Annotated in this window: 44 protein-coding genes (1 of these 44 running past the window's edge); 23 read left to right on the top strand and 21 right to left on the bottom strand. The window is 43.7% G+C overall.

Going from position 1 to position 57,671, the window contains the following annotated elements; genetic code table 11:
* The 4 genes from AAEY80_RS10485 to AAEY80_RS10470 all read right to left on the bottom strand — a co-directional run.
* Positions 1-845: the 5' portion of a cytochrome c gene (locus tag AAEY80_RS10485; protein WP_101210992.1), read on the bottom strand. Its footprint begins 610 nt before the window's first position; the window shows 845 of its 1,455 coding nt (coding positions 1-845); the start codon lies at positions 843-845; the stop codon falls past the left edge of the window.
* A 902-nt stretch (positions 846-1,747) separates the two neighbouring features.
* A complete protein-coding gene (locus AAEY80_RS10480) occupies positions 1,748-2,365 on the bottom strand; it encodes a flavodoxin family protein (RefSeq protein WP_101210993.1) in 618 nt (205 codons plus the stop codon).
* A gap of 83 nt (positions 2,366-2,448) precedes the next feature.
* A complete protein-coding gene (locus AAEY80_RS10475) occupies positions 2,449-3,465 on the bottom strand; it encodes a purine nucleoside phosphorylase YfiH/LACC1 family protein (protein ID WP_201566697.1) in 1,017 nt (338 codons plus the stop codon).
* A gap of 62 nt (positions 3,466-3,527) precedes the next feature.
* Positions 3,528-4,856 (bottom strand): RluA family pseudouridine synthase, encoded by a 1,329-nt coding sequence (locus AAEY80_RS10470; RefSeq protein WP_502945554.1) that lies wholly within the window; start codon positions 4,854-4,856, stop codon positions 3,528-3,530.
* Between the two features lie 815 nt (positions 4,857-5,671).
* Between AAEY80_RS10470 and AAEY80_RS10465 the strand changes: the two genes are divergently transcribed.
* Positions 5,672-6,907, top strand: coding sequence for an outer membrane protein assembly factor BamD (locus AAEY80_RS10465; protein WP_025653288.1), 1,236 nt, complete (start codon positions 5,672-5,674; stop codon positions 6,905-6,907).
* Positions 6,908-7,259: 352 nt separating this feature from the next.
* Here the strand turns inward: AAEY80_RS10465 and AAEY80_RS10460 are convergent, their stop codons facing one another.
* Positions 7,260-8,891, bottom strand: coding sequence for an alkaline phosphatase (locus tag AAEY80_RS10460; protein ID WP_025653287.1), 1,632 nt, complete (start codon positions 8,889-8,891; stop codon positions 7,260-7,262).
* Between the two features lie 532 nt (positions 8,892-9,423).
* Between AAEY80_RS10460 and AAEY80_RS10455 the strand changes: the two genes are divergently transcribed.
* The 10 genes from AAEY80_RS10455 (at position 9,424) to yfaE (ending at position 21,759) form a co-directional block, all read left to right on the top strand.
* Complete coding sequence (locus tag AAEY80_RS10455) at positions 9,424-11,616, top strand: DNA primase (RefSeq protein ID WP_201583575.1); 2,193 nt, start codon at positions 9,424-9,426, stop codon at positions 11,614-11,616.
* Positions 11,617-12,110: 494 nt separating this feature from the next.
* Positions 12,111-14,030 (top strand): RNA polymerase sigma factor RpoD, encoded by a 1,920-nt coding sequence (rpoD, locus tag AAEY80_RS10450; protein ID WP_025653285.1) that lies wholly within the window; start codon positions 12,111-12,113, stop codon positions 14,028-14,030.
* Between the two features lie 258 nt (positions 14,031-14,288).
* On the top strand, positions 14,289-14,645 hold the full coding sequence (locus AAEY80_RS10445) for a YbeD family protein (RefSeq protein WP_025653284.1): 357 nt from the start codon (positions 14,289-14,291) through the stop codon (positions 14,643-14,645).
* Positions 14,646-15,159: 514 nt separating this feature from the next.
* On the top strand, positions 15,160-17,436 hold the full coding sequence (gene nrdA, locus AAEY80_RS10440) for a class 1a ribonucleoside-diphosphate reductase subunit alpha (RefSeq protein WP_350588271.1): 2,277 nt from the start codon (positions 15,160-15,162) through the stop codon (positions 17,434-17,436).
* A gap of 84 nt (positions 17,437-17,520) precedes the next feature.
* Entirely contained in the window at positions 17,521-18,510 is a 990-nt protein-coding gene (locus AAEY80_RS10435) for an SMODS domain-containing nucleotidyltransferase (RefSeq protein ID WP_350588270.1), read from the top strand.
* Between the two features lie 6 nt (positions 18,511-18,516).
* Positions 18,517-19,443, top strand: a complete 927-nt coding sequence (locus AAEY80_RS10430; RefSeq protein ID WP_350588269.1) for an S-4TM family putative pore-forming effector — start codon at positions 18,517-18,519, stop codon at positions 19,441-19,443.
* Positions 19,444-19,636: 193 nt separating this feature from the next.
* Positions 19,637-19,834, top strand: coding sequence for a hypothetical protein (locus AAEY80_RS10425; RefSeq protein ID WP_350588268.1), 198 nt, complete (start codon positions 19,637-19,639; stop codon positions 19,832-19,834).
* Between the two features lie 18 nt (positions 19,835-19,852).
* Positions 19,853-20,254: a hypothetical protein gene (locus tag AAEY80_RS10420; RefSeq protein WP_350588267.1), complete on the top strand. Its 402-nt coding sequence runs from the start codon at positions 19,853-19,855 to the stop codon at positions 20,252-20,254.
* Positions 20,255-20,321: 67 nt separating this feature from the next.
* The gene (gene nrdB / locus AAEY80_RS10415; protein ID WP_025653278.1) at positions 20,322-21,455 is read left to right on the top strand and encodes a class Ia ribonucleoside-diphosphate reductase subunit beta; all 1,134 of its coding nucleotides are present in this window, start codon (positions 20,322-20,324) and stop codon (positions 21,453-21,455) included.
* A 37-nt stretch (positions 21,456-21,492) separates the two neighbouring features.
* On the top strand, positions 21,493-21,759 hold the full coding sequence (gene yfaE, locus AAEY80_RS10410) for a class I ribonucleotide reductase maintenance protein YfaE (RefSeq protein ID WP_160020842.1): 267 nt from the start codon (positions 21,493-21,495) through the stop codon (positions 21,757-21,759).
* 118 nt (positions 21,760-21,877) lie between these two features.
* On the opposite strand, the gene AAEY80_RS10405 is transcribed toward yfaE, so the two are convergent.
* Entirely contained in the window at positions 21,878-23,206 is a 1,329-nt protein-coding gene (locus AAEY80_RS10405; protein WP_025653276.1) for a S1C family serine protease, read from the bottom strand.
* A gap of 432 nt (positions 23,207-23,638) precedes the next feature.
* Here AAEY80_RS10405 and AAEY80_RS10400 point away from each other — a divergent pair, with 432 nt between their 5' ends.
* The gene (locus tag AAEY80_RS10400; RefSeq protein ID WP_201617393.1) at positions 23,639-24,472 is read left to right on the top strand and encodes a Nif3-like dinuclear metal center hexameric protein; all 834 of its coding nucleotides are present in this window, start codon (positions 23,639-23,641) and stop codon (positions 24,470-24,472) included.
* 1,028 nt (positions 24,473-25,500) lie between these two features.
* On the top strand, positions 25,501-26,709 hold the full coding sequence (locus tag AAEY80_RS10395) for a transglycosylase SLT domain-containing protein (RefSeq protein ID WP_025653274.1): 1,209 nt from the start codon (positions 25,501-25,503) through the stop codon (positions 26,707-26,709).
* A gap of 180 nt (positions 26,710-26,889) precedes the next feature.
* On the opposite strand, the gene AAEY80_RS10390 is transcribed toward AAEY80_RS10395, so the two are convergent.
* The 3 genes from AAEY80_RS10390 to AAEY80_RS10380 form a co-directional block, all read right to left on the bottom strand.
* A complete protein-coding gene (locus tag AAEY80_RS10390) occupies positions 26,890-29,901 on the bottom strand; it encodes a LysM peptidoglycan-binding domain-containing protein (RefSeq protein WP_025653273.1) in 3,012 nt (1,003 codons plus the stop codon).
* A 276-nt stretch (positions 29,902-30,177) separates the two neighbouring features.
* Entirely contained in the window at positions 30,178-30,672 is a 495-nt protein-coding gene (locus AAEY80_RS10385; RefSeq protein WP_025653272.1) for a hypothetical protein, read from the bottom strand.
* 308 nt (positions 30,673-30,980) lie between these two features.
* Entirely contained in the window at positions 30,981-32,255 is a 1,275-nt protein-coding gene (locus tag AAEY80_RS10380) for a CNNM domain-containing protein (protein WP_350588275.1), read from the bottom strand.
* Between the two features lie 1,410 nt (positions 32,256-33,665).
* Here AAEY80_RS10380 and yajC point away from each other — a divergent pair.
* The 7 genes from yajC to AAEY80_RS10345 all read left to right on the top strand — a co-directional run bounded on the left by yajC (position 33,666) and on the right by AAEY80_RS10345 (position 41,623).
* Positions 33,666-33,992, top strand: a complete 327-nt coding sequence (gene yajC, locus AAEY80_RS10375) for a preprotein translocase subunit YajC (RefSeq protein WP_025653270.1) — start codon at positions 33,666-33,668, stop codon at positions 33,990-33,992.
* Between the two features lie 271 nt (positions 33,993-34,263).
* On the top strand, positions 34,264-36,141 hold the full coding sequence (secD, locus tag AAEY80_RS10370) for a protein translocase subunit SecD (RefSeq protein WP_025653269.1): 1,878 nt from the start codon (positions 34,264-34,266) through the stop codon (positions 36,139-36,141).
* Between the two features lie 9 nt (positions 36,142-36,150).
* On the top strand, positions 36,151-37,419 hold the full coding sequence (gene secF / locus AAEY80_RS10365; protein ID WP_025653268.1) for a protein translocase subunit SecF: 1,269 nt from the start codon (positions 36,151-36,153) through the stop codon (positions 37,417-37,419).
* A gap of 235 nt (positions 37,420-37,654) precedes the next feature.
* On the top strand, positions 37,655-39,076 hold the full coding sequence (locus tag AAEY80_RS10360) for an MATE family efflux transporter (protein ID WP_025653267.1): 1,422 nt from the start codon (positions 37,655-37,657) through the stop codon (positions 39,074-39,076).
* Positions 39,077-39,467: 391 nt separating this feature from the next.
* Complete coding sequence (locus AAEY80_RS10355) at positions 39,468-40,199, top strand: AzlC family ABC transporter permease (protein ID WP_025653266.1); 732 nt, start codon at positions 39,468-39,470, stop codon at positions 40,197-40,199.
* Positions 40,189-40,545 carry an AzlD domain-containing protein gene (locus tag AAEY80_RS10350; protein WP_025653265.1) on the top strand — a complete coding sequence of 119 codons (357 nt, stop codon included), beginning with the start codon at positions 40,189-40,191 and terminating at the stop codon, positions 40,543-40,545. Before AAEY80_RS10355 ends, AAEY80_RS10350 begins: the two co-directional genes overlap by 11 nt.
* A 544-nt stretch (positions 40,546-41,089) precedes the next feature.
* Positions 41,090-41,623, top strand: coding sequence for a DUF2058 domain-containing protein (locus AAEY80_RS10345; protein WP_025653264.1), 534 nt, complete (start codon positions 41,090-41,092; stop codon positions 41,621-41,623).
* A 154-nt stretch (positions 41,624-41,777) separates the two neighbouring features.
* Here the strand turns inward: AAEY80_RS10345 and purF are convergent, their stop codons facing one another.
* From purF to AAEY80_RS10290, 11 genes are all read right to left on the bottom strand, one after another.
* The gene (gene purF, locus AAEY80_RS10340) at positions 41,778-43,313 is read right to left on the bottom strand and encodes an amidophosphoribosyltransferase (RefSeq protein ID WP_201566198.1); all 1,536 of its coding nucleotides are present in this window, start codon (positions 43,311-43,313) and stop codon (positions 41,778-41,780) included.
* Between the two features lie 318 nt (positions 43,314-43,631).
* Positions 43,632-44,129 (bottom strand): CvpA family protein, encoded by a 498-nt coding sequence (locus AAEY80_RS10335; protein ID WP_025653262.1) that lies wholly within the window; start codon positions 44,127-44,129, stop codon positions 43,632-43,634.
* A 27-nt stretch (positions 44,130-44,156) separates the two neighbouring features.
* Positions 44,157-45,191 (bottom strand): quinone-dependent dihydroorotate dehydrogenase, encoded by a 1,035-nt coding sequence (locus AAEY80_RS10330; RefSeq protein WP_350588266.1) that lies wholly within the window; start codon positions 45,189-45,191, stop codon positions 44,157-44,159.
* Positions 45,192-45,369: 178 nt separating this feature from the next.
* Positions 45,370-45,798: a DUF4870 family protein gene (locus AAEY80_RS10325; RefSeq protein ID WP_101211004.1), complete on the bottom strand. Its 429-nt coding sequence runs from the start codon at positions 45,796-45,798 to the stop codon at positions 45,370-45,372.
* A 209-nt stretch (positions 45,799-46,007) separates the two neighbouring features.
* On the bottom strand, positions 46,008-46,556 hold the full coding sequence (locus tag AAEY80_RS10320; RefSeq protein ID WP_025653259.1) for a type II secretion system protein M: 549 nt from the start codon (positions 46,554-46,556) through the stop codon (positions 46,008-46,010).
* Between the two features lie 139 nt (positions 46,557-46,695).
* A complete protein-coding gene (gene gspL, locus AAEY80_RS10315) occupies positions 46,696-48,000 on the bottom strand; it encodes a type II secretion system protein GspL (RefSeq protein ID WP_350588274.1) in 1,305 nt (434 codons plus the stop codon).
* A gap of 325 nt (positions 48,001-48,325) precedes the next feature.
* Positions 48,326-48,784, bottom strand: a complete 459-nt coding sequence (gene sixA, locus AAEY80_RS10310; RefSeq protein WP_350588265.1) for a phosphohistidine phosphatase SixA — start codon at positions 48,782-48,784, stop codon at positions 48,326-48,328.
* Positions 48,785-48,923: 139 nt separating this feature from the next.
* Entirely contained in the window at positions 48,924-50,240 is a 1,317-nt protein-coding gene (locus tag AAEY80_RS10305) for an NAD(P)H-dependent glycerol-3-phosphate dehydrogenase (RefSeq protein WP_025653255.1), read from the bottom strand.
* A gap of 148 nt (positions 50,241-50,388) precedes the next feature.
* Positions 50,389-51,138, bottom strand: coding sequence for a nitroreductase family protein (locus AAEY80_RS10300; protein WP_201617432.1), 750 nt, complete (start codon positions 51,136-51,138; stop codon positions 50,389-50,391).
* 210 nt (positions 51,139-51,348) lie between these two features.
* Positions 51,349-52,455: a cell division protein ZapE gene (gene zapE / locus AAEY80_RS10295; RefSeq protein WP_025653253.1), complete on the bottom strand. Its 1,107-nt coding sequence runs from the start codon at positions 52,453-52,455 to the stop codon at positions 51,349-51,351.
* Positions 52,456-52,520: 65 nt separating this feature from the next.
* Positions 52,521-53,177, bottom strand: coding sequence for an alpha/beta hydrolase (locus tag AAEY80_RS10290; protein WP_173239471.1), 657 nt, complete (start codon positions 53,175-53,177; stop codon positions 52,521-52,523).
* A 354-nt stretch (positions 53,178-53,531) separates the two neighbouring features.
* Between AAEY80_RS10290 and AAEY80_RS10285 the strand changes: the two genes are divergently transcribed.
* From AAEY80_RS10285 to xseB, 3 genes are all read left to right on the top strand, one after another.
* Positions 53,532-53,900, top strand: coding sequence for a hypothetical protein (locus AAEY80_RS10285; RefSeq protein ID WP_037025126.1), 369 nt, complete (start codon positions 53,532-53,534; stop codon positions 53,898-53,900).
* 354 nt (positions 53,901-54,254) lie between these two features.
* The gene (gene xseA, locus AAEY80_RS10280; RefSeq protein WP_350588264.1) at positions 54,255-55,787 is read left to right on the top strand and encodes an exodeoxyribonuclease VII large subunit; all 1,533 of its coding nucleotides are present in this window, start codon (positions 54,255-54,257) and stop codon (positions 55,785-55,787) included.
* Between the two features lie 63 nt (positions 55,788-55,850).
* Positions 55,851-56,096, top strand: a complete 246-nt coding sequence (xseB, locus tag AAEY80_RS10275) for an exodeoxyribonuclease VII small subunit (protein ID WP_025653249.1) — start codon at positions 55,851-55,853, stop codon at positions 56,094-56,096.
* Between the two features lie 15 nt (positions 56,097-56,111).
* On the opposite strand, the gene pncB is transcribed toward xseB, so the two are convergent.
* Positions 56,112-57,329 carry a nicotinate phosphoribosyltransferase gene (pncB, locus tag AAEY80_RS10270; RefSeq protein ID WP_350588263.1) on the bottom strand — a complete coding sequence of 406 codons (1,218 nt, stop codon included), beginning with the start codon at positions 57,327-57,329 and terminating at the stop codon, positions 56,112-56,114.
* Positions 57,330-57,671 lie beyond the last annotated feature (342 nt).

The raw sequence follows: 57,671 nt of genomic DNA, 5'->3' as shown, positions 1-57,671 counted from the left end.
TCTTCATTTTTTAAGTAGCGGGTACTGTGGGCGACCGCTTCACCCATGGGGCCACCAGCGTATGCACGTTGATCAAGCTCGCCTGTACGCAGATAAGTGACGATATCTTGCTCACTCCAGCTACCGATACCGCTTGACTCATCTGGGGTAATATTTGGCGCATGCCAGTTGCCGAGCTGAGCACCAGATAGGTACATACTCTTATCAAAACCCATCGTACTATTACGTGGGGTATGGCAAGTGCCACAGTGCTCTAGATTATTGACCAGATATTCACCGCGTTTTTGGGTCTCGTTCAGTCCGTCGCGCTTTTCAGTAGACGGTACGTTGAGAAAGTTCCAACCCAACATTAAGCTGCGAATATTAAAAGGAAATGGTAGATCCGTTTTTTCTTCGGGGGCTTCGTCAACCGCTGGTACCGTCTGTAAATAAGCAAACAGCGCACTGATGTCTTCCTCTTTCATGCCGCTGTAAGAAGGATATGGCATGGCAGGATAAAGCATATGGTCAGGCGCACGACCTTTTTGCAGCGCATTCTTTAAGTCCGCTTCGGTATAGTCGCCGATACCGTAACGTTTGGATGGGGTGATATTGGTGGAATAGATCTCTCCCATGGGGGTCTCGATTGCCGTCCCGCCGGTATAGTCCTCGCCGTGACAGGCCATACAGTCAGCAGCGCGAGCAATATAAGCACCGCGATTGACAAGCTCACTATTGGCGGGGCTGACATTAGGTAGGCTTGCGTTGGGCAAGCTCGCATTAGGAAGGTTGACACCTTCAGCCATGACGGCGCTGGAGGTGATACCAATGGCTAGCATTGATAACATCACAGAGAGTGGCTTCATAATATCCTCATATAGCTGGCATCTAGGGTGTTTTAATTATTTTTAGCACATAATATCTATTATTTAGCAGTATCCATTCATTGTTTGGCAATATCTAAGTCTTTGCCTATGAGGCATCTATGAAGATTAGTTACCGTAGAATGTCTGCCTTCACCACTAATGTAAAACTATTTTGCTGTTATTGCTTAAATAGTAACTTAACCACCCTATTTTTTTACAAAAATAAAAGATTTTATCATTAGAGGTTGGGTTTTATTATTCAAACCATATATTCATATTATTATTAACAACGATAAAAAATTCCTTTTAAAAACAATTACTAATAAATATCAACTGCTTTATCTGTTTTTTATAATGACGAAATTTTAGTAATAAAACTCAATAATTCTATTTTTTGACTGTTATTTTTAATTTCGAGCGTACATAATAGATACATAGTGCAGAAACCATACTATGTCTACGCTTCACATTATACTGAGGTATATATGAGGTTAGCCGTTGCATAATGCGGTAATTTGTTTATGATGAACGCTGTTTTTAATGCTGGCAATTGTGTCCTGAGATACCATTATGAAATCCTTTGTCATGACCTACATACTCTCGGCAGCGCTACTATTAAGCGCATGCCAATCTTTTCAATTTGTCGAAAACCCCATTCCTGTCAAACCATTACCCGCTAAAAACCTTAGTAAATAATTTTACTAATGGCAATAAAAAAAAGCAGCTATCAAATTGATGTCTGCTTTTTTATTTATTAGGGCGTGTCACGATTTTAATAATGGTGATAAAAAGGAGATAAATTTGCAGTCCAAAGTGGAAATAGTGCCGTTAATTTCTGATTATATTGCAAGTCTCAGTTACGACAATTAATCCTTATTTATGCTAATAAAGGCAATCTGACTTTAGCCAACTGCAATGACTGGTCGATGCTTGATAATGGTCTTGGCTAAATGATCACCAAACCAGATAGCCGTATCGATATCACCTTTACCAGGTGTTTCCTCAGGAGGGCCGTCAAGGGATTGCGTCATGAGCCCCAAAAAGCTCGACAGACGATTTAAATCATGCGATTCATGACCTGTCGGCATCAAGGGTAAACCGATCCAATTCATGCCGTGCTGCATGGTATACAAACAGATCTGTTGTAAGACGGCCAATTTATCACCGCTAAGACCGCCCGAATTGGCAAAACCTGCGGCCCACTTACCTTCCCATTTGCGATGGTACCAACGCTGTGAGGTCTCATCCATAAAGGTTTTAAATCCAGCAGTCACGCTACCCATATAGACGGCACTACCAAAAACCAGCAGATCTGCCTGATCCAAAAAATCCCAGTCGACATCATGAACATCGACGGCTCTTGCCTGAGCTTCTGGTAATTGTTGGCGCGCACCCATAACGATCGCTTCGGCCACACGCTTGGTATGACCATAATTGCTATGATAAATGACGGCAATCGATACGCTCGTTGCGTCATCAGTCGCTATGGAGGTTGAAGATGCTGTGGCAGATGTATTCATATAAACTCTAATAATGGCTATAAATAATTAAATAGAAATAAAATGGCTCAAGCGTACTTAGTATTGATCAGCGACTAGCAAATTCATACCAACTCAGTATCTGACTGGGTGGAAGCACGGCGCACAATCACTAGCGCCATCCGTCCCGTCGCTGGTTGCTGCAAATGCGTCTGACGCCGATAAGAGTAATAACGGTCATCGCCGTAACTACAGCCTATAGCAGACTCATTACATAACGTCATACCAGCAGCAGTTAATTGGTCAGCGGCAAGTCTTGGTAAGTTTAGCTTAATTTTATCCGCATTTACTTTGGCATAATTTGCGAGTTTATCAACGGTCTTATGTAAGCGCTGAGGATTAACATCCGAATTTTTACTAGTATCAATATGGCTATCATCACCGGTTTGGTTTGCAGAATTCATCACGTAGCGCGCATCGAAGCGCTCGATATTTGCTGACGTTAATAACTGACTGTCTACGCAACCTGCCAGTAGCTTATCGCGGACTTGACTACCCACTTCATAATTCTGCTGGCTAATACAGACGCCAATCCATGCCATAATTTGCCCTGAGTCGGTAAAGCGCTCAGCAGTTGCTTGGATGACGCCACAAGCCAGCCCTTGCCAACCTGCGTGAATGGCGGCAATTTTACCACTTGCAGGTTGATATAAAACAATAGGCACGCAGTCGGCAGTCATTATCGCTAAACCAACACCCTGCTGCTGACTCAGCATAGCATCAGCCGCTAGCGGTTGCATACTTAAGGCAGTGGCGTCGATATGATGAATATCATTGCCATGTACTTGATTGACCCAATGCAATCTTTTTATAGGAGCATTTTGCGCACTCGTTGATGGCAAGCTGTTCAATTTCTCATTAATCGCCGTCAAGAGACGCATGCGATTGTCTAAAACCTTTGCCGCATCATCGTTTACATGCAAGCCCAAATTAAGCGCGCCATAGCTCGCCTGCCCTAGCTCATGCATTTGCTGACTGTTTGTATCAGCTGCACATTTATTACCATTGGCAAGTGCGGCGGTCTGAAAAACCGCCACATCGTCTAGTTGTGCTAGCAATGTCATAGGAAGCTTACTTTTCATGGCGTCTCTACCATCTCTCTCGTCACAGAAATACGTACTTAAGGCCAATTAGTCAAAAGCATTTATTCAGGATCGTAACCATCACCTAACACAGCCATCAACTGCTGCATGTCTTCAGGGATTGGCGTAGTGACTTCGATATCTTCGCCCGTCGTTGGATGAACAAAACCCAAAGTATAAGCATGCAATGCCTGTCTTGGGAAGTTAGTAATCGCTTGACGCTGCGCCTCTGTGAGACCTGCCCGCAGTTGACGACGACCACCATAGACGCGATCGCCGACGATCGGATAGGTAATATGACTCAAATGCACGCGAATCTGGTGGGTACGACCCGTCTCAAGACCCACATCTAGCAGACAGTAATTGTCATTAAGAGCCGTCACATTTAACAAATGCGTGACCGCTTCGCGACCAGCAGTCATGACCGTCATTTTGGTACGCTGATTGCGATGGCGACCAATGGGCGCATCAATACGACGATGACGCAGCAGACTTGCCGCATCGCCAGCGACGACACACTGGTAATGACGATAGACAGACTTGTCTTTCAGTTGCTCCATCAATGCCAATTGCGCAGGTTTGGTCTTGCCAATAAGCAACAATCCAGAAGTGTCTTTGTCAATACGATGCACCAGACCGGCACGCGGAAGATGGTGCTGCTGCGGATAGTGATACAGCAACGCATTGACCAAAGTACCTGTCTGATTGCCAGCACCAGGATGAACCACCATACCGACGGGCTTATTAATCACCAAGACATCATCGTCTTCATAGACCACATCGATATCGATATCTTCTGGTTGATCTTCCCCATGCGGCTGCAGCGTCGTTGACAGATGTATCACATCGCCCGCTTTGACCCGAATCTTGGGCTTTTGCACGCTATCGTTATAGAGTAAGCTGCCGTCGCTGATCCAGCCTTGCAACTGCGCACGCGAAAAGTCGGTAAACACCAGTGATGCCAATTTATCGATACGGAGACCTGCTTGTTCTTCGGTGACGGCATAGGTTACATCGATAACGACGGGTACCGCTTGCCCTGCAGTCGACGCTTCATAATCAGCATCATCATCGTCGTCACTGTCATCAATACCTTCGTCAGCCTCATCCGTTTCATAGTCCTCAATCATCTCGTCATCGAGTCTATCACTATCTTTTGAGACACTGCCTTCTGAAACAGTACCTTCTGACGCTTGTGACAGGGTATCGTCTGCGATGAAATCATCGGATACCGTCTCTGCGTTTATGCGGTCATCAGTTTCTAGCGGCTTAGCATCTGATGATTCGTTATTTTTTAAAACTTTATTTGACATGGAAGGCTCTTGCGCTGATAAATGTTGCGCTGATAAATCAGTATCTAGCGATTGATTCGATGGTAAATGGGTGGTCATAGTATTATTATTCATAACAGATTTAGACATAAAAATGCCTGACATGATTTTATAAAGTAGTTATAGCAATGCACTTCTTATAGCAATAAAGCACTTATAATAAACCACTTTATAAGAAAAATTTATAGGCAAATATAGTGCGCTATAACAAAAACAACGCCTCGCATTGACCATCAAAACCTATCTTGGTCAAGAAATCAGCGACAGTAGTGCCATAGTGTAGCATGCCAAGTGCTCAAGCCCTATAGAAGCTGCGCGTTATCTGTCATTTTATCCCTATCATTTGATCGCTAAATCATCGACAATTAACTCTCTAAAATATGACGTTGCTGTAATTTACTGTATATTTGTCGATGTCAGCACCATTCGATATCGCTCGTTGCGACGGCTCATGCTAAACTGCAAAGCTGAAACGTAATAGACAGAGATGTTCAGGATATATCCGCTGGTAGGGCCTTGAATACACTAAGATAAATACGGAAGACCTTCTGCCATTCAAAGCGCTCTAGATAGATGAACGGCAAAATAGATAACGAAAAAATAGACGAAGCCGCGGTTATTCTATAAAGTAAGCTCTATTTTGCTGTATGCTATGGCACGGTATTTTTAAAAATGTACTTTTAAACTGGTACTATTAAATAAGCCATTGCAAAAACTGTATTTGATAAAAATTATGTTGATTACGAGTCGGCTTACCTATTAGCATACTCAATAATAAACCGTTAACTGGTGCGTTACGCATCGTTTTTATTATTAACCTTATATATAGCATGATAGCGCCGCTGCTATTATGCGTCTTGTGTCGGAGAAGAAGTATGCACGCTGTTGGCAATACGTTTATCAAACTGTCCTCAATCACCCTGCTTGCGCTAAGTGTCAACTTGGTGGGCTGTCAGACTTTTAAGAACCTGACCAATAAAAACGTCGATGCAGTCGAAACCGCCGAGAAGTCAGAGCAAGGCTACTATAACGATGCCATCGCTCAGATTGACAAAGCTCGTTATACCCAAGCGATTGAAGACTTGACCAATCTGCGTACTTTTTATCCTACCGGACAGTATGCTGAACAAGCGCTGCTCGATATGATGTATGCCCAATATGAAAGCGGTAAGTTTGAGTTGGCAGCAGCCAGCGCTGATCAGTTTATTGGTCTCTACCCTTCTAATCCGCAAGTCAGCTACGCCTATTACGTGCGCGGTGTGGCCAATATGCAGGGCTCATCTGAAGGCCTTAAATTGTTTAAGCTGAATCAAGCTGAGCGTGATACTGCCTATCTGCGTATCGCCTTTGCCAACTTTCAAGAGCTTATTAATAAGTACCCCAATAGCCCTTATACGCCAGATGCTGCACAGCGTATGACCTTTATTTACAATCAGTTTGCTGAAAGTGAGCTGAGTGCGGCCAGTTGGTATATTGAGCGTGAAGCTTATGTCGCGGCTATCAACCGTGCCAAATGGGTCTTTCAATACTATCCACTGAGCGAGTCTGTACCCGAAGCCATCGCCATTCTCGCCTACAGCCATGAAAAGCTAGGGCTAACCGACTTGGCCAAAGAGTACAAAACCCTATTACAAATCAACTATCCAAATTGGCTAACCAGTGATGGACGCGTCAAGCTCAATACCAAGCGTGACCGCACTTGGTTTAACAAGCTGACCTTTGGTAAGCTTGGCCGTTCGGGTATCAAAGACAGCTCAGTCTCTCAAGGTAACTACACTGGCGCAACCAAAACCCAAGTCGTTCGTAACGCCAATCAGTTGCGATTGCCAAATGACAATGCAACTAACGCCAATGCTGCTAACGCTAATGCACCACTAAATACCTCTCCAACGAACCGTATTGGTGGTATCAATGTCGGCTTAGGTCTGCCTGAGGCGTCCTCTGAACGCGTTACCAACCAAGCCAGCACTGGCTCTACCGCTAGAGAAGCGAATGTTGATCCGCAGAACATCAACCCAACGCGCCGTACCACGCTATCCGATGAGAATAATAGCGATAGTATTCGTCTAACACCAATGGACAATGATATAGTCATAGAAGAAGCTGAATAGTTAGCGTTCATAGCCTTACACTGAAGTGATATAGCTAATCTGTAGTTATTTAAAAAGGCCAACTGATAGTTGGCCTTTTTTTGTTCATACTGATACTGAACAATATCTTTATAGATTTTATGTTTTTAATATCGATAATTGTTCATCATTAGTATCAATGCTACTGTAACACACCCGAGTTTGCAGTTACGGGAAAACTGCTTATGCCTTCGCAAACCACCCTTCTCTAACAACTCACCATAAACGTAGCAGAATTAAGCCCCTCATTATTTAACGCCATTGCCTTTTAAAAGTAGACCGGCCCCCGATAATTATCGAGGGCCAGTCAAATATTTAGGCAGGTATTAATGTATTAGTCTTCTAGTGCTTCCATAGCGTGTTGACCTACTTCTGTGTGATGCAGTACTTTGCCAAAGGGTACGGTAGTATCTCCCGGGCCTTGGGTAAATACCAGTACCGGTGTATTGGTATGGGTGCCGGTGGCCCAGACTACGTTTTGCTGTTCAGCCACTTCGCGAGCCAGAAGGTTTTGACGATTGTCGTCAGTTTGGTAAGCGAAAAAGGCACCGTTAACGTCCATTTTTGGAACGGTTTTGGTGCTTAGATAAGGATGGCCTTCGGTGTAAAGAGGATTGTCCTCGGTTGCGAGTACGCGCGCAGCTTGAGCTTCTGTAATGTCAAAGCCAGTTTCAGAATTTACAATGCGAGCTAAGCTGGCAGGTGTTTGCTGGTCTGCTTCTAGTGCATCGAACTGGCTGTAAAATATGTCGCCGTAGGAGGATTTTTGCTCGTAGAGTGTATCGAGGGTCGCTACGTCGCCGAAGTTGAAGAGCGGTTGGAACTGTTGCTCTTTGAAAACGTTGCCTGGTAGGTCACGTCCGTGGGGTAGATCATTAGCAGAATAGCTGAAGCCAAAGCCACCTGTCTCGTGATCAGCGGTTACCACAATCAGGGTATCGTCACGGCCTTCTGCCCAATCCAATACATAATTAAGTGTTTCGTTCAACCGCAGCATTTCGTGCAGCATAGTGCCAGTGTCGTTGTAGTGCCCTGCCCAATCTATTTGCCCAGCTTCAATCATCAGGAAAAATCCTTCGTCGTTTTTGGACAACGAATTAATCGCTTTTTCTGACATTTCTTTTAGCGTTGGTATGGTGCGGGCGGGGTCATTCTTAGTTTGGTGCTCGGTAATACCGTTTGGCAACGATGAATAAGCAAATAAGCCAAGTATTTTACCGTCGGCCTTTTCCATCTGTGAGCGGTTGAACGCTAAATCATAGTTCTTCTGCTGTGCTTCAGCGATCAAGTTTCGGTTGTCTTTACGCTTGGATTTAATAACGACGCTACCTTCGGACAGCACTTCCAATTCTTGGCGGACAGCTGATTGCTCATCATTGACGGACTCAGGAATCCAGTAACGCAGACCACCGGACAACATGACATCTACGTTATTGTTCAGCAGGTCTTCAGCAATTTCATTTTCTAAGCTGCGATGGCTCTGGTGCGCGGCAAAGCCAGCTGGGGTTGCATGGGTAATGCGGGTATCGGACACCAGCCCGGTGGATTTGCCTAGTTTTTTGGCCTTTTCCAGTATACTTTCTGCGCTGTTACCGTCTTTATCCGTGCCAACCATCTCAGCACCAGCTAGCTTACCGGTTGCCAGTTGTGTAGCGGAAGCGGCAGAATCGACCACTAGGTTGTTGTTGGCGTGGGTCATAGAAATACCCATACGGCCGTTAGCAGCGATCCGGTCAAAGGCTGTTGTGCCGTCGGTGATTACCGAGTTTGGCGCTTGCTTGGCGTACGCCAATAGTAGACCAACTTGTTGTGGCCCCATACCGTCGCCAATGATCATAATGACGTTTTTGGCTTTTTCCGGCGTGGATTGTACTGCTTGCGGCGCAGATTGCATTGTTGTACACGCTGTCAGCATCAGGTAGGTTGTGACCATTCCTGCTGCTACTGTGGCTTTACGGACGTTCATAATAAAATCCTATTACGGTTGGTGTTTTCATGGCTATTTGGGTGCGACTATCGCCACCTCAGCTGTCGTCCAGATGTTTGCCTAGAGTGATATGGTGTAGCTCTCGTTCGTCAGCGGAGCCGATTATTTGACTGCTCTCTACCTCCAGCAGAATTAATAGACATGGCTTTTTTACGCAAACCTTCGTGAAGTACGCGCACTCCATGGCTCATTGAACTCATACCGTTTTCTTAATAACTTCCCTATTAAAATGAATCTTCATTGCAGTGAGGAAGCATTCAAACGAATACACTAACACAATTCCGTAACAATATTTCACCGAGTTTAATGACAAATTATCAGTAACTTGGCTTAATCGAAATGCCAGTATACATTTACAAAGGGCTTAAAAGTCATAACAGACTACAGTGATATTTTATTGAGAAATCAAACGAATTATACTAACGGTTTCTCATCTATTTGAAACTATTTTAGGTATTGGTAGCCCTATTTATGAATTGTATGTAGACCTTGTGGTAAAATATTTGTCCTTATGAGTATCCCAAACCATATTCTCGAACAATTAAATAGCCAAGCTGACTTAATCAGTATTATTGGGCGTCACACGACGCTCAAACGTGCTGGTAGTGAGTTTAAAGGCTGTTGCCCGTTTCATGGTGAAAAATCACCGTCTTTTTATGTCAATCCACAAAAAAATATCTATCACTGCTTTGGTTGTAGTGTCGGTGGCAATGCCATCAGTTTTTTACGTGATTATGAAAACCTAACGTTTATCGAAGCGGTCAATGAGCTGTCAAAACAAACGGGCATCGAAGTGCCAAAAGAAGAACAGCAAAACGTTAGTTATCAGCGTACTAAAAAACAAGCTGCTATAAAACCCGCCTCGCGTGCACCCGCTGCTGAAACTGCAAAATTTCAGCCAGCAGTGGATAACCAATTACCAGCAAGCATAGCAACCGATTCTCAGCAGAAAAACTATACAGATCAGCCCACTTATAATGACCATAATAATCATGATAGTAGCTACGATCATAACTATGAAAACAGCTACGACAGCTATCCACCGCTAGACGCTTACGATTCAGCGCCTTATCCAATGGATTCTTATCCTGCCGACTATCAAGATGCAACTAACAATGGCGCTCCACCTGCATGGTTGACCGATACCAATGCTGGCGCAGGCTCACATAGTGACAATAGTGTCTCAGATAAAGACGGCAATCTATACGATTTACTGGAACAAATTCAGCAATTCTATCAACACAACCTCACTATCCATCCGCATGCCAAGCATTATTTCTTATCGCGTGGCATTACTAAAGATATCTTTGAGACTTTTGGTCTCGGTTATGCACCCTTCGGTTGGCAGCATCTTGAGCATCAATTCCCGCAAGATATTGAAGGTCTAAAAGCGCTTGGTTTAGTGCGCCAATCAGAATCTGGGCGCGATTACGACTTGCTTCGCGATCGGGTGATTTTTCCGATTCGTGACAATCAAGGTCGCACCATTGGCTTTGGTGGTCGCGCGCTCGATGATGACGTGAAGCCAAAATATATCAACTCCTCTGACTCGCCCGTTTTTCATAAGCAGCATGTGCTGTACGGCTATTATGAATCACGCCAGCAACGTGCGGATAGTTGGCTGGTGGTCGAAGGTTATATGGATGTAATTGCCCTTTACCAATCCGGTATCTATGGCGCGATTGCCTCTATGGGTACGGCGATTAATGAGAGTCAAATCTCGCGATTATTAACGCTAAATCCTACCCTGACATTAAGCTTCGATGGTGATAGTGCAGGACAAAAAGCGGCTTGGCGAACGCTAGAAGTTGCTCTGCCTGTACTGGCTGATGATAAAGAGCTACGGTTTTTGACACTGCCCAACAATCATGACCCTGACACCTTTATCAAGAGTCAAGGCGGTGACGCTATGCGAGAGCAAATCAAAAATGCCATGCCGCTGTCACAGTATATTTTTGCCTACTTAAGCGAGCGCTATGATTTGACCTTGGTAGAAGGCAAAGCCAAACTGATGTCACAGGTACGTTCACTAACCATGGCGCTTCCCAAAGGCAGTAGCTTTCGTTACCTACTAAATAATGATATCTATCAAAAGCTAGGTGGTAAGCGTAGCCAAAACAAAGAAGCAAGGGACGCGCTGCTAGATTTCGATGGTGATATGACCATCAGCCAGCAATTGCAGCTTTGTTTTTTATTCCAGCCGCGTGCACTGCTTGAAGATCCTATTGAGTCGATCTGGCAACAGGCCGGTATCAACCGCATCAACCTGCCAGCTCATATCAAGGAAAAAGCCTCGCCTGATATCTTGCGTGCACTTGCTTGGGAAGACTTGCAAGATGATGCCCTGCTCGATATCGTCAGCACTATCAAGCGCTGCCTCAATTATTTACCGCAGGACGCCAACGCCGCTGCGCACTTTATCCTGTCGAACGTCAAACCGATTACCCAAGAGATGCTGAGTCGTAACTGGGGCGGCTTTTATAAAACCCTAACGACAAGAAATATTTTGAGCCTTGATGAGCTGATTGAAAACTTGGTCAGTCAGCTTCTCGAACGCAATATGAAGAAAAAGATACAAGAGCTGATAAAAAACCCCGATCATATCAAGCTGGCGATTGTCCGTAAGCAGACACAGCTATTGAACGATTGGCTACGTGCTCAGCAAGCCGAACAATCGGCGCAGATGGTCACCGTGCAGTCTTAATATCTGATGTTATTTTTGGTTTATAAATTGGCAGCCCTTTAAAAGTATGGTGGTTGCCCCCACTACTAGTGATTATGGCCAATCGCTCAAGCCATCTTTATCATTCATTATACGAACAATAAACCATTATACGAATCGAAAATAATGAGTAAATATGATAGAGAGCATGCACTACCTCGTGCTTGACTACACTGGTCTGTGTTAAACTGTGTCGCTAACTATTTATAGCATGGCTTACGAAATGACTATAAGCGTGCATCGTTAAGCACAAATTTTTAGTATTACTTTTAACAATTATTATTTTTGATATATTTTTAACAGTTTTTTAGCTCCGTTATTGTAGTGTTTTGAGCCTTTATTCATATCCACTCATTTTTGATATTGTTGACTGTCCCTACGCCTTATTTTGATTAATCGATTGATTAGATCAACGCACCGAGCGAGCGCTAGCGAGTCACCCTATAAAAATGTCCGATGCAAGTAAGCGAGTATTTATGAACGATAAGTCAGTTTCTAAGTCCACCTCTCAACTGGCCACCTTAATCCAAATGGGTAAAGAGCAAGGGTATCTTACCTATGCCGAGGTGAATGACCAACTACCCGACTCTATTACCGAAAGTGACCAGATCGAAGACATCGTGCAAATGCTGACCGACGTTGGCATTAAAATCTTTGAGTCTGCCCCAGATGCCGATGACATCTTGATGAACGATGATTCAAGTGATGATGACATGGCAGCGGATGAGGCAGCGGCCGTCTTGGCCTCTGTTGAGACAGAGCCTGGTCGCACCACTGACCCTGTGCGTATGTATATGCGTGAGATGGGTACGGTTGACCTCTTAACCCGTGAAGGCGAGATTGCTATTGCCAAGCGTATCGAAGAAGGTATTCGTGACGTCCAGCATGCGATGTCATACTGGCCGGGCACGGTACAATTCGTCCTTGATGAATATCAAAAAGTGCAAGATGGCGACAAAAAACTCTCTGATGTCATCACCGGCTTTTTGGATCCTGAGACCGAAGAAGACAAAATAGCGGCTCAAGAAGCCAAAGAAGCGGCGAAAGAAGAGCGCGAGCGCATCAAAGAAGAAAAAGAAAATCCGCCTGTTATCAAGCCAAAAGCCAATGCGAAAGACGATCTCGATGATGACGACGCTGATGATATTGATGACGCTGAGGAAGAGGAAGAAGAAACGGGCGGCATCGATCCAGAAGAAGTACGCTTGCGTCTAGAAGAGATCGAAAACCTATTTATTAAAGCAAAACAGGCCTTGCTCGACTATGGTCGTGGTAGCGCACAAGCCGACGAAGCCTATGCACAATTGGCAGAACGCTTTATGATGCTCAAGCTCAACAATCGCTTGTCAGACCAAGTCATGGCTATCATGCATGACGTGTATGATGATGTGCGTAAGCAAGAACGTCAAATCATGCGTTTGGTGATTCGCCGTGGTCGTATGCCGCGTGATGAGTTCCGCAAGACCTTCCCTAGTAACGAAACCAACGTTGATTGGCTCATTGAGCGCCTAAAAGGCAAGCCCGCTTTTGCTGGTACGCTAGAAAAAGTCACCGATGACGTGATTTTGCTACAGCGTAAAATTCGTGATTACGAGCAGCAGCTCGACATGAAAATCCACGATATGAAAGACGTCGCCCGTCGTATGGCAGTCGGTGAAGCCAAAGCTCGCCGCGCCAAAAAAGAGATGGTCGAAGCTAACTTGCGTCTGGTTATCTCTATCGCTAAGAAATATACCAACCGTGGTCTACAGTTCTTGGATTTAATCCAAGAAGGTAATATCGGTCTGATGAAAGCGGTCGATAAGTTTGAATACCGCCGTGGTTATAAGTTCTCGACCTATGCCACTTGGTGGATTCGTCAGGCGATTACCCGCTCTATCGCGGATCAGGCGCGTACCATTCGTATCCCTGTGCATATGATTGAGACGATTAATAAAATTAACCGTGTTTCACGTCAGCTATTACAAGAGATGGGACGCGAGCCGACACCTGAGGAATTAGGCGAACGCTTAGAGATGGACGAAGTCAAAGTCCGTAAAGTGCTAAAAATCGCCAAAGAGCCTATCTCTATGGAGACGCCTATCGGTGATGACGAAGACTCACATCTAGGCGATTTCATCGAAGATGGTACGATTTCAAGTCCTGTTGATGATGCAACCGCGGCTGGTCTGCGTGAAGCCACTCGTGACGTATTGGGTAATCTGACTGAGCGTGAAGCACGTGTCCTAAAAATGCGTTTCGGTATCGATATGCCAACGGATCATACGTTAGAAGAAGTTGGTAAGCAGTTCGATGTGACGCGTGAGCGTATTCGTCAGATTGAAGCAAAAGCCCTACGTAAATTGCGTCATCCATCACGTTCAGAGCACCTACGCTCTTTCCTTGAAAATGACTAATTTATCTAGGTACAAAATGCTGAACACGATATAAGCATTCTTAAAATCAAATCAAAAAAGCTGAGCATGACTCAGCTTTTTTGTGTCTACAAGATAGTCATTTATGGTATTGCTAGCTTATTTTAACAATAGCAGTGCTCTTTTTCAGCGCTACTAATTTGCTTCAATACGTATCAGTGCCCTTGAATAATGGGTCAAGTGCCATTATAAATAGCCAGTATGTAAGCGACATTCTCAAATAACGATAAGGATACGATGATGAGCGATAACAACAACCCAAAAAGAGACGTCAAAGTGACCGAGTTAGTCGCCAATGACGGTATTTTGAAAGGCAAAAAAACCGACGTGCAAAATCCTGAGCTTTGGGAGTTCCCAATGAACTACCCACTGAGCATCATCGGTCATGAAGGCGAGCATGAGAATTTGCTGAATGAAGTGAAGCTCATCCTCGGTAGCCAGTTCCCAGAGTTTGATTTGGCGTCTATGGAAGTCAAACCGTCAAAAACAGGACGTTTTCATTCGGTACGTGCCAATCTGTACTTAACCACTGTTGAACAAGTAAATACGCTTTATGCCTCACTAGACGATGCCAAAACGGTACGCTTGGTTGTATAAACAGGGAATGGGTGTTTAGAAAAAAACAACCCTTTTTAGGTCTAAATCGTCACTCATATGGGTGGCGATTTTTTGTTGTCTGCGGTACAATCTGCATCCGAATTATTACGGTGATGACCACAACTATCACTCGACCCTTTAGCAAATAATAAAAAGCAAACGACCATCCATTTTTACAAAAAATTTATTATTTGTGTCATTCGCACCTAACCCTTGCCCCGTCGTCCTTTGCCAAAATTTGGACGCGCTTTCACCCCTTAGCAACATAGTTTGCTACTAAAATCAATATAGTATTTTCAAAATTTTCCCGCTATATTGTGCCTACCTACTAATAAAGACGCTACATGTAGTGCTCAATGATTTTTATCATTATTTCGAGCAGCTGGATGCTTTTGCCATAAAAAAGCACCGCTAAGCTATTGATTATTAGTAGTTTGATTATTAATTTAATAATAAACGTTTCGCGGACTTAACCGCTTAGCGAATAATATAAGCAATCATCTAAGAGGCTAGCATGACACATATCGACAAAATCCAAGTGACCAAACGTGACGGACGTTTAGAGCCTATTGATTTAGACAAAATTCACAAGGTTATTGCCTGGGCAGCGGACGATTTGGATAACGTGTCTGTGTCACAAGTAGAGCTAAAGTCGCACATTCAGTTTTATGAAGGTATCAAAACTCGTGATATTCACGAGACCATCATCAAGTCTGCCGCTGACCTTATCTCTGAAACCACGCCTGACTATCAGTATTTAGCCGCGCGCTTGGCCATCTTCCATCTGCGTAAGATTGCTTATAATAAATTCACTCCGCCGCACCTATATGACCATGTCAAAAAACTGACTGACGCTGGCAAATATGATCAACATATCCTAGCTGACTATAGCCGTACTGAATTTGATGAATTAGAAGAATACCTCGACCACTGGCGCGATATGAATTTGGCTTATGCTGCTGTTGAGCAAATGGCGGGTAAATACCTCGTGCAAGATCGCGTCAGCAAAACCGTTTATGAGAGCCCGCAGTTCTTATATATGCTGGTCGGTATGTGTCTGTTCGCCAATTACGACAGAGCTGAGCGCATGAGCTATGTGAAGCGCTTCTATGATGCGACTTCAGAGTTCAAAATTTCGCTACCGACGCCAATCATGTCAGGTGTGCGTACGCCATCACGCCAGTTTAGCTCGTGTGTACTGATCGAATGTGGTGATAGCCTAGATTCAATCAACGCGACCACTAGCGCCATCGTACGCTATGTATCGCAGCGCGCTGGTATCGGCATCAACGCTGGTCGTATTCGCGCCCTTGGTAGCCCTATCCGTGGCGGTGAAGCCCAGCATACTGGCTGTATTCCATTCTATAAACTGTTTCAGACAGCTGTTAAATGCTGCTCACAAGGCGGCGTCCGTGGCGGTGCAGCGACGTTGTTCTATCCATTATGGCATTTAGAAGTTGAGTCGTTATTGGTACTCAAAAACAACCGCGGCGTCGAAGACAACCGTGTCCGTCATATGGATTATGGCGTCCAGTTAAACAAGACAATGTACACGCGCCTCATCAAAGGTCAAGATATCTCGCTATTCTCACCGGGTGATACCCCTGGCTTGTACGATGCGTTCTTTGAAGATCAAGACAAATTCGAAGAGTTATACACCAAGTACGAGAATGACCCAAGCATTCGTAGCCGTCAAATCCCAGCGGCAGATTTGTTTAGCCTAATGATGCAAGAGCGCGCCAGCACGGGTCGTATCTATATCCAAAACGTCGACCATTGCAACACTCATAGCCCGTTTGATCCGACGGTCGCTCCGATTCGTCAGTCAAACCTATGCATGGAAATCGCGCTACCGACTAAACCACTTGATAACATTAATGACGAAGAAGGCGAAATCGCGCTTTGTACGCTATCAGCAGTTAACTTAGGTAAAGTTGAAAACGTCAGCGACATCGAAGAGCCAGCTGAGCTAATCGTGCGTGCGCTTGATGCCCTGCTCGACTATCAAGACTATCCAGTCAAAGCTGCTCAAAACGGCAGCATGCGTCGTCGTACACTAGGTGTGGGCGTGATTAACTACGCGTACTACCTTGCTAAAAATGGCGTACGCTATTCAGACGATAGCGCGCTTGGTCTGACCCATCAAACGTTTGAAGCGTTGCAGTTCTATCTCTTGAAAGCGTCAAACAAATTGGCAAAAGAGCAAGGCGCGTGCCCTGCGTTCAATGAGACAACTTACTCGCAAGGTATCTTGCCGATTGATACGTACAAAGCCGACTTGGATAAAATCTGCCAAGAGCCGCTACATCTCGATTGGGAAACGCTACGCACTGAAATCACCACTCACGGTCTGCGCAACTCTACCCTAACTGCCTTGATGCCATCTGAGACTTCTAGTCAGATTGCCAACGCCACCAATGGTATCGAGCCACCACGCGGTCTGGTCTCTATCAAAGCGTCAAAGGACGGTATCCTCAAGCAAGTCGTGCCTGAGATTGACAAGCTAAAAGATCAGTACGAGCTACTATGGCAAATGCCGAACAATGACGGTTATTTAAAGCTCGTCGCTATCATGCAAAAGTTCGTCGATCAAAGTATCTCTGCCAATACTAACTACGATCCGGTTCGTTATGAAGGTGGCCGTGTACCGATGAAGATATTGCTAAAAGACTTGCTAAACGCTTATAAGATGGGTGTAAAAACGTTGTACTACCATAACACTCGTGATGGTGCGAACGATGCCCAAGCGGATATGGAAGATGATTGTGCTGGCGGTGCGTGTAAGATTTAGGATTTGATAAATGGCGGGTTTGGCTTTTTCCTAGTCTAGCTCGCTATCTATTGTTATAAATTTAGATCTATCAAGGATGAAATAATGTCTAACACGGTTAATTCAGCTTTTAACAAGTTTATGAGAAATACGGTTAATTTAGAAAGTCAAAAAGTTGAAATCGCACGTCGTAGTAGAGATTTTCTAAAGAGCAAGATAAATAGCTTTAATGACTTTTTTCCACTCTATAACGATAAAAATATTGATTATGGTTCGTTTGCAAGGAAAACAAAAATACGTGATCTCGATGATATCGATATGATATTTACCTTAAAAGCTAATGGTTGTACTTGGAGAGAAGAATACGATGGAACTGTATACCTCAAATCCCCTCAGTACTTAAACGACTACAATAGTTATCGTCATTCAGATTCACTAGATCTTAATTCTAAAAAAATAGTAAATAAATTTATTTCATCACTGAAGTCTATACCTCATTACACTGCAGCTAATATCCATCGAAATATGCAATCGGTAAGTTTTAAGCTAGACAGTTACGATTGGAACTTTGATATTGTTCCAGCATTCATGACCACAGAGGATTTATTAGGAAAAAGCTATTATCTCATACCTGACGGATATGGTAACTGGATGAAAACTGATCCTAGAATTGATAGAGCAAGAGTTAAAACTATCAATAAAAACCATAACGGTAAGATTTTAGATGCTATTAGAATCACAAAATATTGGCAACGTAGAGCTACTATGCCATCTATGTCTTCGTACTTGCTAGAAAGCATTATACTTGAATATTATGAAAGCAATAGCTCTTCAGACTTTTTAGATATCAACTTTAGAAATATTCTAAATTATCTAAGTCAGAGAATTTATAGTAGTGTAAATGATCCTAAAGGAATACAAGGTGAGATAAATACGCTTAGTCTTGATGAAAAAATCAAGATTTCAATTAAGGCAGAGAATGATGTCAAGATAGCAGATACTGCTAACTATTTAGAAGTTACCAACAAGGATCACGAAAACGCTATTAAAGAATGGAGAAAGGTCTTTGGTATTAACTTCCCAAGTTATGGATAAATAACTATGAATAGCATTGTAGAAAACCAAAAATCTCAAAAATCCATTAAATTAGGCTTAGCTTTTCGTCAGGCTTATAAGAATTCTAAAGATTTTAAAGCTTTACTTTGGGGTTTAACGTTCCTAACTGCAATATCACAATTTATAGCTGTGTTGTTTTCAGAACTGAAGTTGAGTATTCAATATCTAGACGTGTACGTAGTTTCTATTCTTGCAATTTATGTTTTGGTTAGTAGTTTTGGCAAAGCTAAAATGAGGTACTGGCAAGACATAGGTTGCCTTGTCCAACAATATCATGATTTCTATACACTTCATGTGGGTAGTGAGCCTAAACCCTTTGACATATCTCCTTCATTAATAGATTCATTATATAATATACGTATACAAAATAAGCCATCGGACGTTCAAGATTTTGAAACTTGGTGGAATATAAACTTAGATACTATTGACTTCTCAAGAGCCAGACTAATAGGCATTTATAGTACTTTTTCATGGGAAGTGGAACTTAGAACTAACTATCAAGAGAGACTTGGAGTTATTTTATTATTTAGTATTTTATCTCCGATTATAATTTCTACTTTACTGAATTTCACATTAAGAGAAGTAATACTATTTGGATTTGTACCAATCATACCTTTCCTTTCCTTAATTTTAGAGGAATGGCTAGAAAATAAAGAGTGCGTGAACTTAGCTGATAAAATTCGAAATGACTGTTGTAGTGTATGGGAAAATGTAGAGAGCAATAAGCTAAATAGTGATGAAATTGATTCTATGACAATTGAATTAATGCAAAGATGGCACATCTACAGATTGAAAACTCTTCCAATTTTTGAATGGCTATATAAACTTACTCAAAAGAAAATGAACTATGACATGGTTATCAATTCTGACTCATTAATTAAAAATGTCAAAAAATTAGATAACTTGATTTAATATATTATTTACTTTAAACCAGAATTGATAAAACCTTAGAAACACTAGATAAAGTCGTAGGGTACGCCCAGCGCACCGATAATATAGAAACTGTGTTTAAAGCACGTAGGTTAGGTTGACGAAGGAAACCCAACGGTTTGAGTCTTTGTTGGGTCTCGTTCCTCGACACCAACCTACTCTAAAGCATAGAAAGTTGTTAAGAAAGAAGAAAGACGCCCTAGCAAGGATTTTTAGCCGCGACTATAGCGGTATCCTGCTGACGACGATGGCGATGCAGTCCGTGGCTGAACGTAGTATCGAGACAACAGGAATGCGGTCAGACACGATAGACTGCACGCCAGCGGCAAGGCAGATACAAGCGGTAGGCGGGATTGGCTACTGTTATAATTAAAACACACAAAGAATAAAAATGACGGAGGTCATAGACGTGCAATATACCGCAATCATCAAAGACGGTGGTTTGTTTATCCCTAACGTATTTTCAGACCTAAACGATGGCGGCTCGCATATCGTACAAGTAGAAGTAGACATCGATGAAGTTCGTCAGCAATTAAGCGAAGGCGCTGTATCAACACTAGAAACACCAAAGAAAGACACCGCAAAAGCATCAAAAAAACCAGCTAAGAGAATAACCAAAAAAGACGCACAGAAAGAAATACAGCAACTGTCAGATGATGAAGGCTTGAGTGCGCTGCGCAAAAGCGCAATCGATGAATTGGAAGCATTGGATGATGTGGAGCTGAGCGAGATATTTAAAGCGTATATGAATGATGGACAGACGTCAGAACAGATATCGTTAGAGAACTTGTAATCCAATCCAAGCAAACCCAGTCAAATCCATATAAATTAATAACCGTATCACTTATAAAGGCAGTCCCATGACTTATTCGATTTTTTCCCAAACACCAAATGACGCCATGAAAGAGCCGATGTTCTTTGGTCAGCCAGTCAATATTGCCCGCTACGACCAACAAAAGCACCCCATCTTTGAGCAATTAATTGAAAAGCAGCTGTCATTCTTTTGGCGTCCAGAAGAAGTCGATGTGTCAAAAGACCGTATGGACTACGGCAATCTGTCCTCGCATGAGCAGCATATCTTTATCAGTAACCTAAAGTACCAGACCCTACTCGACTCTATCCAAGGTCGTAGCCCAAACGTCGTGCTACTGCCGCTGGTATCGATTCCTGAGCTGGAGACATGGATTGAGACGTGGTCATTCTCTGAGACCATTCACTCACGCAGCTATACCCATATCATTCGTAATATCGTCAACGATCCCGGTATTGTGTTTGACGATATTATGCAAAACGAGCACATTTTAGAGCGTGCTTCAGACATCGCTCAATATTATGACGAGCTGTATCGCAATTCGCAGCTGTATAGCCTGTACGGTGCTGGTACGCACAATATCAACGGTAAAGAAATCACCGTTGATTTGAGGTCACTTAAGAAGCAAATGTATCTGTGCATTATGGCGGTCAACGTCTTAGAAGCCATTCGCTTTTATGTGTCGTTTGCCTGCTCGTTTGCCTTTGCTGAGCGTAAGCTGATGGAAGGTAATGCCAAAATCATTAAACTCATCGCTCGTGATGAAGCGCTGCATTTGACTGGTACGCAGCATATGCTAAACCTCATGCGCAACGGTCGTGACGATCCCGAGATGGTCGAAATTGCCGCAGAGTGCTATGAGGAAAGCATCGAGATATTCCGCAAGGCGGCTGAGCAAGAAAAAGAATGGGCAGGTTATCTGTTCAAAGACGGCTCGATGATTGGTCTGAATAAAGATATTCTGTGCCAATATATCGAATACATCACCAACTTGCGTATGGAAGCGGTGGGCTTGCCATCAGCTTTCCCGAAATCAAAATCAAATCCGATTCCTTGGATCAATACGTGGTTGTCGTCTGACAATGTACAGGTCGCACCGCAAGAAACCGAAATCAGCTCGTACTTGGTCGGTCAGATTGATTCGGACTTATCAGACAGTGACTTTGATGATTTTGAGCTTTAGGCTTTAGTAGCTTTACGCTTTTTACATAGGATTTATCATGACTTGGGTAATGACCAGTAAAAAACAATTCTATTTGCATGATAATGAGAGTCTACTCGATGGACTGTTGCGCACCGGACATGAGGTCAATTATCAGTGCAAGGAAGGCTACTGTGGTAGCTGCCGAGTCAAGCGCATTGCCAGCTCGCATACGGTCGATTACCCGTTTGCTCCGCTTGCGATGATTGAGGACGATGAGATCCTACCCTGCTGCTGCCGTGTGCAAGGGGTGATTTATATCAACCACGAACCAGTCGAGAAATAACCTCTCATTTATAAAACGTTAAGATCAATAAAAAGCGCGCTATCTACATAAGATAACGCGCTTTTTTTATGCTAATAATCTTTTTGAGCCCTTGCGCCAATTATTCTGACCCAAGAAACTACTGAGCCACGCCATCTTGGTCAAACAGTTTTAGCAGCTCTTCACGCATACGGTCACGCTCGGCTTCTGACATCATGGGCGTCTCTTGTCCACCGTCTTGCATGTTGGGTTGACCAAGACCATTCATGGTCTCATCTTCGATAATAACAGGGCGCTCGACTGGCTCTTGCACAGGACGCTCCTCTAACAGTATCTTCACTTGCGCATTTTTACCACGGCGTAATATCTGGGCGTTTAGCTCAGTATTGGGTGGTTTGCGAGCGACATACTGAATCAGCGTGTTGGCATCGGTCATCTCAACGCCATCAATCGTCAGGATGATATCGCCAACGCGCAGACCACTCTTGGCAGCTGGACCTTTATCGATAACATTTAGCACTTCTACACCCGTCGAGGTTTCAAGCTGCGTCGGATCCCGAAGCTGCGACTGTATCTCAATACCTAGCCAGCCGCGACTGACCTTACCATCTTTGATCAGAGCATTCATCACTTGCTCAACTAGGGCGGTCGGGATAGCAAAACCAATGCCCATCGAGCCACCAGAGCGTGAGTAAATAGCCGTATTAATACCAACCAATTCACCGCGCGCATCAACCAGTGCGCCGCCCGAGTTACCGGGATTGATAGCGGCATCGGTTTGGATAAAGTCTTCAAACTTATTGACCCCAAGTCCAGTACGACCCGTTGCTGAAATAATCCCTTGCGTCACTGTTTGACCGACACCGAACGGATTACCAATCGCTAATGCAATGTCTCCCACTTTAATAGGTTCTTCACGGAAGCCTAACGGTGTCAATCCAGTCATGTCGACCCGAATCACTGCCAAATCACTGTCTGGGTCGGTACCGATAAGCTTAGCGCGACTCTTACGACCATCATTAAAGGCAACGGTAATCTCATCTGCCTTTTCGATTACGTGCGCATTGGTGACGATAAAGCCGTCTTCTGACACAATCACACCCGAGCCCAAGTTGGTTGGGCCTTGATCTTGTGGCGGTCCACCATGGAACTCAAAGAAGCGGCGCAACACAGGATCATCCATATAAGGATGCTCCGCCATGGTCTGTGTCGTATAGATGTTGACCACTGACTGCGACGCACGGCTAACGGCATTATGATAAGAGGAAATAGGCGTTGGCGTATCGGCTACAGGTTCCGACGCTGCCTGCTCAGCAGCCGAGGTTCTTGGTGGCTCCCAAGTGGCTTCTGACGGCGTCTTCATACTGGTGAATAACCAGATAAACGCTGCAAGCACTAACAGTAATAAAATCCACGGTAACCATTTTAATAGAGACGTCTTGTTGTTGGTGTTCGGGGCTGGCGACATAGATAAAACCTCTATAAATTTGATACAAACAGGCAATGACCAATAAGATGAGACACTTTGTGCTAAGTAGATATTATTGATTGACTAGCTGGCTGTACTTAATTACTTAGAAGTACTAATTCGAAGCACTGATTATAAGTGCTAACTAGAACTTAATAATTAGATAAACTCACGTATGCAAATTATACCCGCCCGCACCTTTAATTGGTAACGTATCGTGTACCATTTGAGTTATTAGCTTTGTCTACTCTTTGACACCACCATGTTAAAATGATGGCTATAAAAATGCATCTGCTTTTGACCATTATTCAATCAAGCGCCGCATTGATAAATCTAATTGCTAAATTGATGCTATCAAATAAAATACGATCATAGTAAAACCCGAAGACAATAAAACACGATGATAATGAAACGCCATAATAAGGAAAAACGATGACAGCTAATAATAGCTCAACTGACGTAACCAATACAATTATTACCGCGCAAAGCTTAGCCACTTTTTGTGATGATTATTTATCTGCTAGCGCCTTTCAGGATTATGCGCCTAACGGTCTACAAGTAGATGGCGGACGTCCTATTCAGCGAGTGGTCACGGGGGTGACCGCCTGTGAAGCGTTGATTGATGCCGCTATTGCTGATAATGCCGACGCTATAGTGGTGCATCATGGTTATTTTTGGAAAGGGGAACCCGCGCCCATTACGGGTATGAAAGGTCGACGTATCCGTAAATTAATGCAGCACGGCATATCGATGCTTGGCTATCACTTACCCCTAGATGCCCATCCAGTTATTGGCAACAACGCAAAACTTGCCGACTTGCTCGATATGACAATTATTGGGCCCCTTTATCCTCATGAGGCGCACCCTGTTGGTAATATTGCGATTTGTGAGCCACAGAATGCTCAAAGTCTTATTGCTCAAACTACCAAGGCATTAGGGCGTATACCCTTACATATTTCGGCCAACTATAAAACCGCTACCAATACTGATGATGAGCGACCGAACGATAGGCTTATCGAGCGTGTGGGCATTTGCACAGGCGGCGCGCAAGACATGATTGAGCAAGCGGCCTTGATGGGTTGTGATGCTTTTATTTCTGGTGAAATATCCGAGCGTACCACCCACCTTGCACGTGAGCTAGGCATTGATTATTTTTCTTGTGGTCATCACGCAACTGAACGTGGTGGTATTCAAGCATTAGGCGATATCATTGCTCAGCAATTTGGACTACCAGTAACATTTATTGATATTGATAATCCAGCCTAGCTTTTACAATCAGTCATTACACTTAGTCTTAGTCATTACGATTAGTCATTATAAAGATGAGCAAAACAGTGCACTCATTCGAATAAACGATATTCAGTCTGTTACGCATGTTAATAAAACTTTAGCGAATGTAGCGATAACGAGTGGATTTCTTACCGTCTATAGCCTAATTGTTAAGTTTTATCGCTCTTTTCTTAACTTAACTTGAATAGTCTACGATATAACCGCATATTGGTACTTGAAGAAAGAACGTTTTGTCATGAAACTTTCCATTTATTACAGCTTCCGGTTATGGCACTAAAATAATGCTGGTAGTTGTTTAAGACTTTATCATGCTACATAAGTGGTAAGGCTTTAAACCGCTATCCATTGAAATACTATGCTTGCACTATATATGTTAGCAACATAGTATTTTTTTATTTTTAGTGTCGCGATGATGGTATTAAATCACCTGTTTGATAAAAAGCGATAAAAATTATCAAGCTTGGTTATTTTACTTACCCTTATTGCTGGACAAGAAACTTTAACAGCCAGCTATCCTATTACTAGTGATTCAAGGTATAGCCAGCCATAAAAGTTAGCATCGTAAAAACAGATGAATGTATTTGCTTAATTAGCAAATTATTATATCAAGATTTTATGCGATGTCTTTGTCTCAATGACTTAATCATGACCTTACCTGTGTTTGACATATAGTTGTTTGGCCACTAGCCATATTTAGTTATCGATGAAGGAATCATCTGATTTATATCCTTCGCGTCGTTGTGCGTCCGGTTTTTAAAATCAATTTAAAAATAGTATTTTAGAACGCTTTGATAACGCACCGATAGCTGGCTGACGACAAACTACCCCACTAACTCTTAGAGAGAGTACGCTAGTGGCGCTATAGTCAAACAAATAGAGTGGCATTTGTCCCATTAAGAGATGCGACTTTATTTAAGAGGCAATATCGATATATGTCAATATTATGGTCATATGTTTGTATGTGTTTTTGCGGTAAGAAGGATGGCTAAAATTAGGAGACATCCATGCAGCGTATTACTTATCGTGTAAAAGTATCTGCGCAAGGGGCCAAACGCCGTATCTCATATTTACTGCGTCCGTCCAAACGCCTACTGAACACTAAAAGTAACCTCGTTACATTCGTTAACCCTGTTACCTCAAGTCGTTTTGCCAGAACCAAGAAACTGGCACAAGTCTCTAGTATCGCCCTGCTCTCTTTGCCTGCTGAGAGCTTTACCACCATGGGTGCGCAGGTGCCAGCCTATGACCATGTCATGTTGGAGAACACCTTGACCATCGCTGCTGTCCCTGGAGATAGTACTTATTTTGCGACGGACGGTTTTCAGCACGGCTTTGGTTATGATTTGGTACGTACCTATGCCGATGAGCTGGGTGTGGACGTCGATCTAAAAGCCTATGCGACTGAAGAAGCCGCACTCAAAGCGGTAAAATCAGGTAATGCTGATATGGCGTTGACGACTGCCAGCACCCAACTCAAAAGCCAGCTGAATTTGTCTTCTGTCAATGTTAGCTGCGGCTATGATGCCAGTTTGACCAAAAACGGTCTACATCCAAAAGTCAGTTGGACATTTAATTCAGCCAATGATCCGCTATCACAAAAAGCCAGTTACTTCCTATGCGACAGTATCAAGCTTCAAAACACCCAAAAGCTGGCCGCTTTTTATAATCAGAACTTGTTAAAAGATGCGTATAGCCAAGACCATTTCCAAAAAACGCTGACAGAAAAGCTGCCTGATTATCAGTCGTCTTTTGAAGAGCAAGCGCGCAACTACAATCATGATTGGGAATTGCTGGTGGCGATGGGCTATCAAGAATCACATCTTGATGCCAATGCGGTATCGCCGACTGGGGTACGCGGCATTATGATGCTGACCAATAACACCGCAAAGGCGATGGGCGTGTCTAATCGTGTCGACCCTTATGAGAGTATCGGTGGTGGTGCGCGTTATCTAGAGCAAATGAAATCAGACTTTGCCGATGTACCCAAAACCGATCGTATTTGGTTTGCACTGGCGGGCTATAATATGGGGCCGAACGCAGTAAAAAGCATTCAGCGTAAATTGAGAGCTCAGGGCATCGATGACAAAAGCTGGGCGAACGTTTATGCCTACCTTGCTGAAAATAGAGCGTCTAATAGCCGTTATGGACAAGCGATGCATTATGTCAGTAACATTAGGAGCTATCTTGAAACTATCAAGACGCAAACCGTTTAATGACCCTTCTTTTTGGTTTAATGATTCTTCTGTTTTAAAGCCTGATAGTAGAAGACTCATAGTAAAAGCTTCGTAATAAAAGCTTTTGAATAAAATACGTATAAAACTTTTCCAATAAAAAAGCTGCTCTTTTATAAGAGCAGCTTTTTTGATTTTTAACCTGTACTAAATGCGACTATATTAGCGATTTGGTACGGTTAGACGCTGACCACGCTGTAGCATGGTATCAGCTTTTATATTGTTCATATCCGCAAGCTCTTGAGTCGACACCCCATACTTACGGGCGAGACCAATCAAACTATCCCCTGAACCAACCGTATAGCTTACCGTTGCTTTAGGGACTTTGATGGTTTGGCCACGCTGTAGCTGAGCATTGGTCGCGAGATCATTGGTCGCTGCCAAATCTTCGACTGCAATACCAAACTGACGAGCCAGCGCGATTAAGCCATCGCCTGATTTGACTTTATAACTCTCAGTATTGCCCAGTTTTTTGCCACTACTGGCTGTACTGGTCGTGGTACTAGCAGCGCTGTTGCTAGTACTTTGATTACTAGTACTAGAAGTAGCTTTGGCAGGAGCACTACCGTTAGCAGGAATGGTAATCGTACGACCCAATATCAAGTTAGAGTTGGTTTTTAAGTTGTTGGCTGCTGCCAAATCGCCCAAACCAATATTGTAACGTTGAGCGACACCCGTTAAGGTATCTCCTGATTTTACTTTATAACTGACCGCCTTGTCATTTAACTGACGATCAACCAATTCCTTAGAAGCTGGAACTTTGATCGTTTGACCGCGTTGTAGACGCGCCTTAGCATCGAAGTTGCTATTCACCGCAGCCAACTCTGCCGCACTGACGCCCACACTATTGGCAATGCCGATTAAGGTATCACCTGATTTTACTTTATAGTTGGTCGTTGGTACTGAAGAGCTTGCGCTACTAGTCGAACTACTAGTACTAGTGCTGCTATTAGTAGAATTAAAATCTACGCTAGCCGGTACTTTTAACGTCTGACCCACGTATAAAGAGTTAGTAGTACCGATGTTGTTAAGACTGGCTAAGGTTTCGGTTGAGATATTAAATTGACGTGCTAAGGCAATAAGACCATCGCCTGCTTTGACTTTGTAGTTCTTAGTCGCTGTCGACGACTTGCTTGGTTTAGTCGATGGTGCAGCAGGTGTCGTTGCTGGCGCCGTGACCTTACCGGGAATCAACCACAGCTTTTGGCCTCTCAGCAAGTCAGCGCGACTGCTGAGGTTGTTATAACTTGCGAGTTGGGTCACTGATAAACCGAAACGATTGGCCGTACCAATGAGCGTGTCGCCGCTTTGTACCACATAGCTCTCAGGCTGGCTAGCAGCGCTTGTGCTACTGCTACTTATCGGCTCAATGGTTTTAGCATCATATAAATATAATGTGCTGCCAGATAGTAGCTTAGCGCTAGCATCTATTTGGTTCCATTCAGCGATGTCACGCCAGCTTACACCAGCACGAGTGGCGATGTTTGATAAGGTATCGCCGCGTTTTACGGTATAAGTGGTGCGCGCGCCTTGTGGCTTGGGCTTACTGACTGAGGTTTTTGGGAAGCTCAGTTTTTTCTCTTCGCCGCGCGCTTCTAGAATAGACTGCTGCGTCTGTACTGCAGATAAATTAATATTACCATCCGCATTGATGACGTTGGTTTCAGCCGTACTGTTACGAATTTGATTGGCAATAAAGTCACGCTCTTCTTTACTTAGCGGTGGCTCTTGGACAATGGTATTATTTTGGGTAATCTGCGCAGAGGTGGTCGGTAGACTGTTGCTACTTTTGAGCTCCGCATTGATTTTGTTGGTTTCTGCCGTGGTCAGTGGTGGCTCAGTACGCACAGCGGCATTGTTACTATAGACAGAGCTGCTCGTCGGCGTGGCTGATGGTGAGATATAACTGGTCGTTTGCTGAGGCACACTGGCGCTCGCTGCATAATCTGCAAGTGCACTACCTGTAGACGGCAATGACGTGCCGGTGGTGTACGGCTTGCTATTGTAGCTTGGCGTCGTTGGTGCATTCGGGTTAGTATTACTCGTAGCAATGACATTACTACTACCGTTCCCTCGTAATGAGCTTAATTTTGCATCAGTATTAAGGCTTACATCATTCGGAATAATGATACGCTGCGGGCCTGAGGAATCAACACGGGCTGACGTCAGCGCAGTATTCAGCCTTTCTAATTCGTCGTAACTGACGCCTGTTACTTGCGATACTTCAGCTAAGCTAACGCCATAGTTCACTGGCACACTACGGAAATGCTGACGGTTGGCAATAGCAGGCAAGTAGACACCATATTGCTCAGGTTTTGCCACAATTTCAGCCACTGCCAAAAAGCGTGGTACATAGTTCATGGTCTCAGTCGGTAATCTGAGTGACCAATAATCAGTTGGTAAACCGCGAGCCGCATTGGCATCGATTGCTTTTTGCACGCGACCAGGACCCGCGTTATAAGCGGCCAAGGCCAGCTCCCAACTACCGAACTGATTATGTAGGGCTGTCAAAAAGTCATATGCAGCGCGGGTCGATTCGATGACATCACGGCGACCGTCGTAACTACTGCTTTGATTGAGACCATAAATACGGCCCGTACTCGGAATGAACTGCCATAGGCCAGCGGCCGCGGCACTACTGGTACCACTTGGATCATAGGAGCTCTCAATCACCGGCAATAATGCAAGCTCAGTAGGGATATTACGACGCTCAGCTTCTCGTACGGTATGGTATAGATAGCGACTGGCACGTGCCGTTAAACGGTTTAGATAATCCTGTCTGCTAGTAAACCAACCTTTTTGCCCTTCGATACGTTGGTTATAAACAGGCTGTCCACCGTTCATGCGATAGCCTGCACGTAGGCGATTCCACAAGTCCCCGTATTGTTGAATGGCAAGTTTATTACCTTCAACCATCGTCATGTCGGTCGCTTCTAACAAATCGGCCAGCTCGTCTAAGCTCTCGGCATCTAAAAACGCCGTTGAATAATCAGCGTTCGTGCTTGGCTTAGCAGCTTGAGTGGTAGGACGTTTGGTAACCACAGCTGAGCTGTTGGTCATGCCCTTATTTTTTACCGTTGACGTATTACTACAAGCACTGATAAGTAAAGTCGATACCGCGAGCGTCAAGGGTAAGGCAATAAATGAGCGAGAGTTTGATAGCACAGTAGACATGATATTGGAAGTTTCCTAACGACAAGAATTGATAAGGTAATATTGAGGGCTAGTATAGTATGCAATGTTAAACAAAGACTAGCCTAATATAAAAGATAATAATCAGCTATTACTCTAAAAGCCACGACGACATGATAAACGTATGTAAAAATCGAACGTTTAGACGTACAGCTACTAAAACTTTGGATGATTATTATCTTTTTTATAGCTCAGCGCTGAATATAAACGACAAGCCATCACTACTGACTATAAGCACTGATTACAAGTACTGAATGCTTAGTTAATAGCGACTTGTGATACAGCACGTAGCAGGACGGCATTACCAGTAGATAGGGTCAGAGTGACGCGCGAGGTGGTAACGAATGACACATTACGACCATCTTTTACCCAGCTCTCATTGGTGGTAACATTTGCCTTAGCTTGATTGCCAGTGATAACAACATTATCTACCGAGATATCGTAGCGATAATTAGACGTATCATTCCAGCTATTTTGTAATAGCTTTAAATAAGCGTCTTTGTCTAAGCTGGTAGATTTGCCTTTTCTTGATAATGAAATCAACGCATCATCAGAGACCAGACGCGCGACTTGATTGATGCTTTTATTATTCGCTGATGACTTCATGGCAGCTGCATAGCTTTGCACCAAATCTTCGGTCATGGTTGCCGCTTGCGCAGTGATGCTGACCGTACTTGCTACAGCAACAACTGCTGCTAGACCAGCACTTTTTAGCAATAGAGCCAATAGCCCTTTTCCCCATAGTCGTTTCATGATAATCCTTAGCGATACTTTTTCGTTGTTGTCATTAATTGACGTTTGGCATTTACTTACTATTTAATTGCGCTTTGCTGTTTGTTTAAGACTGTTAACAGCATACTCGAATAGTGGCTTTAGCCTATCACTCAATTCTCACAGTCATGTGACACCCTGTGTAATTCTTGCGAATATCATTTTACTATGAACGTCTTATACCTTTACTACCCTACAGCACTTATTACTCTAAAGCACTGACCATACGTCAACAGCACTGTCATGACTCAGAAGCCCAACGTATGGCGCATCAATGGTAATGCTATGGCTTATGTATTACTGTCTTCATACTGCTCATCATCGCTCAGCTTCATGCCCAAACGCTCTACGCGTCTGTCCATCATTTGCCGTGCGAGCGCCTGCATATCTTCAACGCGGTCTATTTCATCAACAATTTCTAGACCCAATAACGTTTCGAACACGTCTTCTAAGGTGACTAGCCCTTTTACTTCACCATATTCGCCCACGGTAATGGCAATATGGATACGATTCTTTAGCATAAGCTCTAGCAAGTCAAACAATTTCATTTTTGAAAATACAAAGGTGATATCGCGTTTAAATTGAGTCAATGGCTTATGCATAGCGTGATTGACTTTCGCCAACAACATATCTGTTTTTAAGACAAAACCAGTAATATTGTCCAAGTCACCATCATAAATCGGTAGTCGTGAAAAGGTTAGTTTAGGACGATCAACCAACAATTCAGCCACGGTCTTGTTTTCTTCGAACGCCAGCATCACCGAGCGCGGCGTCATGATATCTTCGACTTTAATAGCGCCAAATGCGAGTAAATTACGAATAATTCGAGATTCTAGTGGGTCAATTTGTCCAGACTCTTCACCAATACTAGCAAGCGCGGCAAACTCACGACGGCTAAACACATGGGTCTCTTTACCACGTACCAATAGCTTAGTCAGACGCTCCGAGAACCAAATGACTGGGTATAGCGCAACAATTATCGTGCGCACAAAGTAAGCAACTAAGCCACTTAAACGGCGCCAATACATCGTGCCTAACGTTTTGGGGATAATTTCAGAGAATATCAAAATAGCCAAAGTCATAATGGCCGAAAAGACACCAAACCACGTACTGCCGAAGACAATCGTGGCCTGTGCACCAGCACCAATAGAGCCGAGCGTATGAGCGGCGGTATTTAGTGTCAAAATAGCAGCCAGCGACTGATCGATATTGTCAACTTTTAGCTGCTTGAGCATTTGGCCTTTTTTGGGATTGTTTTCTTGAATATCTGCAATGTATGAAGGCGTCATGCTCAGCAAAACAGACTCAGCCAGAGAGCAGATAAACGAGATGCCAATAGCGATCAGCACAAACAAGATAAGCAGCAGTACACTGGCAGCAGTCGGTTCTGCTAAGCCTTCAGCCGCCCATACCGCTTTTGGCAACATAAAAGTGGTCAATACAGTTAGCAGAGACAACGATTTTATGCCCAAGCCTAAGCGAGGGTTATGGCGCATCGTCGGGGGAGGTTCAGCAGAAGCGTCTTTACGACAAGCGCGTGGACGACACAAACGAGGTATAAACATAGAAGTGGTGGACAAGTTAGGTAACCTAAACATAAAAGAGAAAAAGGAATCGGGAGATAGAATAAGCAAACCACATCGGACAACAAACCATCTATGATAAATCTAAACCGTACTTATAAATGGTCAATTAACGCAGCTTTCTTATCCTCTATTAGCACTTATTATATAGGGCGTGTTGAACATTCACAAATAGGCACTGCTGATTGCTAAAATGGTTTCATACAAGGCGCAAGTCGACGATAATGTTAATACCTTAGCTAGACTTGCAACGCAGTATGAGGCGATTTTAGCATCAGCCCGTAGGGACAGGACTGTTTTTTGCCGCTTCTGTGTTAAAAATAGACGTTTAGAAAGACTAAACTTAAGATTTTTAACGTTGAATCGCCTAAAAAATAGTCTCTGTCAGTGCCATGGTCGAATGTTCAACACGCCCTAGTCAATCCAAAATAATATCGATAAATTGATAAAAGCAAATCAAGTACAAGCATTATACCAGTATGGTTAACAAGGTTGATGCTGTCGCGGTTTTATAGTGGGCAGAATATGGCTCAATAGAGAGTGCACTAAATACAGGCAATCATTGTCTTTTGATAGTAGCACTGATGATGTGAATGCACAATAAGTCACTATTTATTAAAAAGGTTGTTTTGAGCCATTTTGTTGAGCGCTTTGCTCAACTTGATAGCATTTTTTAAACAGATATTGCTAGCGATAGCGCGCTAATAATGCTTACTTTATTAATGAGGTTTATAACTAAGGGTTTGCACGAATTCAACTCCTAGACCTTATAAGACGTACCCTTATAAGACGCACCCCTATTTTTGTAATAACGATAAATCTGAAATAAATCTCAGGGCACATTCTCTCTTTAAAAATGATTAAAAAATTAAGATAAATGTGAGGGTCTGTTGAACATTCAAATATTAGGATTGCTGATTGCTAAAATCGTCCCAAACCTTTTATCAAATCAGGCGTAAACCGACGATAATGTCGAGACCTTAGCTAGGTTTACAACAACGTTTGGGGTGATTTTAGTATCAGCCTTTCAGGGCAGGGCTATTTTTTGCCAATACATGGCGAAATTATCTAACCTAGAATGACTAGGCGTTAAGAATTTCACTGCGTATTGTCTAAAAAATAGCCACTGCCAGTGCCACATTTGAATGTTCAACAGACCCTAAGTAAACAAGCCAAATACTGTCGATAGTATATGCGTATTTGATGGGAGTTGGCCTAGATATGGCCATTTTTAAACCTTCATTATGACTATCTCTAGAATTGAGGATGCGACCTAGTATGCCAGTACGTTAAGAAAAACACGCCTAGCCTATGATTAACAGTTACCAAGTCTAGGATTTTTTGTTACTATGCGTTTAATTTATTATTATCTATGACTCACTGAGAGAAATTATGTTTTTATTTATCCAAGCTGCTCATGCCGCCGAAACTGCTGGTGCTGCATCACTATTTGGCCAAATTTTATTACCTGTTGCTTTTTTTGCCATTTTTTACTTTTTGGTTATTCGCCCACAGTCTAAGCGTACCAAAGAGCACCGCGCCATGGTCAGTGCGTTGACTGTTGGTAGCGAAATCATCTTTGCTGGTGGACTGATGGGTCGTATCAAAGCCATAGAAGGCGATTACGCGGTTGTTAGCTTGAATAATAATACGGATGTCAAAGTACAACGTGCTTCTGTCATCTCAGTATTGCCAGCTGGCACTATCGAAAGCGTTTAATCGTTATTAATAAATCTGATAATGATTGAACATTAGTTGTTACTAATTGATGGCAGTTATGAATTAATAGTTGTAATAACTTTAAAATGACCGTACATTATTTACGGTCATTTTTCGCTTTACCTTTTACGCTTTACTATCATCGCGGATGATCGCAATGGTGCATGATGACGACTGCTAAATACCGCACTCAACCATTGCTATCGCTAACTTCCCATCTGCTAACTTGTGGCCTGCGTCGCCAATAGTTTATCAACCTAAAGAAGTGATTATGCAATATCCCGCTTGGAAATACTTACTGATTGCCGTCGTGCTAATCATTGCCGGTCTGTATGCTGCTCCTAACCTCTATCCTGATGAACCTGCCGTACAGATTACAAGTGCCGCAGCAGGTACGCAGCTGTCTGATGGTATCTTAACCCAGTCTCAAAGCTTACTCGAAGAGGCTGGAATTAATAATCATGATGGTACCTTTGAAGGCAACAGTGCGCTGGTACGTCTTGATAACCCCGTCGAGCAGCTCAAAGCTCAGGAAGTACTGCGCCAGAATCTGGGCGAAGACTATGTGGTCGCGCTTAACTTAGCGCAGACGACCCCGCAGTGGCTGCGTGATATCGGTGCTAAGCCGATGAAGCTTGGTCTCGATTTGCGCGGTGGTGTTCGTTTTGTACTAGAAGTTGACATGGACAAGGCTCTCGATCAACGCCTGACTAGTGCGAGCCGCGATGTACGTCGTGACCTACGGGCTGAGCGTATCGCGATCAAAGGCATCAAAACTGAAAACCAAGGCATCATGCTGCATTTCGCTGATACCGATGCGCGTAACCGTGCACAAAACGTCTTGCAAGGCTCAATGGGTAATACCTTCAGTTTACAGTCTTCTATTGATGACCAAGGCCCTGCCCTGATTTTGGCGTACAACGATGCCACGCTAGATGAAATCAATAGCTATGCGGTCAATCAAAACTTGACGACCCTACGCAATCGTATTGCTGAGCTTGGCGTCACAGAGGCCTTAGTACAATCACAAGGCGCGAGTCGTATCGTCGTGGAATTGCCAGGTGTGCAAGATACTGCAGAAGCCAAACGTGTGCTTGGTCGCACAGCGAACCTTGAGTTCCGGATGGTCGCTGAAGATAGTGAAAACTATATGGGCGGTATTCCTCCTGCTGGTACCGAAGCATTCCCGTTTGAGACGCTTGATGGTCCACCAGTACTTTTAGAGCGCCAATCTATCGTGACCGGTGATAAAGTCACTAACGCGCAGACGGGTATTGATGAGAGTGGCTCACCTGAAGTCAGCATTACTTTGGACAGCGCTGGTGGCAAGCTGATGCAAAACGCCACGCGTACTGCTGTTGGTAAACAGATGGCCGTGCTATTCATTGAAAACAAGCAACGTATCACTTACGAAGAAGATCCAGCGACTGGCGAAACAGTCGAAGTACGTACGCCTTATGCTGAAACCAAAGTCATCAACCGCGCTAATATTCAAGCGGTACTGGGCTCCTCTTTCCGTATTACTGGTCTTGATAGTAGCGCAGAAGCGGCAGAACTTGCATTACTCCTACGTTCAGGCGCCTTAGCCGCACCGATGTATTTTGTAGAAGAGCGCACGATTGGCCCCTCATTGGGTCAAGAGAATATTGACAAAGGCCTGTTTTCTACGCAGGTAGGTTACTTATTAGTCTTTGCCTTTATGATCATTTTCTACCGTCTGTTTGGGGTCATTGCCAACGTGGCGCTAGCGATTAACGTCATCATTATCATTGCCATTATGTCAATTTTAGGCTCATCACTGACCCTACCCGGTATTGCCGGTATCGTCTTGACCATCGGTATGGCAGTCGATGCCAACGTGCTGATTTTTGAGCGAATACGTGAGGAGCTGGCAAATGGCGTCCGACCAAAATCCGCCATTGTGGCCGGCTTTGATCGCGCCTTTAGTAGTATCTTCGATGCCAACATCACCACCTTATTGGTCGCCTTTATCTTATTTGCGATTGGTACCGGTCCGATTAAAGGCTTTGCGGTCACTTTAGCTATTGGTATTGTCAGCTCGCTATTTACCGCGATTTTGGTAACGCGTGCTCTGGTACAAATTGCTTACGGTAAACGTAAATCTATCAAACGTTTGAGCATCGGTTAGGAGAAACATATGGCGATCGATAAGAATAATCCCCTAGAACAACAGAATAACCCAGATCGAAATGGCTCAAATGGCGACTCAAATAGTGGCAGTACGCGCCGCCGTAACAAACCACGTCGTGATGGTAAAGGTAGCAATACTAAAACCAACAACCCTACCACAGCCGCATCGGGTAAAAATAAAACGCGTCGTGGTGGTCAAAATTCTCAAGCATTGACGACTCAAACCGCAGAGACGAGCACTGCTATTGATCAGAGTCAATTGATCAGTGATGCCGCTGAGGATGCTGCTGCACAAGCTGAGGGTGGTATCAAAGCCGTCGGCAACCAGCGCATTATCCCCTTTATGAAGATAGAAAAGCCAATGGCTATTTTATCGTTACTCATGGTGATTGGTAGTATTATCGCGATTGCTGTTAATGGTCTAAATTTTGGTCTAGATTTTACTGGTGGTGTATCAGCAGATGTACGTTACGAGCAGCCGGCTGAGCAAGTAGAAGTGGTCAAAGCCTTGGCCGACAATGGCTTCGATGATGCCGTCGTACAGTATCTTGGCACACGTCAAGAGCTACTAGTTCGCTTACCACCTCAGTCTGACAACATTGACGGACTCAATGCCAGTCTTAGCGCCGCGTTAGCATTGCCTAATAACACGGTTGAAATCAGTAATGTAAATATCATTGGTAGCCAAGTAGGTAATGAAGTCTACTTAAACTCTGTTATGTCGCTGGTCTTGGCCTTGGCTTGTATGCTTGGTTATGTCGCGCTACGTTTCCAGTTTAAGCTGTCTCTAGGTGCAGTGCTGTCACTGTTCCACGATGCTATCGTGACCATTGGTGTCTTTGCCTTATTCGGCTTTCCGTTTGACCTGACCGTTTTGGCAGCTATTCTGGCATTGATCGGTTATTCCTTGAACGATACCATCGTTGTCTATGACCGTATTCGTGAGAACTTCCGCCGTGTCCGTGGTATTACGCCGCGTCAAACGATTGATTTATCATTAACAGAGACGTTACGTCGTACCATTATGACTATCTCAACCGTATTACTGGTTGTTTTAGCCATGTTGTTCTTGGGCGGTGACGGTCTCTATTGGTTCTCGGTTGCACTGTTCATCGGTTTGCTGGCTGGTACTTATTCATCAACCTATATCGCAAGTTCTATCCCGCTACGTATGGGGCTATCTCGTGATGATTTCGTGGTGAAGGTTAAGCCTGAATTTGAAGAAGAAATTGTGACCTTTAATGATCCAAAAATGTTTGAGCAAGACAATATTTAAAGCAACTTAGTTAAGCTTTAAATAAAAGAGTATTCAAACAAGCTTATAATCCGTTTTTCACTATACGGAAGTGAGCTACCAATAAAAGCACCTGACTCATAATCAATGAGTGTTAGGTGCTTTTATCTTTATATGGTTCTATAAATTATCGATATAGTGATCAAATGTATTGCTTATTCCGAAAGCAAAATGATTTTCTGTACCCTCTGTCTGTTAAGTATAAAATGAGCCATCTATGTCAACTATTACGCCGCCACGCTCTATGCCACCGATTGATACTCGCTACGCGCGTATTATCGCTATTGCCTTGCCGGTATTGTTGGCCAATTTGGCAATGCCACTTCAAAGCGTCATTGATACTGCCATTGTCGGTAATATGAATGACACCGCTAAGCTTGCTGGTATGGGGTTGGCCATACAGTTATTGTCTTTATTGCTCGTCAGTTTTAATTTTTTACAGTACGCCTCATCTGGACTGTCGGCACAAGCATTGGGACAATTGGCTAGTCATGTTGACAACGCTATCAGCAGTACGACAAAACAGCCGAATCTAGCGCCCTCACCACTGCTATCTATTTTGCAACGTGCGTTATTGTTGGCATTCATCATTGGCGCACTGTTACTGCTGGCAAAACCTTGGTTAATAGAGTTTGGTCTGCAAGCATTATCTGCCAATCCTAACAGTGGCCTTGCTGCCAAGACTTATTTGGATGTGCGCTTTTGGGGTGTGATCGCTGAGCTAATGAACTTTGCCTTTATAGGCTGGTTTGCGGGTCAGGGCAAGACTCGCTACATGCTCTACCAACAAGGCTTTATCGCCTTACTTAATATCATTCTAACGCTATTTTTTGTGTATGGCATGCACATGGGCTTGGTCGGTGTGGCACTAGGTACGACTATTGCATTTTGGTCTGGGGTATTATTAGCACTATGGTTAAGTCGTCAACATCTACAAATATCTTGGACGGCGCTGTTTACTGCTGATCGGCAACATTTCACCAAAGATAAAATGCTTAGGCTATTTTCGCTCAATAAAGATATCTTTATTCGTACGCTGATCTTAACATTGAGCTTTGCTTGGATTACCCGCTTATCTGCGCAAAGCGGTGATGTCATTCTGGCGGCCAACGCTATTTTATTGCAGGTACTAAGTATTTCAGCATTTGCCCTCGATGGTGTCGCAGTATCTGCTGAGACCTTGAGTGGTCAAGCAGCAGGACGACGTGATTGGCCACGTTTTCGTATTATCGTCAAACGCACTGGCGTAGTCAGCTATGGGCTTGCCATCATGTTGAGTACGATTTGGTGGCTTGCTATGCCAACTTATTTGAAGTTTATGACCAATATTGAACCAGTCTTCACACTCGCCTATGATTACCATCTTTATGCGGTGCTATTACCATTGGTCGGCGTTGGCGCTTATTGGTTAGATGGCATATTCTTTGGTTTAACAGCGGGTAATGTCATTCGTAACGCTGCCCTTATATTGGCGGCGGTCTTTTTCCCTCTGAGCTGGCTACTCTATCAGCAGTGGGACATGACTGGCATCTGGCTCAGCGTTTGGTGTTTGTTGCTGCTAAGGCTGATTATTCTCGGCGGGTTTTTATACCGTGCACATCAAACTGGTAGCTATGAAAAATTACAGCCCAATGTTTAGCATTGATTACCTAAAGGTTTATTTACCTGAAAAATAGGACTTTCTTAACCTTATCGGATAACAATTAGCCCTTCATTATAAAATATAGGGCGTGTTGAACATTCACAAATAGGCACTGCTGATTGCTAAAATGGTTTCATACAAGGCGCAAGTCGACGATAATGTTAATACCTTAGCTAGACTTGCAACGCAGTATGGGGCGATTTTAGCATCAGCCCGTAGGGACAGGACTGTTTTTTGCCGCTTCTGTGTTAAAAATAGACGTTTAGAAAGACTAAACTTAAGATTTTTAACGTTGAATCGCCTAAAAAATAGTCTCTGTCAGTGCCATGGTCGAATGTTCAACACGCCCTAGTCAAAAAACAATACTGTTAGAAAATTAGGATGTCATGTGACCATTCATTCAAAGGAACTAAATCATCAACAAGCCGCTCACTATGATTGGGCAGGAGGCTTCAAAAAGAGCCTGCCAGTCGCGATGGGCTATCTGCCTGCAGGCATCGCCTTTGGCGTGCTGGCGCAAGTGGCTGGTATCCCTATATGGGCAACGATTATGCTCAGTATTGTCTTGTATGCGGGCGCGGCGCAATACGCCTGTTTGCCCATGCTAAGTGCAGGTTTACCGATTGGCAATATGGCCACGAATATCGCCGCTATTAATTTACGCCACGTATTTTATGGTATGCCGTTATTACAATACTTACCGAAACAAAAACTGGCCAAAACATACTGCTTATTTGCCCTAACTGACGAGACTTTTTCGGTCATGACCAGTTTACCTAATGAGTCTCGACAGGCATTAATCCTACCGATCAGTTTGTTTAACCAAAGCTGGTGGGTGCTAGCGAGTACGATTGGCGTGATGATAGGGAGCACACTTAGTGACTTGATACCACATTTAGACTTTGCTTTGGTTTGTCTGTTTGCGATTTTGGCCTATGAGCAGTTTCAAAGTATCAAGCGCTATTTCCCAATTGCTATTGCCGTGATTGCTTTAGCCGTTGCCTCTTTGTTTACTAGCAACTGGCTGTTATTGGTAGCGATTAGCCTTTGTATGCTGATGATTTTGGCCCGTGGTGTGTGGATGCAGCGCCGCGTACAAGGAGACACCGATGAGCAGTAGTTACCTTATTTTTGCCACCTTTGCTATGGCTGCCGTCACTTTTATTACGCGCGCCCTTCCCGCCTTGATACCCAAAAAGCTGCTGGATACGCCTTGGTTACACCGTTTAAATGAGAGCTTACCGTTATCCGTGATGGTATTACTTATTTTAACCAGTCTCTCCTATCAAGACTTATCAGCAAGTACGGGTATGCAAAGCGCAGAGTTACATTTACTCATGGCTCAAATAGGTGCTTTACTTCTGGTATTATTGGTCTATCATTTTAGCCGTCAATTATTGGTGAGCATGATCGTCGGCATCGCTGCGATTAATGGCTTGCTTTGGTTATTCACTCAACTGGCTTAATCGCTAATCATTACTTATAGTCGGGTCAATATAAAAAAGAGACAGCGTGACTGGTATAAGTTTTTTGCAGCCTCTGTCTGCGTAGGCACAGCAAGCAAGAAAAATTTTACCAGTCACGCATCATAATGTTGTTTACCAAACTGGCTTAATGGTTAGGGCGTGTTGAACATTCGACCATGGCACTGACAGAGACTATTTTTTAGGCGATTCAACGTTAAAAATCTTAAGTTTAGTCTTTCTAAACGTCTATTTTTAACACAGAAGCGGCAAAAAACAGTCCTGTCCCTACGGGCTGATGCTAAAATCGCCCCATACTGCGTTGCAAGTCTAGCTAAGGTATTAACATTATCGTCGACTTGCGCCTTGTATGAAACCATTTTAGCAATCAGCAGTGCCTATTTGTGAATGTTCAACACGCCCTAATCATTATTAATCGTATTTTGTATAACAGTACCATCTTTTGCAGATTAGAGGAATTAACGACACGCCACCGCAAAATTTGCTACTATTTAATTTTTATTTTTATCATCTAGGTAATGGAATTATGGCCAAGAATGCCCTACAAGCTCAACTTTTAAAAGCGGGATTGGTTGATAGCAAAAAAGCCAAAAAGATAAGCAAGCAATCTGAACATGCCAAGCGCACTGGTGATGCGTCCAATGTGGAAGCCAAAAAAGCATTGGCAGCAGCCCAAGCAAAAAAGCTGGAGAAGGATCAAAAGCTTAATCAAGAAAAACAGCAGCTTTTAGAAGAGAAAATGCTAAAGGCCAATATCGTCCAAATGATTAGGCAGCATCAAATCACTGATACAAAGGGTGAAGTCAATTATCAGTTCGTTGACGACACTAAAGTCAAAAAAATCTCTATCACGCAAAAACTATACGATCAAATCGTAGCAGGTCACGTGGTCATTGCACGCTTGGAAGAAAGCTATGCTCTACTTCCTCGCCCCTTGGCCGATCGTATAGATGCAAAACTAGAAGGCTTTATGGTAGTGTCTAACGATACCTCAGACAATGAGTTAGCAGATGACGATCCTTATGCCGCTTATGTGATTCCAGATGATCTCATGTGGTAATCCTACCAATAAAGCGCTATATATATTCCCAATATCACCTCTTACCATAAATAGTGGTTTTTCAAAGGATATCTCTTATTTTAAGCAATAAAAAAGGCTGGATTCTATCAAGAATCCAGCCTTTTTATATTTAAAAATTTAGGTATTTAGCAGCTTAAAGCTCTTCTATACCCATCATATCTACAGGTGTATCAGCCACTATTTGCACGCCTTTTTTTCCGGTCTTAGCAGTTTCACTGCGCTGCTCTTGTAGGTGCTCAAGATAGGCTTCATTGATTTGTCCAGTAATGTAGCAACCATTAAATACCGCACAGTCAAAACCTTCGACTTTACTGTATTTGGTATCTTTTACTGCTTCGATCAAATCGTCTAAATCTTGGAAGATCAAACGATCAGCACCAATAATTTTACGCACTTCTTCAACGCTATGCCCTGAAGCAATAAGCTCGCTACGCACTGGCATATCGATACCATACACGTTTGGATATTTTACGGGCGGCGCTGCACTGGCAAAAAATACTTTACGTGCACCTGCATCACGCGCCATTTGAATAATCTCATGACAAGTAGTACCACGGACGATCGAATCATCAACCAATAGCACGTTTTTACCTTTAAACTCTAACGGTACAGCACTGAGCTTTTGACGCACTGATTTTTTGCGTTGCTGCTGACCTGGCATGATAAAAGTACGACCGATATAACGGTTTTTCATAAACCCTTCACGGTACTTAATATTCATCTTAAGCGCCAGCTCCATCGCTGAGGTACGCGAGGTATCTGGAATAGGAATAACCACATCAATATCGTGATCTTCACCCCATTCTGCAAGAATTTTATCACCAAGCTTCTCGCCCATACGCAGACGCGACTTATAGACTGAGATATTGTCCATGATGGAATCTGGACGAGCAAAATAGACGTATTCAAAGATACAAGGGGTGTATTCTTGCTGCTCGACGCACTGATGCGTATGTAGCTGATGGTCTAAGTCAATAAAAATCGCTTCACCGGGTTTGACATCACGAATAATAGTGAAGCCAGAGCCAGTCAAGGCGACCGATTCTGAAGCAACCATATATTCTGTGCCGCCATTGGCTGCCAAACGTTCACCAAAGATAAGTGGGCGAATACCGTTTGGATCGCGGAAGGCAAGCAAGCCATGACCTGTGATTAAAGCAACAACGCCATAAGCGCCTTCAATACGACTATAAACCGCTGTGACTGCTTCAAATATTTCGGCAGGCGTTGGATGGGTTTTTCCTAGATTCTGCATCTCATGCGCCAGCACGTTTAACAGTACTTCCGAGTCTGAATCAGTATTCAGGTGACGACGGTCTTCTTTATATAGAGACTTGGCCAAGCCCTCAGCATTGGTCAAATTACCATTGTGCGCCAGCGTAATACCGTAAGGTGAATTGACATAAAACGGCTGCGCTTCTGCACTGCTTGACGTGCCTGCCGTTGGATAACGAACATGACCGATGCCAAATTTGCCAACCAGTTTTATCATATGGCGATTCATAAAAACGTCACGTACCATGCCGTTTTCTTTACGTAAATAAAGCCGACCATCTTGCAAAGTCACAATACCTGCCGCGTCTTGCCCGCGATGCTGTAGCATTGTTAAGCCATCATAAAGAATCTGATTGACCGGCTCATGAGCTGCAACCCCAACGACTCCACACATAGTTATATCCTATTTTGAACCACACATTAGTAACACAATAACGGCATAAGCTTGACAGTAGCTTATGAAAAACAGCCATCTACTCTTACCGCTGACCTGATGATGTTGCTTAAGCTTAAAATCTTGATGACAGTTTGCTCACTGACCTACAGTCAGCAAAGCCATCAATCATTCACAAATTGAAATTTATGAACCCTAAATGCTATCGAATAATTTTTTATCAAGGATAAGTTATAAAGACTCAGTTATGATTTTTGGTATTAAAACGTTAAAAAATAGGCTTAAGAAACGAAGAATAAGTCTAAAAAACTATGCGTATTAAGACTGATTGACCTGATCCCAAGCCATACCGAGCACGTCTGAGACTAAAGCCTTACCCATTGGCGCATAAGGCATCAGTTCAGGAGCAAGCACCGAGGTTTGCCATTGCGGCATTTTTACCAATAAGGGCGCGCTGACACTCAAAACGACCAATACCATCAATACGTTTTTGGCCGCTCCAAGGACGCCACCTGCCATCTTGTCAACAATACCCAGACGTAAGGTTTTGAGTACCCCTGAAAAAGCAAAGGCGACGATATGCATAATCGCTAAGATAATGATTACGACCAATAAGAACGCCGTTGCCATTTGCAAGACAGGGTTTTGTACGATACCTGATAATTGCGGAGCAACTGAGCCTGCCAAGCGCGTGGCAGCAATAAGAGCAATAAACCAACCTGCCAAGCCGACTGCTGTCTTAATGAGTCCTACCTGAAAGCCGCGCCATAAGCCAATTAAGACCACAATAGCAATCACAATATCTAGACCACTCATATGTCACGCCTCATTTTTAGTGGTTGTCTAACTTTCCATGGCATCGTAATAGCCACCGATGGCTTGAATGCATGACTGTACCAGCCCAGGACCTCGATAAATCAGTCCGGTATAAAGCTGTACCATATCAGCACCTGCTTCAATCTTTTTGACCGCTTTGGCACCACTATCGATACCACCCACCCCAATCAAAGCTACTTTACCATCCAGCTGATCAGTGAATTGTTGTAAAATTTGGGTGCTGATGTGGCTCACTGGACGACCCGATAGGCCACCGGCTTGGTCACCATCGGGCAAGTCTTCGACACCGACGCGGCTCAATGTGGTATTGGTGGCTATCAAACCATCAATCTCAAAATCTAACAACTGCTGTGAGATATAATCCACTTGTAGCGGCTCTAAATCAGGCGCTACTTTTAAGACCAGTGGCACATAAAAGCCATACTCTGTTGCCAATTGGTTGTGACGGTTTTTAATCGTATCAAGTAGCTGAGTCAACGCTTCACCACTCTGTAAGTCACGTAAGTTTTTGGTATTTGGCGATGAGATATTGACGGTAATATAGGAAGCGTGTGCATAAACCCGCTCTAGGCAATAGACATAATCATCAGCGGCTTGCTCCACTGGCGTACTGGCATTTTTACCGATATTGATGCCGATGTTACCTTTGTATTTACAGCGTTTGACGTTTTCAATCAGGTAATCAACGCCCTGATTATTAAAGCCCATGCGATTGATAATGGCATCGGCTTGTTTGATTCTAAATAGGCGTGGCTTATCATTACCAACCTGCGGTCTTGGCGTGACCGTCCCCACTTCTATAAAGCCAAAACCAAGCTCGGCCAGTGCATCGATATAATCACCGTTTTTGTCCAACCCTGCAGCAAGGCCAACTGGATTAGCGAACTGTAAACCCATACAGTCTGTAGGCTGCATCGACTGACCATATACCAAACCTAAGGCACGCGCTTTATGGGCTTTATCTAACAAAGATAAGGTCATCTCGTGGGCGTGTTCAGGGTCCATCTTAAATAAAAAAGGGCGAAGTAAGGCATAAGACATAGTAATGACAGACCCTGCTCGAAAAGCAATGATGAATGAGAAAAACGAAAGAGATTAAGCGCAGCGATTATATCAGCTTAACAGAAATAAGACCAAAGTTTCATACAGCAAATTTCTATTCCAAAAAGTCAATAAGCGCTGCTAAACACTGTATATAAATGATATGGGATTGAACGTATTATGGCACAGGTCGTCCATCTGTTAAGGCAATCCAACCTCGTACAATACGATAAAGGTGCCAAATAAAGGTCAAACCCATAATAATAAAACCAATACTGACCAATAAAAATGAACCAATGGCTATATTGCTGCTATCGGCAAACATGCTGACACCAAAACCGCCCAAAGCAAACGTGATGATAAGAATGCCTATGATAAACCAGACGATACTGTACCAAAACGTCTTAATTTGCCAATCAAAATGCGTGGCTAGCCATGAGCCGTCCGCATCGTGGCGCTTAGCATAATTCATGATAATCGGCACGACCCACAACAGACCAGCCGTGAAATAACTGATCACATACAATAGATAGGTGATGTGATTATAAGTGGTTAAAGAACGGCGTTTACTGTCACTCATGTTGCCGCTTATATTGTCATTTATCATGTGTCTTGATCCTTAACAGGTCATATTATAATCAGACGTCTTAGTCTTAATAGTAGTCTGTTGACGCAGATGCTTATCCGCTTAAGTGCAGGAGAATAATGTATAGGAAGTATTCATAACTAAAGTGTTCAATAAACCTTTGATTGTGTCGGATGAGGTGTTCTTCAATGAAGCTAAATTCAATATACAGTGCGAGGCAGTTAGCATTGTTAAGAAGTAACAGTTGCTTGCACCTCAATGGCTTTGGTGGTCACGTCCTGTTGCATCGAGAGTTGGGTAAATTGCCAACCTTGCTGCTTAAGCTTACCGAGTGCTGCACTCACAACCGCTTGACTGGCATTGGTGAAGCTCAGCTGCACCCCGTCACCAGCCGCAACCACTTGCGCATTGGCAATACCCGAGGTATTTAGTAGCTCACTCACTCTGTTGGCAGGTGGCATAGCAGCTGCCCCATCGACGCTGTTAGTCGCATTGCTATCCACCTTACCCGCTTGCGCGCGCAGCCAAAAATAATCAGCAATTTGCTCTTGATACTCACTTTTGCTATCGCTTGCAGCTTGATGAACCGTATAACCGCCGTAGCCACCCACGAATAACAGTAAAAAAGCAGACAATATAGTCAATGCTAATTGATCGCGTGGAGACAATGCCTGCCAGCGTGATGATAGGACATTTTGATAACTATTCACCCGCTCTGAAAAAGCGCTTGTTTTAGGCGCAGACACGCTACGTTCGGCTCGGCGCTGTAATCGTTTCATGCTCTAACCTTTATTGCCAATAGTTAATCGTGGAGGGTTTAATCTTGAGTAAGTAGATTGCAATCATCTGAGTGAGCACCTTACGGATGGTCATCGTCAAAACACAGCGCTCAGCAAATACTAAAAATTCTCAATAAGCTTAAGATGCTGCTGCCTTGTCGGCACTGACGCTTTCTGGCGTCGTATCATCTTCATTTATACTCACAGTAATTTGCCCACTAAACTGCCCTTGCTCATTGCTATTTACCCGCTCTAGCTTGGCCGTTAATCCTTGAGTGAACAGGGTATTGGCGAATTTATCAAGACTGTCGCGGTCAGGGGCAATCAACGTAAAACTGAGCGTGGATGGTTGCATAACCAAAGCTTGCGCTTTTAGAGAGGACTGCTTAATCAGTGGTGATATGCGTGCCAACACGGCCATATGTGGCGAGGCTTGACCATTGGTACCCAGTTTTGGCGCCATTTGCGTGGTCAAATTGGTGCGCGGGTTTAGACGTTCATCAGGAAACCAAGACTGATATTGCCCCGCAATCGCTGTTTTTGTCGCAGCCGTCGCCTGATGATACTGATAAGACTGCACCCCATCTGTGGCTATCTGTAGCACGAGTGCCGACAGCGCCACCATCATTGCCACTCGTAGATAAGGTGATAATTGCGAATCGGTTGATTTGATAAAGAAATTAAGCGCGTGACGGTCAGGATTGTCAATCGGCTTGGGCGTACTCGTTAGCGTCGTCAATAGCAGCTGATGAGCTCCTATGAGCGCGGCTGTTTGTGCCGAAACATCGCTGGTCGTTACTGGCTTTTGTAAATCAATCCTATGATCAGACTTTGTAGCATCAAGGTCTGAAAAACTTGTACTATCAAAAGCTTCAATGCTTGGTACCACCATCACTTCACTCAGCTGCAGGAAGCGCTCAAAAATCAACGGTAAATAGCTGACCGCCATTCCTTGATATAATGATTGGCGTAGCAGCATCGTCTGGTCATCTTGATAGAGTATGACTTGCTGCCCTGCACCTTCTTCCGGCACTGGTAACAATAGAAAGTCGGGCAGTAATGCTGCGATAGTCATACCAACGAGTTTGGCACTTTGCTGCCATGCCTCAATATCAGCCTGCGCCAGCGCGTATAAATACTGACTATCAGCAAGGCTGGTTTGCCGCACTACCAATTGCTCAACAGGGGTCAAAGACATCTCTTCAAATAAATACTGCTTACCAGTATCACCCAATTGCTTAAGCTGTGCACCACTAAGCTCGGTATCGACGTGTAATACGTGGCTTGATGGAAAGTACAAACATACTGTTTTATGGCTATTGGATTTATAGCTGCTATAAATATCATGCAACTGTTGCCAGCCAGCAACTGACTGCCATTGTTGTACGTCTTCATGCCAGACAGCTAGCGGACTGTGCTGCGCTCTTAACCAAACATGTAACACCAAGTGTGTCCTTAATTATCAAAGCCATAAAATAACAAATTTAGACGTTTTGTAAGAGCCCATGACCATGTTTATGTTTATGTTTATGTTTAAAGCATCTTAATATTTTTAAACAGGGTCATGATGAATAATATTACTACTACTAAATATAGTCAGTCCAATATGGAAAAGATACAGCGGAACTGGGATGCTTAGTTTTTAATATAAGTTTTGCAGCCTCTGTCGGCGTAGGCACACCAAGCCAGAAAAATTTATACCAGTTTCGCGTTATGAAATAGCGTATCCATTTTATTTAGGATCGACTATAGCCAATGAAAGAGCGATATCAATACGGTTGCTCAGGTACAAAGCGATTGACCTCGGTTGCCATTCCAGACATGATAAAATCCATCTCAAACACTCGTGCTTCTGCCAAAGAGAACGCCTCAGGATAATCACCGGTTAGTAAGGCAGCCAGATTGGCGACGATAGACATATGACACACCACCACGAGACACTGCGCCTCAATCTTTGCTATATCGGTCAACGCACTATGGGCATCGTCAGAAGGCGTTATATTATCTTGTACCGTCGCTGGTACTGTAGGCGCCCGCGCTTGCAGCTCTGCTAGGGTTTGCTGCGCCCTATCATAAGGACTTACGATAAAACGATCAGGCTTATAATTGGTCGTGATATATTCTGCAGTTTGCGCGGCTTGCTGCTGTCCAAAGTCAGTCAGCTGACGAGCGCTGTCTGGACGCGTTTCGTCTTCTGCCTGACCGTGACGTATTAATATCATTTTCATAGCGTTCCTTGTCTATAACCTGGCTTTTTGTCAGCTGCCTTTTTATCAACTGCCTTTCTATGACCTACTTTGCCACTGTCTGACTTTACACGTTTTTAGCAATACACATTTTCAGCAATACACGTTGCCAACAATCGTTTTATTTAGCATCGCTGTCTGTATCAACATCATCGTCATTGTCATTGTCGGAGGTACTACTGGCAGCTTTCATTTGCGCAGTAAGTGCAGCGTTGCTATGGTCATGAGCCATCACAAATTCGACATCACTGCGGAAACCCGCTTCCATCAAATGGAGCGCCACACCCAGCGCGGCCTTATCTTCATAAATAACCGCATAAAGCGCATGGGTAATGGGCATATAAATACCGTCTTTAGTCGCCTTTTCATGGACTTGCTGAATAGTATTAACGCCTTCTGCAGTCTGGCCCAGTTTTTTGACGGCAGCATCAATACTCATACCACGACCAAGCATATTACCGATGCGGTAGTTACGACTTAACTCCGAACTACAAGTGGCGTATAAATCGCCAACACCTGATAGCCCTAAAAACGTCAGTGGATTGGCACCGGCTTCGACACCAAAACGACTCATCTCTGCCAAGGCACGGGTCAATATCATTGCTTTGGTATTCTCACCCACTTCGTAGGCCGCAGCCATACCCATCGCAATGGCATAAATGTTTTTGAGCGCCCCGCCCAGCTCAACACCGCGTATATCATCACTGGCAAATACTCTAAAGAAAGCACTATGCAGTGCCGCTTGTACAGCATGACGTAGTGGTTCAGACTCACTCGCAATCACGGTCGCAGATGGCATATTTTTCATAATCTCTATAGCAAGATTAGGCCCTGACATGACGCCAAAATTCACCTCAGGCAACACTTCTTTGATAATATCACTCATCGTGGCAAAAGTGTCTTTTTCCATGCCTTTCGTTAGCGACACAATAGACTGTCCACTAATAAAGGGGGCGATATTTTTTAGCGTTTCGCGAAAGGCCAAGCCTGGTACGGCAATAAAGATAATGTCGGTATCTTTGACTGCCGATGCTAAATCATGACTATATTTCAGGCGGTCATCAAGCTTATAACCGGGCAGATATTTCTTGTTCGTCTGGGTTTTTGTCATGGCCTTAACGGTACGCTTGTTACGAACCCACAGCGTGGTATCACAACCATTACGCGCGGCTAAGTTCGCCATTGCCGTACCAAAACTACCACCACCTAAGAACGCCAAACGCAGCTTGGTAGGATTGCTGTGAATCTCTGCCATGTTTTTTGCGACTGCTGACTCTACCGTGCTAGGGTTGAGCTTCTTACGACCGATACCAGATTTGCTGGCTCGTTCAATGATGCCTGACAACAGACTGTTTTGTTTGTCAGCGGCTTTGTTACTCTCGTTGCTACTATTCTGAGCATTATCTTTGTTAGTATTGTTGTCATTAGCGCTTGTCATATGCATGTATCCGTATTGACTGACTTATTAGTAATAATATCTTTAGTGGGCAGCTACTGAGGCCAATTGTGTTGCATAAATCATTTTCTTTAATTAGTAATATTGTTTAATAAAAAACCGTCTTTAGCTCAGTAGCCCTCAAGTATGGTTATGACTCAAAGCGGACAAGCGGCTCGATATCAATAGGTTTACGTGGGTGCTCACCTTTAGGACTGGTGCCAGTATAAACAAAAGCCGTGACATAATCATCTGCACTTACGCCGAAATATGCTTTTACCGCAGGTTCGTTACACAATAATCCTGTACGCCATACTGTGCTGAAGCCTTGCGCTTTTAACGCCAAAATCAGATTTTGTACCGCAGCGCCTGTACTTAACATCTGTTCGAAATGCGGTACCTTTTTATGCTCTTGCATCTGAGTCACCACCGTAATAATAAGCGGCGCACGTAGCGGCATCGTCTGAGTTTTTTTCACTGTTTTTTCAGAGAGTATCTCGCCCTCTTCGGTGGCCTTTGCTTCTGCTGCTTCGACAAGGGCACGCGCCAAGTCGTGACGAGCGTCACCGGCAGTCACAATAAAGCGCCACGGACGCAGTTTTTTGTGGTCAGGTGCGGTCGCTGCACACTCAATCGCTTCTTCAATCTGGGCTTGCGTTGGTGCAGGAAGATCTAAGTTACCCACGCTGCGTCTTGAATTAATCCAATGAATGAGCTCATCACTGGTAAATGGCGTGCTCTCAGTCGTTAGTGCTTTAATAGAAATCTTTTCACTATTTTTTTCAGGGTTACTTTTTATTTGACTGTTTTCTGCTTGACTATCTTGTTCTTGACCACTTTGCACTTGACTATCTTTTGCTTGATTTTCCTTTGTAAAGTTGTTTTCGTCAGACTTATTCATTATTTGTCCTTATTTATTATTGATATTGACTGCCACTATTTATCTCAGCAGATTATCCCGTTATAAATATGATTGGACAATCGTAAACGAAAACCCAAGCAGCCCTTAACCTCTATCTTTAAATCACAATCATACTTTTAAATAAAAGTCCTACCAATAGTAGACCAAGCTAGACTAACGCCGCATTTAATTTATAAAGGATTAACTATATTAAGCAGCATCCGCATTTTCAACACGGTGCTCCATCTTTAAGTAGTCTTCTGATTGCATCTCAAGCAAACGCGAGCGTGTCCGTTCAATCTCAAACGCCAGCTTTTCACCTTGATACAGCTCAAGAATTGACTGCTCTGCTCGAACCAATAGTTTTACGCGGCGATCATAAAACTCATCGACCATATAAATAAACCGGCGCGTTGGATCACGCAGGTCATCATCTAACGCTGGGACCCCATTGACCAGTACCGTATTGAACTGTTTGGCGATTTCAATAAAATCAGCAGCGGAGCGCGGCTCCATACATAAATGACGGAAATCGCAGAATAAAATATCTTCGGTACGGGCATTGATTTTGATCTGCCGACCATTGATAGTGATAGGCTCATTGCTGATTTTTTGATTATTAGACAAGCTCGCAAAGCGGTTGGCCAGCCAATGGTGATTGGCTTTGGTCATGGGTGATTCATACAACTCTGCTTGCTGTAATACGCGCAAACGATAGTCAATACCAGAGTCGATATTCATGACTGTGGTATGGCGCTCAACTTCAGCGATAGCCGGCATAAAACGATCGCGATGCAAACCGTCTTTATAGAGGCCAGACGGCTCAATATTTGAAGTCGCAACCAACGTCACGCCGCGATTGAATAACATGGTAAATAGATCGCCCAAAATCATCGCATCAGAGACGTTGGAGACAAAGAACTCATCAAAGCAGATAATAACGGCTTCTTTGTAAATGATATCAGCAACTTTCTCTAATGGATCACTCTCACCTTGGATGGCATTTAGCTCGCGATGGACGCGCTGCATGAAATGATGGAAATGCTGACGTATCTTGCGATCAATGGTCAAAGAGTCGTAAAACATGTCCATCATCCAGGTCTTACCGCGTCCCACCCCGCCCCACATATACAAACCTTTTGGGGCAACTGGCTTGGCCTTTAAAAAGCTAAAAATGCCTTTTTTTTGTTCCACGCTATTGGTGAGCTGATGGTGTAGCTCATCAAGATAGCTCATGGCCTGATATTGCTGCTCATCTCGAGTAAACTCATCAGTGCTGATGGCTTGCTCGTAACGTTGCAATGGAGATAAACTCATAATATGACTCATCATTTAAAAGGGTAAATATAAAGAAAAGATAGGTCGCGCTAAGCGCCACTTATTTAATGCTCAGCAAAACTGTGCTGTTCCAACAGTTTTTTTAGCTCAGACAAGCGCCCGTGAAAAAAATGTCCTGCCCCATCCACGACACTGACTGCCAGTCCTAAGCGTTCTGCAAACTCCTGCATATTATCAGGATCAATGACTGTATCAGCATTACCATAAATCTCAAAAGTTTTGTCAGCTGGTAAGCTTAAGTCACTGGTATTATTTTTTTCTACTGAGGGAGCAATCAGCGCGATTTTAGAAACTTCAAAATCACTCAAGCCCCATACATGCGGCGCTTCTATGACTTGCTCAGCCGCACGCGCAATCACGTAGCCACCGAAAGAAAAGCCGCCAAGCCATAACTTACGTGCATTGGTTTGTTCTGCAATCCATTGTAGCACGGTCATTGCATCCACCACCTCTCCTTCAGCATAATCATGCTCGCCTGTCGATTGACCGACACCGCGAAAATTAAAACGGACCACGTGCATACCGTTATCACGGGCAAAACGGTACATCGTCGTGACCACTTTATTGTTCATGGTGCCGTCAAACAAAGGGTTGGGATGACAAAGCAGCGCCACCGTGTCAGTATTCGGATCGTTGGGATTGTCTTGTTGCCATAGCGCGTCAACTTCGAGCACGCCAGCAGGAGCAGGAATCAATTGCATAAACTTACTTAATAATTAAAAATGAATACCTCAATTATCCTAGATATGATTTTTATTTCAAGTGATTTGCTGTGTATGCACGAGGTTTGTGGCAAGTGCACATGGTTTTATCATGGCTAATAGCTTGGAACACTTAGTAAGATTAGGACAATTTTCTTGGCGGCAACGTCAGCAGGTAATACAAGCGCAATACCGCACACAATAACTGCCTAGACACTCCAGACTGCAATAGGTTAAATTTAGTCTGTCTTTTCATGGACGACATTTTTAATGAACAAAACTCTTAACGAACAAAATACTTGCCCTACTTATCTTTGGTTTTTATGGTTAATTTATAGGAAAGAGGAGTAATTTATGAATACTGTTAATAGAACTGCCACCATCACGGCTACTTTGGCGACGGCTCTTATCTTAAGTGCCTGCCAGAGCACGCCTTCATCACCAGTCATTCAACGTGCCAATTCTATTTACGAGACGACTGGCATAGCGGATAGCAAGGTCAAAGCCCAGCAAAATGCACTTGATAGTGCCAAAAATACTTGTCGCAGCAAGCAAGTGATTATCGTTGATGATAAAGTCACTTACAATGGTATTTTAGATGAGCGTGCGGGTCGTATGGTTGGACAAGCAGGTGCGGTTATCGGCTCAATCTTTGGGACTGGCTCACCAGATTTGTCACGCGATGATGATTATGAGTATAAAATCAGTTTCCGTTGCCAATAAAAGAGTCATTATTAACTGACAAAGCTCCAGCATTCTACTAACTTTTTAAGCTGACGGAATAAGCTGATTGAATACTTAAGTATCGCTAGCTTTGCCTTGTACTCGATAAAAATAATGGCATTTGGTTTAAAATATAATAGGGTTTGGCCAGTAAATCAGCGATGAAAATAATATATTGATCGCGGACTTACTGGCTTTACTTTTTGTAGCTGCAATTTTGGGGTAGACTACCCTATCTAATGTTGTACTCACTCTATTCAGTTTTCTAATCTTCAGAATCCTAGTCTTCAGAATCCTTATTTTTAGAACTCTTGTTTTTAGAGCTCTTATTTTTAGAATCCATGGTCTATTATTATGCGCAAACCCAACCTTTCAAATCTCAAATCGGCAAAAGTGTTAGCGCCTGCTAAGGATTTAGCGACGCTAGAAGCCGAACTGGCAGAGCAGGAAGATCATTTAGAAGATACGGTCTTGCGTTTGAGTGACTATTTATCAGCAGTTGAGATGGTCATCAAACAAACCTTTGATCACCGCGTATGGGTGAAGGCTGAAATTCGTAATCTGTCTAGCAAAGGCGGGCATTATTACTTTGAGTTGGCTGAAAAAGATGAAGAAGGCAAAGTCGTTGCAAGCTGCCGTGGTAACCTTTGGCGTTTTAAAGCTGCCCGCGTATTGGCAAAATTTGAGCGGGCGACCGGCATGCCTCTTGAGCGCGACTTGACCGTATTACTCAAAGTATCCGCAGGCTTTCACGCACAATATGGCTTCTCTATTACGATTGAAGACATTGATCCTAGCTATACCTTAGGAGATTTGGCACGGCAATATGCGGAGATGGTCGATCGCTTGACTGGCGAAGGCTTATTGCAGCTCAATCAACAATTACCTGTGCCCTTTGATATCGAGCATGTCCTCGTGATTGCGCCCGAAAAGGCCGCAGGTTTAGGTGATTTTCAAGCTGATGCTGATCGCTTAGCAAGTACAGGCGCTTGTCACTTTCATTACCATCACGCGACCTTTCAAGGCAATCATGCCCCAAGCGAGATTCGCCAAGCCATCGTCAGTGCTCAGCAACGATTCCAAGATACTTATCAGCGCCTGCCTGACTTATTAGTAATTATTCGTGGCGGCGGCGCGGTGGGAGATTTGGCTTACCTCAATGATTACGAGCTTGCGGCATTGGTCGCTGAACAGCCTGTCCCCGTCTGGGTTGGTATTGGTCACGAGCGCGATAAAGTGATTTTAGATGAAGTGGCGCACAGCAGCTTTGACACGCCATCAAAGGTAATTGCCGCTATCATGGCGCATTTAGCACAGCTGGTCACGCAGACTTTGCATTATCAAGCACAAATAAAACAAGCCGCTCAGCGTCAACTCAATATCGCGGAGCAACAAACGGCGCGACAATTGAGCCAAATACAGTCATGTACCATCGGTCAGCTGACCGCGCTACAAAAAGACAGCGACTATGCGTGGCGTAGTATTCAGCAAAGCGCACAGCGGCAAGTAAAGCAAGCCGCGAGACTGACAACCGAGTTACACACACAGACGCAAACCCTTGCACATCAGCAATTAGCCAGCGCCCATAACTACAGTGATATCCATCAAAAAACCATCATGCAGAGCGCGCAGCAGCAGCTGATACAAGCACAACGTGATAGCGCCCATCTTCGTGATATCGTACTCTTGCACCGACCGTCTCGTGTGCTCAAGCAAGGCTACACCATGCTGACTAATGATAAAGACAAACAGATACTCACCAGCAGCACACAGCTCTACCCTGAGCAAACCATCCATATCGTCTTAAAAGACGGCAAGGCTAAAGCTCAGATTGTTGAGGTTAATACTGAGAAGAACACGACAGAAACCTCAGACATACCAAGTTAACCATATAATAATATCTAACGATTACTCCCCTACTTACTTATACTTTAAAAATTAGGACACGCTATGACTACCCCTACTCGCAAGCGCAAAAAAGCCGCCCCAAAAACCTTTAAGGCAGCTTACGATATTCTAAAAACCAATGCGGCTGAATTGCAGCAACAAGATGAGCCTGATATCGACAACTTGATGACCACGGTGGAAGAATCAATTGCCGCTTATCGCGTTTGCGAGACGCGCATCAATGCAGTACAACAAGCATTGGATGCCGCTTTTGCTGAAGAAGATAAAACAGAAAATAGCAACAGCTAGAGATAGGCTCATTCTCTATTCGGGTTCATCAACCTCGAAAACTTGGCGCAAATAGGCAAGATACGTATCATTATTGATCATGGTCTTGCCTGGGCTATCAGACAGTTTAGCAACAGGCTGCCCATTACACTCAACCAATTTGAGTACAATATTAATTGGCGTGATGCCCATATCATTGGTGAGATTGGTGCCAATACCAAAGCTGGTTCTGATGCGCTCTTTAAAGTATTGATGCAACTCCCACGCCTTTTCAAGCGTCAAGCCATCACTAAAAGTCAAAATTTTCGTCTTCGGGTCTATCTTTAGTTTTTGATAATGCGCAATGGCTTTATCACCCCAAATATACGGATCGCCGCTATCATGGCGCAGACCATCGAAAAGCTTGGCGAAATACAGATCAAAATCACGCAAGAATGCGTCCATGCCAACGACATCGGTCAACGCGATACCCAAATCACCGCGATATTCATGTACCCAAGATTCGAGTGCGGCTTTTTGTGAGTCACGTAAACGCACATCCAATGCTTGAAAAGCTTGCATAAACTCATGCGCCATCGTTCCTATCGGCGTCATCCCAAGCTGCTTAGCTAAATAAACGTTTGAGGTGCCGCTAACAACTTTCGGCTCAGCTTTGTGCAGAGTTTCTACCACATGCGCTTGCCAGCTTTTGCTAAAGCGTCGACGTGTGCCAAAGTCTGCGACGATGAACGGCGGCTGGTCTGTGTTTTGTTGCTTTGCATACTGCTGCAACAGCGCAACCTTGTCATCCAAACGCCTTTGTCCCTCCTCTATTACCCTAGGGCTCGATAAGGCATTAAAATACAACTCGTTCACGATAGCCAGCACGAACACTTCAAAGAACATCGCCTGAATCATTGGCCCTTCTATATCGATCAGTAAACGCCCTTTATTGTCCGTACTGACGGTGATAAAACGGCGCTTAAGTTTAAACAGCTCTAAATAATCGACAAAATCGGAACGCATAAAGCGCAACCCACGCAAATACTCCAATTCATCTTCTAAGAAGCGCAATTCACACAACATATCCAATTGATGCTCTAATGACTCTCTAATGTCTGCTAGTGGATAGACCGCTTCATTATTATTACGGCAGCGAAATCGATAGACACCATGGGTCTGCGGGAACTGATGTAACATGGCTTGTAGCATGGTAAATTTGTACAAATCGTTATCAAGCAACGAGGTAATAATAGGTGCATAGGTGACCGTCATGTTACAACCTTAAACGCAAAAGTTAAAAATCCATATTGCTCAATAGCTAAGCGATACCGACTAAAAGATATCAAAAATTCTAATAACAAATGATGATGAGACATTAAAAGACCATTTAGTATAAACACATTTGCGGTTTTTTGCAGGCATCGCGATGCCTAGCAGCAAAAATCATACGAGGGCAAGCAACGTTTATAAAGACTACCTATCCAAACGACTACTTACAACCGCTTAGATTAGTATAAAAAGTAGGTATAAAAGGTAAATCTTAGATTAACACATGAAGTGCAATATCAAAGAGCAGGTGAAAAAGAGGCCTAGATGCGCTAGCATCAAAGCTAC

The sequence above is a fragment of the Psychrobacter sp. 78a-MNA-CIBAN-0178 genome (genome assembly GCF_040309625.1).
GTDB lineage: Bacteria > Pseudomonadota > Gammaproteobacteria > Pseudomonadales > Moraxellaceae > Psychrobacter > Psychrobacter okhotskensis.
This window is presented reverse-complemented; position numbering and strand designations above follow the sequence as displayed.

What these genes read in the sequence shown, in the direction of transcription:
- zapE (WP_025653253.1), bottom strand. Translation starts at nt 52,455, where the DNA reads ATGAGTTTATCTCCATTGCAACGTTACGAGCAAGCCATCAGCACTGAT.
- AAEY80_RS10430 (WP_350588269.1), top strand. Translation starts at nt 18,517, where the DNA reads ATGAATAGCATTGTAGAAAACCAAAAATCTCAAAAATCCATTAAATTA.
- AAEY80_RS10460 (WP_025653287.1), bottom strand. Translation starts at nt 8,891, where the DNA reads ATGAACGTCCGTAAAGCCACAGTAGCAGCAGGAATGGTCACAACCTAC.
- nrdB (WP_025653278.1), top strand. Translation starts at nt 20,322, where the DNA reads ATGACTTATTCGATTTTTTCCCAAACACCAAATGACGCCATGAAAGAG.
- AAEY80_RS10465 (WP_025653288.1), top strand. Translation starts at nt 5,672, where the DNA reads ATGCACGCTGTTGGCAATACGTTTATCAAACTGTCCTCAATCACCCTG.
- AAEY80_RS10435 (WP_350588270.1), top strand. Translation starts at nt 17,521, where the DNA reads ATGTCTAACACGGTTAATTCAGCTTTTAACAAGTTTATGAGAAATACG.
- AAEY80_RS10420 (WP_350588267.1), top strand. Translation starts at nt 19,853, where the DNA reads ATGACGGAGGTCATAGACGTGCAATATACCGCAATCATCAAAGACGGT.
- AAEY80_RS10335 (WP_025653262.1), bottom strand. Translation starts at nt 44,129, where the DNA reads ATGAGTGGTCTAGATATTGTGATTGCTATTGTGGTCTTAATTGGCTTA.
- AAEY80_RS10475 (WP_201566697.1), bottom strand. Translation starts at nt 3,465, where the DNA reads ATGAAAAGTAAGCTTCCTATGACATTGCTAGCACAACTAGACGATGTG.
- pncB (WP_350588263.1), bottom strand. Translation starts at nt 57,329, where the DNA reads ATGACGGTCACCTATGCACCTATTATTACCTCGTTGCTTGATAACGAT.
- rpoD (WP_025653285.1), top strand. Translation starts at nt 12,111, where the DNA reads ATGAACGATAAGTCAGTTTCTAAGTCCACCTCTCAACTGGCCACCTTA.
- purF (WP_201566198.1), bottom strand. Translation starts at nt 43,313, where the DNA reads ATGTGTGGAGTCGTTGGGGTTGCAGCTCATGAGCCGGTCAATCAGATT.
- nrdA (WP_350588271.1), top strand. Translation starts at nt 15,160, where the DNA reads ATGACACATATCGACAAAATCCAAGTGACCAAACGTGACGGACGTTTA.
- AAEY80_RS10360 (WP_025653267.1), top strand. Translation starts at nt 37,655, where the DNA reads ATGTCAACTATTACGCCGCCACGCTCTATGCCACCGATTGATACTCGC.
- AAEY80_RS10390 (WP_025653273.1), bottom strand. Translation starts at nt 29,901, where the DNA reads ATGTCTACTGTGCTATCAAACTCTCGCTCATTTATTGCCTTACCCTTG.
- yajC (WP_025653270.1), top strand. Translation starts at nt 33,666, where the DNA reads ATGTTTTTATTTATCCAAGCTGCTCATGCCGCCGAAACTGCTGGTGCT.
- AAEY80_RS10445 (WP_025653284.1), top strand. Translation starts at nt 14,289, where the DNA reads ATGAGCGATAACAACAACCCAAAAAGAGACGTCAAAGTGACCGAGTTA.
- AAEY80_RS10300 (WP_201617432.1), bottom strand. Translation starts at nt 51,138, where the DNA reads ATGAATAAGTCTGACGAAAACAACTTTACAAAGGAAAATCAAGCAAAA.
- secD (WP_025653269.1), top strand. Translation starts at nt 34,264, where the DNA reads ATGCAATATCCCGCTTGGAAATACTTACTGATTGCCGTCGTGCTAATC.
- AAEY80_RS10320 (WP_025653259.1), bottom strand. Translation starts at nt 46,556, where the DNA reads ATGAAACGATTACAGCGCCGAGCCGAACGTAGCGTGTCTGCGCCTAAA.
- AAEY80_RS10290 (WP_173239471.1), bottom strand. Translation starts at nt 53,177, where the DNA reads ATGCAATTGATTCCTGCTCCTGCTGGCGTGCTCGAAGTTGACGCGCTA.
- sixA (WP_350588265.1), bottom strand. Translation starts at nt 48,784, where the DNA reads ATGAAAATGATATTAATACGTCACGGTCAGGCAGAAGACGAAACGCGT.
- AAEY80_RS10385 (WP_025653272.1), bottom strand. Translation starts at nt 30,672, where the DNA reads ATGAAACGACTATGGGGAAAAGGGCTATTGGCTCTATTGCTAAAAAGT.
- xseA (WP_350588264.1), top strand. Translation starts at nt 54,255, where the DNA reads ATGCGCAAACCCAACCTTTCAAATCTCAAATCGGCAAAAGTGTTAGCG.
- AAEY80_RS10345 (WP_025653264.1), top strand. Translation starts at nt 41,090, where the DNA reads ATGGCCAAGAATGCCCTACAAGCTCAACTTTTAAAAGCGGGATTGGTT.
- AAEY80_RS10380 (WP_350588275.1), bottom strand. Translation starts at nt 32,255, where the DNA reads ATGTTTATACCTCGTTTGTGTCGTCCACGCGCTTGTCGTAAAGACGCT.
- AAEY80_RS10305 (WP_025653255.1), bottom strand. Translation starts at nt 50,240, where the DNA reads ATGACAAGCGCTAATGACAACAATACTAACAAAGATAATGCTCAGAAT.
- secF (WP_025653268.1), top strand. Translation starts at nt 36,151, where the DNA reads ATGGCGATCGATAAGAATAATCCCCTAGAACAACAGAATAACCCAGAT.
- AAEY80_RS10455 (WP_201583575.1), top strand. Translation starts at nt 9,424, where the DNA reads ATGAGTATCCCAAACCATATTCTCGAACAATTAAATAGCCAAGCTGAC.
- AAEY80_RS10325 (WP_101211004.1), bottom strand. Translation starts at nt 45,798, where the DNA reads ATGATAAATGACAATATAAGCGGCAACATGAGTGACAGTAAACGCCGT.
- AAEY80_RS10330 (WP_350588266.1), bottom strand. Translation starts at nt 45,191, where the DNA reads ATGTCTTATGCCTTACTTCGCCCTTTTTTATTTAAGATGGACCCTGAA.
- AAEY80_RS10400 (WP_201617393.1), top strand. Translation starts at nt 23,639, where the DNA reads ATGACAGCTAATAATAGCTCAACTGACGTAACCAATACAATTATTACC.
- AAEY80_RS10395 (WP_025653274.1), top strand. Translation starts at nt 25,501, where the DNA reads ATGCAGCGTATTACTTATCGTGTAAAAGTATCTGCGCAAGGGGCCAAA.
- AAEY80_RS10350 (WP_025653265.1), top strand. Translation starts at nt 40,189, where the DNA reads ATGAGCAGTAGTTACCTTATTTTTGCCACCTTTGCTATGGCTGCCGTC.
- AAEY80_RS10285 (WP_037025126.1), top strand. Translation starts at nt 53,532, where the DNA reads ATGAATACTGTTAATAGAACTGCCACCATCACGGCTACTTTGGCGACG.
- AAEY80_RS10480 (WP_101210993.1), bottom strand. Translation starts at nt 2,365, where the DNA reads ATGAATACATCTGCCACAGCATCTTCAACCTCCATAGCGACTGATGAC.
- yfaE (WP_160020842.1), top strand. Translation starts at nt 21,493, where the DNA reads ATGACTTGGGTAATGACCAGTAAAAAACAATTCTATTTGCATGATAAT.
- AAEY80_RS10470 (WP_502945554.1), bottom strand. Translation starts at nt 4,856, where the DNA reads ATGACCACCCATTTACCATCGAATCAATCGCTAGATACTGATTTATCA.
- AAEY80_RS10405 (WP_025653276.1), bottom strand. Translation starts at nt 23,206, where the DNA reads ATGTCGCCAGCCCCGAACACCAACAACAAGACGTCTCTATTAAAATGG.
- xseB (WP_025653249.1), top strand. Translation starts at nt 55,851, where the DNA reads ATGACTACCCCTACTCGCAAGCGCAAAAAAGCCGCCCCAAAAACCTTT.